Below are 56,731 nucleotides of genomic sequence, written 5' to 3'. Positions count from 1 at the left end.
GGAGTTGGCCTAGCTGCCTGCAATCGGTCGGCGTCACGCCCTGGGCCCGATCCAACACGGCACGCAATGCCTGTGCGTGCTCGCCGAAGCGGCGGTCCTCGCCAATCGCGGGGAAGGCCGGCTCGACTTCGTCGGCCAGCAGGCGCAGCGATTGCAGCCGCCGCTGTTGCTGCGCCGGCATGCAGGCGGCGCCTGCGTCCGGCCGCAGCGTGCGTAGCTGGTAGGCCATGATCTGCATCAGGCTGTCGGGCACCGGGTCGCGCCGCGCTCGTAGTGCGTTGGCCACCATGACCGTGGCGACCAGGCCGATCAGCAGGCCCAACACCAGCGTGAAGGCGTAGCGGGCCGCGCGGGACTGGGTGGGAGGCGGGGCGTGCATGAGGTGGCTCCTGGGACGCAACGTTCGTTGCGGCAGCGTGGGCGCGCCCTGAGCGGGGCGCGTAAAATAGGCCGATGAAAGCACAATGGCGTGAACGCTTTGCCGGTATCGACCGGCTGTACGGGGTCGGCACGGTCGAGCGCTTGTCGGCGTGCCGCGTGGCGGTGGTCGGCATGGGTGGGGTGGGCTCGTGGGTGGTCGAGGCATTGGCACGCACCGGGGTGGGGCACATCCGCCTGATCGATGCCGATGACGTGTGCGTGTCCAACACCAACCGGCAGCTGCCGGCGCTGGCCGGGCAGTACGGTCGCAATAAGGCGCGGGCGATGGCCGAGCGCTGCGTGGCGATCAACCCGGACATCGAAGCCGACGCGGTCGAGGCTTTCCTGACCTCGGGCAATATCGAAACCTTGCTGGGTCAAGGCTTGGACCTGGTGATCGATGCCTGCGACAGCTTTCGGGTCAAGGTGGAAACCATCGCCTGGTGCCGTCGGCGCAGGTTGCCGCTGCTGACCGTGGGTGCGGCCGGCGGGCGCACCGACCCCACGCTGGTGCGCGTGCGCGATGTCTCGCGCACCGAGCACGATGCGATGCTGGCGCTCATCCGCAAGAAGCTGCGCAGCGAATTCAATTTCCCCAAGAACCCGCAGCGCTACTTCGGCGTGCCCGCGGTGTATTCGCTGGAAAACGTGAAATACCCGCAGGCCGATGGCAGCGTCTGCGGCATCCGCCCACAGCTCGATGCCGATGCCACGCTCAAGCTCGATTGCGGGGCAGGGCTCGGTGCGGCCACGCATATCACCGGCACCTTTGCATTCGTGGCGGTGGGCAAGGCGCTGGACATGTTGCTCAAGCCCAAGGCTGCGGTGGCGATGCCGGCAGCCGAGGCGGTTGCGGCGTCGTGATGCGGCCTGCGCGCTGTCGTGCTGACCGCGCGCTAATGCGCACGCTGCGCTCAGTGCGGTAGGCCGAACAGGTTGCGTGCGTTGGCCGACGTCTGCGCAGCAATGTGCGCAGGATCTTGCCCGCGCAGCTGGGCGATGCAGTCCAATACCGTGCGCAGATACGCCGGCTCGTTGCGTTGGCCGCGGATGCCGGCGTCGGGCTGATCCGGCGCGTCGGTTTCCAGCAACAGGTGCTGCAGCGGCATGCGGGCCACCAGCCCGCGCAAGCGATTGGCGCGCGGGTAGGTCACCGGGCCGCCGAGGCCGATCATGAAATCCAGTTTCCACAACTGCTGCGCCTGCTCGGGGCTGCCGGCAAAGCTGTGCACCACGCCGCGCAGGCCACCTACCGCCTTGATGCGCGCGATGACCTCTTCGGTGGCGCGGCGGGCATGCACGATCAGCGGCAGGTCGAAGCGCTTGGCCAACTGCAGCTGAGCATCGAAATAGTCGCGCTGCGCGTGTGCATCCAGTCCGTCGACGAAAAAGTCCAGGCCGCATTCGCCGATCGCGCAGGGCCGCTCGCGTTCGATCCACTCGGCCAGCTCCTGCAGGTGCGCAGGGCGGTGCTGCTCCAGAAACAGCGGATGCAGGCCGTAAGCGGGGTGGAGGCCAGGCGCCTGATCGCAGACCGCACGCAGGCCCGGCCAACTGGCAGCGGTGATCGCCGGCACCACTTGCTGCATGACGCCGGCGGCCTGCGCGCGCGCGATCACCGCCGCGCGGTCGTGGTCGAACTCGCCTGCATCCAGATGGCAATGGCTGTCGATCAACCGCATCAGTCGCGGCGCACCGGTGCCGGCACCGGCGCCTTGCGGGTTTTCCAGTTGGCCAGCAGCAGCGTGGCCAGGCCGAACAGCAATTCGTCCAGGAACGGGATCGGATCCGGCATCACCATGTCGATCAGAAACAGCGCGGCGGCCAGCTTGAACAAGGTGGGATATCGCAGCGTGCTGGCCCAGTCCAGCGCGCGTGCGGTCAGGGGATTTCGCATGCGAATGCTCCGGCTGTTAGAGATGCATGAAGTAACCGCTAGCTGAACTTAACCGTCGTGTTCATGAGCGAGCGCCTTTTCGTTCAGGGTTCCCATGCTGGAATCACGGCCGTCAACAACGCGGTGCGTCCGCAGGGAGCTGGTTATGAAGAGCAATACGACAACTATACTGGTCGCTGCTGGTGCCTTGCTGGTCGGAGGCGTCGCCACTGCCGCTTTTATGAACAACCGCCCATCGTCCAGCGATTTTGTCGCCAACGGCCAGCCAGCGCCGCGCGGCCTGGAATATGCCGATGTGGTCAAGGTTGCCCCCATCACCCAGCGCGAGCCGCAGTACGCGCAGGTGATCAACAGCAACGCCGTCCGCGAGACCACCACCAGCACCTCGCCGCGTGAAGTGTGCCGCGATGTCGTGGTGCAGGAGCGTCTGCCCGAGCGCGACGGTAACGTGGGCGGCACCGTGGCCGGTGCGGTCATCGGCGGCCTGATCGGCAACCAGGTGGGCGGCGGCAACGGTCGCAAGCTGGCGACCGCCGCAGGCGCGGTGGGTGGCGGCTTTATCGGTAACCGCATCGACCGCAACCACGTTGGCGGCCGGGTGGTTGATCGCACAGAGCGCCAATGCCATACCGAAAATGCCAACTCGCAGTCCTCGCGCGTGGTGGGCTACGACGTGACCTATCGCAATGCCGATGGCACCACCGGCACCATGCGCATGGACAGCAAGCCGGGCGAACGCATCTCGCTGGGCGACGCCGACAACGTGGTGGCCTATGACGTCACCTACCGCTACGACGGCTTCGAAAAGACCGTGCGCATGAACGACAAGCCCACCAGCGACCGTCTGCCGGTGGTCGATGGCCAGCTGGTGACCCAGATGGCATCGACGGCGGGCGATTCCAACGTGCGCCAGGACGGTTTGAGCACCCGGCAGTAACGGGTAGGCCGAAGCGACGCGCAGTCAGCGCAGTGGTAAGAAAAGAGCCGGCATTGCCGGCTCTTTTCGTCTGCGCCATCCCCTGGAGCGGTGCACTGCCATGTTGGCCCGGTAACTGGCAGATAATCGCGCTTTCAGCTTGCGATGGAAGCCAACATGCCGGTGCACCCCGATGACCTGTTCGACGTACGCGCGCTGCTCACCGACGAAGAGCGGGCGGTGCACGACGCGGTCGCGCGCTTTACCGATACGCGGGTTGTACCGGCCATCGGCGACGCCTTCGATGCCGGGCGCTTTCCGCGCGAGTGGATTCCGGAGCTGGCGGAACTGGGGCTGCTGGGTGCCAGCCTGCCGGTACGCGACGGCGGTGCGGGCCTTGGCGCGGTGTCCTACGGATTGATCTGCCAGGAACTGGAGCGCGGCGACAGTGGCCTGCGCAGCTTCGTCAGCGTGCAATCGTCGTTGTGCATGTATCCCATCCACGCCTACGGAAGCGACGAACAGCGGCAGCGCTGGCTGCCGGAGATGGCGGCAGGCCGGGTCATCGGCTGTTTCGGCCTGAGCGAGGCGCAGGGCGGATCCGACCCGGCCGCGATGACCACCCGCGCGGTGCGCGAGGGCGAGGGCTGGCGTTTGAACGGCGCCAAGATGTGGATCACCAACGGCAGCATCGCCGGGCTGGCGATCATCTGGGCGCAGACCGACGACGGCGTGCGCGGCTTTCTGGTCGAGACCGACAGCGCCGGTTTCAGCGCGCACGACATTAGCCACAAGATGAGCCTGCGTGCGTCGGTCACCTCGGGCCTGTTCCTGGACAACGTGTTCGTGCCCGAGCAGATGCGGTTGCCGCAGGCGGCCGGTTTGAAGGCGCCGCTGAGTTGCCTCAACCAGGCACGCTACGGCATCGCCTGGGGCGCCATTGGCGCGGCAGTGGCCTGCCTGCGCGAGGCGCTGGCCTATGCCGGCGAGCGCATCCTGTTCGGCCGCCCGTTGGCGGCCACGCAAAGCGCGCAGATCAAACTGGCCGACATGGCGCGGCGGATTTCCACCGCCCAGCTGCTGGCATTGCAGCTTGGGCGCTTGAAGGAAGCCGGGACGCTGCAGCCGGAGCAGGTCTCGCTGGCAAAATGGAATAATTGCCGCATGGCGCTGGATGTGGCGCGTGAATGCCGCGACCTGCTGGGCGCGGCCGGCATCACCACCGAGCATGTGGCGATCCGGCATGCGCTGAACCTGGAATCGGTGATCACCTACGAAGGCACCGAAACCGTGCACCAGCTGGTGGTGGGCCGTGCGCTGACAGGACTCAATGCGTTTTAACGAGGAGTGGGGGTTTGATCAGCAAGGATGTGATGCGACGCCTGTTCGGCGTCTTCTGGACCATGTGTCTGCTGGTCGGCGCGAGCCTCGTGCCAGCACGGGCCAACGAGGCGCCACGCATGGCACCGACGCCGGGCTGGGTGGTGGCAGATGCCGTTTCCGAGAACGTGCCCGGCGCTGCGGGGCTGCGCTACGAGCTGGTGTCAGACCAGGTCGATCTGACCGGCCGCGTGCCGCAGGCTTACCGCCGGCTCAGCTACACCGTGCAGCGCGCCAAGAGCCTGGAGGAAGCCGGGCAGATTTCCATCGACTATCAGCCGCAGTACCAGCAGCTGGAGCTCAACAGCCTGGATGTCTGGCGTGCCGGCAAGCGCATCGATATGCGCACGCAGGCGCATTACGCCAAATTGCGGCGCGAGAGCGGGCTGGAAAATGGGTTGATCGATGGCGCGCTGACGCTGTCGATCACCTTGCCGGACCTGCGCGTGGGCGACCGCGTCGACTATGGCGTGACCATCAGCGGCAGCAATCCGGTGTTCGGCAAAGGCTATTACGACGTGTTCGAAGCGCGCTACGGCGTGCCGCTGGGCGAGCGCCGGGTACGTGTGCGCTATCGGGCCGACATGCCGCTGCAGTGGCGCATCAGCGCCCCGGGGTTCGGCCGGAACGTGCGTACGCTCGATGGGGTGACGCAGTTGGACATCGGCGCCCGCAACATCGCGGCGGTGCAGGAAGAAAAAGACGCGCCGGACGATGTGGACCCGTATGGCGCGATCGAAGTGTCCACCGCCGGCAGTTGGGGCGCGGTGGCGGCCTGGGCGTCGCAGCTGTATCCGCGTGCATTCAACCAGACGCAGGTGGCCGCCAGGATGGCGCAGAGCCTGACGTTGCGTCGCGACGACCCGCAAGGGGCGTTGCTGCGCGCCGTGGCGTTCGTGCAGGGCGAGATCCGTTACGTCGGGCTGGACATGGGAGAAAACTCGCACGCCCCGCACGCGCCCGAAGTGACGCTGCGCAACCGCTATGGCGACTGCAAGGACAAGGCGACGCTGCTGATCGCACTGCTGCAACTGGCCGGCATCCGCGCCGAGCCGGTGCTGGTCAACAGCGACAAAGGGCATGGGCTGGAAAAGCGGCTGCCCAGTCCGTACGCCTTCGATCATGTGGTGGTGCGTGCGCATCTGCCGCAGGGGGAGGTGTGGGTGGATGCCACGCGCGATCGCGAAGAGGGCCCGTTGGCACAGCGGCGACCACTGCCGTTCGTGCGCGGATTGCCCGTGATTGCAGGGCAGGACACGTTGGTTGAAGTGCCTGCGCCGATGCCCGCGTTGCCACAGATCGAAGTGAACGAAGAAATCTCCATTTCGATGCGCACGCCGCAGCGCTGGGCAAGCTTCACGGTGGACACCATCTATCGCCAGGGCCGCGGCGAGCGTGTCGCCAGCAGCTTCGACGACGATGGTGCGCAGACGGTGGGCGAGCACTATCTGGAATTCATGCAGCAGTACTACACCGCACTGACCCAGGTGAGCGTGCCAAGCATCGACGCTGCCGACCCGCTGAATGTGCGCACGCACGAGGCCTACCGGCTGGAGTGGCCAGCGAAGGAGGGCGATGAGCTGGGTTTCCCGTTGTTCCAGCTTGGCGAGTGGATGGATGCGTTACCGAAAGAGGCGCGCAAGAGCCCGCTGGCGCTGGGCGGGCCGCGGCTGGCGCGGCAGACCGTAAGCGTGCAAAGCGACCCGGCGACCCAGGTGGCAGCAGACACCCAAGTGGTCGCCAATCCGTGGTTCCGCTTCTCGCGCAGCATCGCGATGCGCGACGGAAAGCTGGTCATCGTGGGCGAGTGGCAGCGCTTCACCGACCGTATTCCGGCCAGCGGCGTGGCGCGTGCGGCTGCCGACATGGAACGCGCGCGCGACCTGCTGTATTTCAATCACGATCTCGCGCCGCGGCGGCGCACGCAGCCTCCGGACTGGCGTGCGCTCGGCTACCCGGTGGCCGGCTTGGCGGCCTTGGTGTTGTTGCTGGTGGCATGCTTTTTCTGGTGGCGCGGCGGTGGCCTGGGCGGAATCATGTTCGATCCACATGCCACGGTGACGCGGATGCCGCAGCATGCTCGGATGCGCCGGAGCGCCTGGGTTGTGTTTGCGGCCACCACGCTGCTGTCGGCGTGGGTGTGGCTGCATGCGCTGCCGCTCTGGGCCAAGGCCGGTGGCGTCAGTGTTGTGGTTGCAATCGCCTTGCTGGGATGCGTGTTGCTGAAGCAGATCCTGCGTTGGATGGGCAGCAGCGCCCGGCTTGGGACGGTGTTGCCGGCAATGGCCGGCTGTGCGTTGCCGTGGCTGGTGTGCCTGCTGGCGGCCGTGGTCGCGCTCAAGGGCCAGGTCGCATTGCTGCGCACCGGCGCGACCGATCCGGCCGGCATGGCGCAACTGGCGACATGCATCCTGCTGCTGATGCTGGGGGCGCTGTGGTGGTCGGTCTGTTCGGTACAGGCCGCCGCCGCCGCCGCCGGCTGTGCGCGCACGCGTGCGTTCGGCGCCTGGGCGCTGACGGTGGCGGCACTGGGCATCCTGATCGCGGTATTGAGTGTGCCGGTGGCGGTAGTGGTCCTGGCCTGACGCAGGTCGGCGCGGCAGTGCACGCAAAGCTGGCATCGGTGCGCCGCTGCTGCGTGGAGGGCTTTGCAAAGGCACGCGGGGCTGTGACACTGCCAGCCCCTTGTTGCTGCCGCGGAGCCAGCCAGATGTCGACCGTGCGTCCCCCGTTGACCGTGCATGGCATGTCCGGTTCCGGCAATTGCTACAAGGTGCGCCTGCTGCTGGAACAACTGGGCAGCCGCTATCACTGGGTCGAGGTGGACAGCGTGGCCGGGCAGACCCGCACGCCCGACTATCTGGCCAAGAACCCTAACGGCAAGGTGCCGATGGTCGAGCGCGACGATGGCCGCGTATTGACCGAATCCAACGCGATCCTGTTCTGGCTGGCCGAAGGCACGCCGTATCTGCCCACCGATGCGTGGCAGCGTGCGCAGGCATTGAGCTGGATGTTCTTCGAGCAATACAGCCATGAACCTTATGTGGCAGTGGCGCGGTTCATCAGCCTGTGGACGCCGCGCGATGCCGCACGCCGCGCCGAGTTGCCGCAGCTGCGCGCACGCGGCGAGCAGGCGCTGGCGGTGATGGAGCAGCACCTGCAGCAGCACACCTGGTTCACCGGTAGCGACTACGGCATCGCCGATATCGCACTGTTCGCTTACACCCATTGCGCCGAAGACGGCGGTTTCGATCTGGAGCGCTGGCCGGCGATCACCGCCTGGTTACAACGCGTGCAGGCGCTGCCGCGTTATGTGCCGATGCCGGCAGCTGCATCGGTGGCGGCATGAGCCGTCTGCGCGATCTGCACGTGGCGCGCTGCGTCAGCGCTGCGTGCTCGGCGGACGGCTGTCTTTACTCTCCGGCATCGGCATCGGCATCGGCATTCGCCGTGCGCCTGTTCGGGCGCGTACGACGCGTCGTGCGTGCCGGCCCAGCCCGGTTAGTCGCGGCCGGCCGGCAGGAGCGCTGACGATGTGCGGATTGGCAGGAATGTTGCTGGCCTCGCCGCGCCTGCATGGCGAACAGCTCGATGCGCTGGTGCGGCCGATGGGGGCCGCCTTGCGCCACCGCGGCCCCGACGATGCCGGCACCTGGTGCGATGCGCAGGCCGGCGTAGCGCTGGCGCATCAGCGCTTGAGCATTTTGGATCTGTCGCCGCTCGGCCATCAGCCGATGCGCTCGGCTGATGGCCGCTACGTGCTGGCCTACAACGGCGAGGTCTATAACTTCGCGCAATTGCGCGCAGCGCTTTCCGCGCTTGGGCATCGCTTCCGCGGCCACTCCGATACTGAAGTGCTGCTGGCGGCCGTGGTGGAGTGGGGGCTGGACGAGACGTTGACCCGCTGCAACGGCATGTTCGCCATTGCGTTGTGGGACGAGCGCGACAACTGCCTGTTCCTGGCCCGCGACCGCGTCGGCAAGAAGCCGCTGTACTACGGGTGGGCCGGCGACACCTTGGTGTTCGGTTCCGAACTCAAGGCCTTGTGGCAGCACCCGGATTTCGACAACGGCGTGGATCGCGATGCGCTCACCCTGCTGCTGCGGCTTGGCTATATCCCGGCGCCGGCCTGCATCCACGAGCACACCTTCAAGCTGATGCCGGGCCGCGTGCTGCGCATCGATGCACAAGCCGTCGCAGCCGGCGCGGCCGCGCATCGTCCCGATCAGGCGCAGCAACCGTTCTGGAACGCGCGCGAAGCGATGCAACGCGCGCTGGCGACGCCGTTCACCGGTACCGACGCGCAGGCCGAAGAGCAATTGGATCGCGTGCTGCGCGATGCGGTGGCCTTGCGCATGGTGGCCGATGTGCCGGTGGGCGTGTTTCTCTCCGGCGGCACCGACTCGTCCATCGTCACTGCGATGATGCAGGCGCAGAGCGCGCAGCCGGTGCACACCTTCAGCATCGGCTTCGAAGGTTCGCATCACGACGAAGCGCCGCTGGCGCGCGAAGTGGCCACGCATCTGTGCACCGACCACACCGAACTGTATGTCAGCGGCGCCGATGCGCTGGCGGTGGTGCCGAACCTGCCGGACATGTTCGACGAACCCTTCGCCGATGCGTCGCAAGTGCCGACGGCGTTGGTCGCACGGCTGGCGCGCGGCGGAGTCACGGTGGCGCTGTCCGGCGATGGTGGCGACGAATTGTTCTTCGGCTATGGTCGGTATCAGCGCGCACTGCGCAATTGGCGCATGCACGGCCTGGTGCCGGGCCCGCTGCGGCGGTTGATGGCGGTGGCGGCGCGCCGCAACGGCGAGTCCTCGCGCACCGGCGGCCTGGCCGCGCTGGTGGCCGAGGCCGGCGCACGCGGCATCGGCGATATCTACCGCAACCGCATTTCGCGCTGGCGCGATCCGGCCGCGGTGGTGCTGGGCGCCACCGAGCCCGACAGTTTCTACAGCCTGGCCGACCCGCTGCATGGGTCCGGTACGCCGGCCGACGCGATGATGCTGGCCGATTTTGCCGCCTACTTGCCGGACGATCTGCTGTGCAAGGTGGACCGCACCACCATGGCGGTGGGGCTGGAAGCGCGTGCGCCGCTGCTGGATTGGCGCGTGGCCGAATTCGCCTGGTCGCTGCCGCTGTCGCTGAAGTATCGCGATGGAGTGAGCAAGTATCTGCTCAAGCGCGTGCTGTGCCGCTACCTGCCGGACGCGATGGTCTACCGCGGCAAGCGCGGCTTCGGCGCACCGGTCAGCGCATGGCTGCGCGGCGATCTGCACGGCTGGGCAGACGATCTGCTGGCGCACGGCGCCCTGCAGCGCGAGGGCGTATTCGCCGCAGACAGCGTGGCCCGCCTGTGGCGCGACTTCAACGGTGGCGAGCGCAAATGGCATACGCATCTATGGACGGTGCTGATGTTCCAGGCCTGGCAGGCACACTGGCGCGAACAGCGGGCGGCTGTGGTGCGCTGACGCCTGGCGCTGCGGTGTGGACGCTGGTCGGCAGTGGGCAAAGCCTCCTGCGAACGTTGCCGCGCTCGCGTGTACGCACCGCCGCTTGCGCCACAGATGCCGGCGGCGTTTCACCAGCCCTGAGCATCCGGCTGGGTAGGGTGGGGCTCTGTTTTCCACGGAGCATTCCCATGAGCAAGCTCACCATTGCCGTACTGGTCGGCAGCCTGCGCGCCGAGTCGTATAACCGCCAGCTGGCGCGCGCGCTGGAGCATCTGGCCGGCGACAGGGCCGTGTTCGAGTACCTGGAGATCGGCGATATCCCGTTGTACAACCAGGACCGCGATGGCGATTATCCCGCCGAAGGCACGCGCCTGAAGCAGCAGATCCGCGCTGCCGATGCGGTGCTGTTCGTCACTCCCGAATACAACCGCTCCATTCCCGGCGTGCTCAAGAACGCCATCGACACCGGCTCGCGCCCCTATGGCGATAGCGCGTTTGCCGGCAAGCCGGCGGCGGTGGTGGGCGTCTCGGTCGGCGCGATCGGCACTGCCACCGCGCAGCAGCACCTGCGTAACGTGTTGGCGTATCTGGACATGCATGTGCTCGGTCAGCCGGAAGTGTTCCTGCAATACAAGGACGGCCTGTTCGGGCCCGACGAGCAGGTCGCCAACGCCGACAGCCGCAAGTTCCTGCAGGGCTTCATCGACCAGTTCCTGGGCCTGATCGGGCACCTCAAGCGCTGAGTTGACCACAGCGGCGCCGTGCGCACGTGCGGCGCCACGTTGGGACCTGAGTGAGGGCGGAAACCCAAACGGCGCAAGGGTCTCGGTACTTGCGACGGCCGGCGCGTAGAACGCTGGTGCACTGGCTATACACCAGTTATCCACAGAGTTGTGCATGGTCGCCGGCTGCGCCGATGACTATGCTTCCTGCCCTCGTCTCCTCGCGTCAGGTTTGTTTGTCCATGTCCGCTCGTCCTGGTTTCCGTTCCAAGCGCAGTCGTGATCGCGACGACGACGATTACGATCGTCCCGAGCCGCGTCTGGACCAGCTGCGGGTACCGCCGCATTCGGTCGAGGCCGAGCAGGCGGTGCTGGGTGGCTTGATGCTGGCGCCGGACGCGTTCGACCGGGTCAACGACCAGCTCACCGAAAACGACTTTTACCGGCGCGACCATCGGCTGATCTACCGCGCGATTCGCGAACTCAACGAGAAAGACCGCCCGTTCGATGCAGTGACCCTGGGCGAATGGTTCGAGTCGCAGGGCAAGCTGGAGCAGGTGGGCGATGGCGCGTACCTGATCGAGCTGGCCAGCACCACGCCGTCGGCGGCCAACATCGCCGCGTATGCGGAAATCGTGCGCGACAAGGCGGTGCTGCGGCAGTTGATCGAAGTGGGCACCACCATCGTCAACGACGGCTTTCAGCCGGAAGGGCGCGACAGCGTCGAGTTGCTGTCCTCGGCCGAAAAGGCCGTGTTCAAGATCGCCGAAGCCGGCGCGCGTGGGCGCACCGATTTCGTGGCCATGCCCGGGGCATTGAAGGATGCCTTCGAAGAGCTGCGCAACCGCTTCGAAAACGGCGGCAACATCACGGGTCTGCCGACCGGCTACACCGATTTCGATGCGATGACCGCCGGCCTGCAGCCGACCGACCTGATCATCCTGGCGGCGCGTCCGGCGATGGGCAAAACCACCTTTGCGCTGAACATCGCCGAATATGCGGCGATCAAGTCCAAGAAGGGCGTGGCGGTGTTTTCGATGGAAATGTCGGCCTCGCAGTTGGCCATGCGCCTGATCTCCTCCAATGGCCGCATCAATGCGCAGCGCCTGCGTACCGGTGCGCTGGAAGACGAGGATTGGGCGCGCGTGACCGGCGCGATCAAGATGCTCAAGGAAACCAAGATCTTCATCGACGACACACCTGGCGTGTCGCCGGAAGTACTGCGTTCCAAGTGCCGCCGGCTCAAGCGCGAGCACGACCTGGGCCTGATCGTCATCGACTACCTGCAGCTGATGTCGGTGCCGGGCAACAGCGAAAACCGCGCGACCGAAATTTCGGAAATCTCGCGCTCGCTGAAAGGCTTGGCCAAGGAGCTCAACGTGCCGGTGATTGCGTTGTCCCAGCTCAACCGCTCGCTGGAAACGCGCACCGACAAGCGCCCGGTGATGGCGGACTTGCGCGAGTCGGGCGCGATCGAGCAGGACGCGGACATGATCGTCTTCATCTACCGCGACGACTACTACAACAAGGAAAATTCGCCGGACAAGGGCCTGGCCGAAATCATCATCGGCAAGCACCGCGGTGGACCGACCGGCTCGTGCAAGCTGAAGTTCTTCGGCGAATACACCCGCTTCGACAACCTGGCGCACGACTCGGTGGGCAGTTTCGAGTAAGCGCTGCCGTGGAACGGCCGGGTGGTCATCCGCCGCCCGGCGGCATCGCGCCATCGTGGCGTCCGCTGGCTTATGCTGCGCAGCCTCATTGTTTGCTGCCGAGTTCGTATGTCATACGCCATCGTCTGGTTCCGTCGCGATCTGCGTCTGGAAGACAACCCGGCCTTGCGCGCCGCACTCGATGCGGGGCATCACCCGATTCCGTTGTACATCGACGCGCCGCACGAAGAGGGCGAATGGACGCCTGGCGCCGCATCGCGCACCTGGCGGCATCGCTCGCTTGCAGCGCTGGACGGCGCCTTGCGCGCGCTCGGCAGCGGGCTGGTCATTCGCGTCGGCAACAGCGCGCAGGTGCTGGATGAGGTGATCGCGCAGACCGGTGCGGTGGCGGTGTACTGGAACCGCAAGTACGAGCCGGCCACCCAGCCGCGCGATGCGCAGATCAAGCGCGATTTGCGCGAGCGCGGCATCGAGGTGCAGAGCTGCAATTGCGCATTGCTGTTCGAACCGTGGCAGTTGTCCACGCAGCAGGGCGGCCCCTACAAGGTGTTTACCCCGTTCTGGCGCAACGCGCTGACGCAGCTGCAATTGCCCGCCGCGATAGGTGCGCCGCGCAGTCTGCCGCCATTGCCTGCAAGCTTGAAGACCGATGCGCTCGACACGCTGCAGTTGGTGCCGGGCCTGCAGTGGGACCAGGGTTTCTGGGAGCACTGGCAGCCCGGCGAAGCCGGCGCGCACGAAATGCTGGAGATCTTTATCGACGGCGCGTTGTCTGGATATCGCGAAAACCGCGATCGCCCCGATCGCGTCGGGACCTCGCAACTGTCGCCGCATCTGCACTTCGGCGAAATTGCGCCGTGGCGGATCGCCAGCACCCTGGAGACGCATCGCACTGCGCGCAATGGCGCAGAAATCGATGGCTATATCCGGCAGCTTGGCTGGCGCGACTTTGCCTATCACTTGCTGCATCACTTCCCGGACACCACCAACCAGAATCTCAATCCACGCTTTGCAGGATTCGATTGGGCAACGGTCGATCCGGTTGCATTGCAGGCCTGGCAACGCGGTCGCACCGGCATTCCGATCGTCGATGCCGGCATGCGCCAGCTCTGGCATACCGGCTGGATGCACAATCGCGTGCGCATGATCGTCGCCAGTTTTTTGTGCAAGCATCTGCGCATCCACTGGATCGAAGGCGCGCGCTGGTTCTGGGACACGCTGGTGGATGCGGACCTGGCCAACAACACCCTGGGCTGGCAGTGGGTGGCCGGCACCGGCGCCGATGCGGCGCCGTATTTCCGTGTGTTCAATCCGGTCACGCAGGCGGAGAAGTTCGATCCGCAGGCCGCCTACATCACGCGCTGGGTACCTGAGCTCGGCAAGCTTGCGGTGAAGGAACGCTTCGCGCCGTGGCTGCATCCGTTGTCGCTGGCGCGGCTGGCACCGGAGTATCCGCGCACGCCGATCATCGGCCTGGCCGAAGGGCGCGATGCGGCGCTGGCGGCGTATGCGAAAACGCGCGGCTAGGCGCGCGGCAGGGCGAGCGAGCTCCTGATTGCGTGGTCAGCGGATGCTCGCTTCTGCGCGTTTTCTTCTGCAAGGCTGAGGCGTTGCACGCGTGTGCTGCTACGCTTGTTTCATGCATCAGTCAGTGCATTAGGCGCGGGCATGCCGCTGTCCAAGCAGAAAACGTTTTCCTGAATGCAGCACTAGCTGGGCGCGATTGGAGGCTGGTTTCATCATGCGCCAGTCGCGTGGGCCTGTTTATCCTCGCGCACACGATTGAGCGCCGGATGGTCCGGCCATAGGAGAACACCATGTCCCCAGCAGCCACCAAGAGTCTTGCCGTTGCATTGGCCAGCGCCATTGCGCTGTCCGCTTGCGCCACCGGCGGCTCGTATGTGCAGCGCGACCAATACGGCGAGCAGACGCAACAGCAGAATCGGACCGGCCGCAACGCCCTGATCGGTACCGCCATTGGTGTGGCTGCAGGCCTGCTCACCGGCGACAGCGCTACCGAGCGTCGTCAGCACGCAATGGTCGGCGCCGGCATCGGTGCACTGAGCGGCGCGGCAATCGGCCAGTACCAGGATCGCCAGGAGCGCGCACTGCGTGAGCGCACCGCCAACACCGGGATCGAAGTGCAGCGCCAGGGCGACAACATCACCCTGAACCTGCCCGACGGCATCACCTTCGACTTCGGCAAGTCGGCATTGAAGCCGCAGTTCTACAGCGCGCTCAATGGCGTGGCGTCTACCCTGCGCGAGTACAACCAGACCATGGTGGAAGTGGTCGGTCATACCGACAGCGTCGGCAGCGACGCGATCAACCAGCGTCTGTCCGAAGAACGCGCCGGCGCGGTCGCACAATATCTGACCGCACAAGGCGTGCAGCGTGAGCGCATGGAAACCATGGGCGCGGGCAAGCGTTACCCGATCGCCGATAACAGCACCGATGCCGGCCGCGCACAGAACCGCCGCGTCGAAATCCGCCTGATCCCGCTGCGTGCGGAAGGCGCGGCCAGCAACACCGGCATGCGTTGAGGGGATGCAGTGAATCGTGGCGGGTCGGATGACTCACCCGCGATGTACTGATGTACGCAAAACAGGCCGCGAAAGCGGCCTGTTTTTTGCTGCATGGTGTGATCAAGAGCAGCTAACCAATCGCTTGGGCTTAGAACGGTTGGTCTGCACGCTTTGAGGTCTCGATCTTTCTCACGTCATCGGGGCTAATGTGTCGGCGTAACTGTGGAACTTCAAAGCGCGGATCTGAGTGTTGCTGCAGGGCCCTTGCCCGCCCACCATCGCGGGACACGCTGCAAGTACGTCCATGTAAGCTCCGTGGCGGCATCCATGCCGCCACGGGTCCCGCGACGGTGAGCGGGCAAGGGCCAGTCGAGTTGGTCGCTGTATTTGTGCAAGCGATAGATGCGTTCGCTAGCGATTTAAGGAGGCGCGGCTAGCTCGCAGTGCTCAGGCGAGAAGGTATCTCCACCACCTTTCCTACGATGGGCCGCTTTCCGAGCGACCGACCAACGTTCTGGCGCGGTGTCCTCGCCGCTTGCGGGACCGTTGGCGGCATGGATGCCGCCATCGAGCCCCCATGGATGGGTTGACGGCGTGTCCCGCGAGCGGCGAGGGCACCGCGCGCGCGACCGAGTCGGCTTTGCGCTCATCGGGTGATCGCATCCGACGACGCCACGACTGACGTCTCGATCTTTCCCAACTCACCGCTTACGGCAGTGAGATCATTTGCAAAGCGAACGAGCTATCGTCGGCTGTAAGCGTGCGGTGACAGAAATGCATTCACTGCGTTGCAACGATGAACTTATGGCCTGCGCCAGACGGCAACCACCGCCGGCGCAGTCGATCCGGCACTACGCCGTGACGTTCTCCAGGATGCGCTTGCCTTCTGCACGCAATTCCGCCTCTGCGCCGACCTCGATCTTTGCATCGTTGTCGGCCTTTTGTGCGGCCAGACGGGCAGGGCACTGCGCCATCATGTAATCCGCATCGAAGTTCATGCGCGTCACCAAAAAGTCCACGAACGCACGCACTTTCGGCGACACCAATCGACCGCCGGCAAATACTGCATTGAAGTCCACCTCAGGCCCCGTCCACCCGGCCAGCACGCGACGCACCAGACCCGATTGCACGAACGGCTTGGCCATCACGTCGCCGGTGAGCAACAGGCCTTCACCGCACAATACCGCACCGTTGAGCGCAGCCGGATCGTTGGCCACCATCAGCGGATTGACCGGGAAATCGCGTACATCGCTGCCGTCGCTGAGCGACCAGAAAAAGCGGTTGTTGTGCACGTTGCGGTTCTTGCGCAAGGCCAGCGTGCGATGGAATTGCAGTTCGTCCGGATGCAGCGGCTCGCCATAGCGCTCGATGTAGGACGGGCTGGCGAACACCTGGGTGCGCAAGCTACCGAGCTTGCGCGCCACCAGATTGGAATCGGGCAGCGCGCCGACGCGCAATGCCAGATCCGCTTCGCCACCGATCAGGTCCAGCTTCTCGTTGCCCAGATGCATGTCCAGCTGGATTTCCGGATATTGCGCATGGAATTCGCCCAGCAACGGCGCGATCCAGGTAATGCCCAGCGAATACGGCACGGTAAAACGCAACCAGCCACGCGGGCCGGATTGCAGTTGTCCTACCGCGCTTTCGGCTTCTTCCAATTCGCGCGCGATGCGCTGGCAATGTTCGTGGTACACCGAGCCGGCTTCGGTCAGGCCGATGCGGCGCGTGGTTCGATGCAACAGGCGCGCACCCAACCGGGTTTCCAGTTCCTGCACCTTGCGGCTGACGGTGGTCTTGGGCAGGCCAAGCGCGTTGGCGGCCGCGATGAAGCTGCCTTGTTCGACCACCTTGACGAAGATCAGGGTGTCGTTGAGATCGTGAGTCATGGGATGCCTTCCGGGGGGTCAGGAGGGATTAGACCGCTTGCGGGACGATTATTCCCCTAAATCCGGACTAATCAAGTGCTGCTTTGAAGCCTAACGTATGCGGCATCCCCTCCATGCAGGAGCACGGCCATGTGGTTGTGCAACGTTTTCGGCGTGTCCTCCAGTCACCGCAGTGCGATCGAAAGCGCCTTCGATCCAGTCGTTTCCGCGGAAAATCGGCCCCGCAACAGTGCCTTGCGCGGATTCTCCAGCTCGCCACGGCGGCAGGCTGGTGGCGCGCCTGCGCAGCGAACTGGACTGCAGGCGCGTTGGGTACGGCATGGAATTATCCCGATCTCGGGAGCAAAAATCCCATGAGTGGGATGGTTCAATCCGAGACGGCCGTCATTGGCGGCGCGGGCAACGTCGGCATGGGCATCGTCGCCGCGTTGCTCGACGCCGGCATGCCAACCGTGGTGATTGGACGCGATGCTGCCAAGCTGGACGCACTGCGCGCGCAGCATGGGCACTCGCCGCTGCTGGACATCGTCCAGGGGTCGGTGGCCGACGATGCGTCTGCGCGCCGCCTGGCCACTGAGCTGGCCCAGCGGCACCGACCGCTGGGCGCGGTAATCGCCAGCCTGGGCAGCCCGCCCAAGGCAGGGCGGCTGTTGGATCGGCCAGTGGCTGCCCTGCGTCGCCGCCTGGAGCGCGACGTGCTGCCGCATCTGGCTGCCGCCCGCCATCTGCTGCCGCTGCTGGCCGAGGCCGACGGCGGCGGTCGCTATCTGCTGCTCGGCAGCCCGTGCGCGCTGCGTGCCTGGTCGGCGCATGGCGATCGTTCGGTTGCGGCCTCCGCCACGCGCATGCTCGCGCAGGTGTTGCACGAGGAAGCCAAGCCGTTGGGCGTCCGCGTGCAGCTGCTCTCGGTCGAGCAGCCGGTCTGCACGCCCGGCCGCGCCAAGGACGCCTGTCCAGAATGGATCCGCGCCGTGGACGTCGGCCGCGCCGCTGTTTCCCTGATTGCCGGGCCTGGCCAGCCCGGACAAGCCATCGTGACCGTGAGTCGTCGCCCACATGCCGCACCGTCGGCGAGCCGGCTGGCCGGTCTGCACGTTTCCATCCCCACCCGAGAGATTTCCCCATGACCACGAACGCCACCCCGTTCCGTTTTCCCTTGCGTACCGTGTTGGCGGGCGCCGTGCTGGCGGTCGTGCTTGCCGGCTGCGGCAGCAAGGCCGCCGAGACCGGCGCACCCCCGCCGCCCAGCGTCAGCGTCGCGCCGGTGTTGATGAAGCAGATCAGCCAGTGGGACGAATTCAGCGGCCGCATCGAGCCGGTGGAAAGCGTCGAACTGCGTCCGCGCGTGTCCGGCTATATCGACAAGGTCAACTACACCGAAGGTGCAGAAGTGAAGAAGGGCGATGTGCTCTTCACCATCGACGAGCGTAGCTACCGCGCCGAGTTTGCGCGTGCCAACGCTTCGCTGGTGCGTGCCCGCACCCAGGCCACATTGGCGCGTAGCGAAGCGGCGCGTGCACGCAAACTGTCCGAGCAGCAGGCCATCTCCACCGAAACCTGGGAGCAACGCCGCGCCGCCGCCGACCAGGCCGACGCCGACCTGCAGGCCGCCCAGGCCGCGGTGGACACCGCCAAGCTCAACCTGGATTGGACGCGCGTACGCGCTCCCATCGATGGCCGCGCCGGGCGTGCGATGGTCACCGCCGGCAACCTGGTCACGGCCGGCGACAGCGCCAGCGTGCTGACCACCCTGGTATCGCTGGACAAGGTGTTCGTCTATTTCGACGCCGACGAAGGCACCTTCCTGCGTTATTCGCAGATGGCCCGCAACGGCGAGCGCCCGGACGAACGTGGCGGCGAGTTGCCGGTGCGGATCGGGCTGGTCGGCGAGCAGGGCTTCCCGCACACCGGACGCGTGGATTTCCTGGACAACCAGGTGACCCGCAGCACCGGCACCATCCGGGTCCGCGCGGTGCTGGACAACGCGCAGCGACAGTTCACGCCAGGCCTGTATGCGCATGTGCAATTGCTGGGCAGCGGCCAGTTCAAGGCGATGCTGGTCGACGAAAAGGCCGTGCTCACCGACCAGGACCGCAAGTACGTGTACGTGGTGGACAAGGACGGCAAGGCGCAACGCCGCGACGTGGAGCTCGGCCGCAATGCCGACGGCCTGCGCATCGTGCGTAGCGGCCTGGCCGCCGGCGACCGCGTGGTGGTCGATGGTGTGCAGAAGATCTTCATGCCCGGCATGCCGGTGGACGCCAAGACCGTGGCCATGGCGCCGGCGACGGACAAGCGCACCGCTTCCAACTAGCGATCGCCACGCGTGTTGCGCGCCGTCGCGCCTGGCTGGCGACGGCGTAACACCTGCAATGGCTGTACTGCTGTATCGCTGCATCGCAGCCCAAGACTGCCGGCCTCGTCACCAGGTCGGCCCGGGCCCGCCGTGCCGCGCCGCCACCCGGCGGCAACCTCTTTCAGGACCATCCCAATGGACTTTTCCCGTTTTTTCATCGACCGGCCGATCTTTGCCGCGGTGCTGTCGATCATCATCTTCGCGGCCGGCCTGATCGCCATGCCGCTTCTGCCGATCAGCGAATACCCCGAAGTGGTGCCGCCGAGCGTGCAGGTGCGCGCGGTGTATCCGGGCGCCAACCCCAAGGTCATTGCCGAAACCGTCGCCACGCCGCTTGAGGAAGCCATCAACGGCGTGGAAAACATGATGTACATGAAGTCGGTGGCCGGCTCGGACGGCGTGCTGGTGGTCACGGTGACCTTCAAGCCCGGCACCGACCCGGACCAGGCGCAGGTGCAGGTGCAGAACCGCGTCAGCCAGGCGCAGGCGCGTCTGCCCGAAGACGTGCGCCGCCAGGGCGTGACCACGCAGAAGCAATCGCCGACGCTGACCATGGTCGTGCATCTGACCTCGCCCAAGGGCAAGTACAACTCGCTGTACCTGAGCAACTACGCCACCTTGAAGGTCAAGGATGAGCTGTCGCGCCTGCCGGGCGTGGGCCAGATCCAGATCTTCGGTGCCGGCGACTACGCCATGCGCATCTGGTTGAACCCGGACAAGGTGGCCGCACGCGGGCTTACCGCCAGCGATGTGGTCGCCGCCATCCGCGAGCAGAACGTGCAGGTCTCCGCCGGCCAGCTCGGCGCAGAACCCATGCCCAACAAGAGCGATTTCCTGCTCTCGATCAATGCGCAAGGCCGCCTCACCACCGAAGAAGAGTTCGGCAACATCGTCATCCGCAGCGGCAACAGCGGCGAGATCGTGCGGCTGAGCGATGTGGCGCGCCTGGAGCTGGGCGCCGGCAACTACACCCTGCGCTCGCAGCTGGATAACCAGAACGCGGTGGGCATGGGCGTGTTCCAGTCGCCCGGTGCCAACGCGATCGAATTGTCCGATGCGGTGCGCGCCAAGATGGCCGAGCTGGAAAAGCAGTTCCCGCAGGATATGGCCTGGTCCGCTGCGTACGACCCGACCGTGTTCGTGCGCGATTCGATCAGCGCGGTGGTGCACACATTGCTGGAAGCGGTGCTGCTGGTGGTGCTGGTGGTGATCCTGTTCCTGCAGACCTGGCGCGCCTCGATCATTCCGTTGCTGGCGGTGCCGGTGTCGGTGGTCGGTACGTTCGCTGCGTTGTACCTGCTGGGCTTTTCGATCAATACGCTGAGCCTGTTCGGTTTGGTGCTGGCGATCGGCATCGTGGTCGACGACGCGATCGTGGTGGTGGAAAACGTCGAGCGCAACATCGAAGAAGGGCTGAGCCCGCTGGCGGCGGCGCATCAGGCCATGCGCGAAGTGTCCGGGCCGATCATCGCCATCGCGTTGGTGCTGTGCGCGGTGTTCGTGCCGATGGCGTTCCTGTCGGGTGTGACCGGCCAGTTCTACAAGCAGTTCGCGGTGACCATCGCCATTTCCACGGTGATTTCGGCGATCAACTCGCTGACCCTGTCGCCGGCGTTGGCGGCGATGTTGCTCAAGTCGCACGACGCGCCCAAGGATGGCCCGTCGCGGTTGATCGACCGTCTGTTCGGCTGGTTGTTCCGCCCGTTCAACCGTTTCTTCAACACCAGCTCGCACAAGTACCAAGGTGCGGTGTCGCGTGCGCTGGGCAAGCGGGGTGCGGTGTTCGTGGTCTACCTGCTGCTGCTGGTCGGTACCGGTTTCATGTTCAAGCTGGTGCCGGGTGGCTTCATTCCGACCCAGGACAAGCTCTATCTGATTGCGGGCACCAAGCTGCCGGAAGGCTCGTCGCTGGAGCGCACCAATGAGGTGATCCGCCAGATCACCCAGATCGCGCTGCAGACTGACGGTGTGGATCATGCAATCGCGTTCCCCGGCCTGAATCCGCTGCAGTTCACCAATACGCCCAATACCGGCACGGTGTTCCTGACGCTCAAGCCGTTCAGTCAGCGCAGCCGCACCGCCGCGCAGATCAATGCGGAAATCAACGCACGCATCAGCCAGATCCAGCAGGGCTTCGCGTTCGCCTTCATGCCGCCACCGATTCTTGGCTTGGGCCAGGGCTCGGGCTACTCGCTGTACATCCAGGACCGTGCCGGCCTGGGCTATGGCCAGTTGCAGAGTGCGGTGAATGCGATGTCCGGTGCGATCTCGCAAACGCCGGGCATGCAGTTCCCGATCGGTACTTATCAGGCCAACGTGCCGCAGCTCGACGCCAAGGTCGACCGCGACAAGGCCAAGGCGCAGGGCGTGCCGCTGACCAATCTGTTCGACACGCTGCAGACCTATCTGGGTTCGTCCTACATCAACGACTTCAATCGCTTCGGTCGCACCTATCAGGTGATCGCCCAGGCCGATGGACAGTTCCGCGATAGCGTGGAAGACATCGCCAACCTGCGCACGCGCAACGCCAACGGCGACATGGTGCCGATCGGCAGTATGGTCACGCTGGGCCAGACCTACGGCCCGGACCCGGTGATCCGTTACAACGGCTACCCGGCGGCCGACCTCATCGGCGAAGCGGACCCGCGCGTGCTGTCGTCCACCGAGGCCATGCAGAAGCTGTCCAGCATGGCGCCGCAGGTGCTGCCCAACGGCATGAACATCGAGTGGACCGACCTGAGCTATCAGCAGTCCACGCAAGGCAACTCGGCATTGATCGTGTTCCCGATGGCAGTGTTGCTGGCGTTCCTGGTGCTGGCTGCGCTGTACGAAAGCTGGACCCTACCGCTGGCGGTGATCCTGATCGTGCCGATGACCTTGCTGTCTGCGTTGTTCGGTGTGTGGCTCACCGGCGGCGACAACAATGTGTTCGTGCAGGTGGGTCTGGTGGTGTTGATGGGCCTGGCGTGCAAGAACGCGATCCTGATCGTGGAGTTCGCCCGCGAACTGGAAATGCACGGCAAGGGCATCGTCGAAGCCGCACTGGAAGCCTGCCGCCTGCGCCTGCGTCCGATCGTGATGACCTCCATCGCCTTCATCGCCGGCACCGTGCCGTTGTTGTTCGGCCATGGTGCTGGCGCCGAAGTGCGCTCGGTCACCGGTATCACGGTGTTCGCCGGCATGCTCGGTGTGACCTTGTTCGGCCTGTTCCTGACTCCGGTGTTCTACGTGGCGCTGCGCAAGTGGGTGACCCGTCGCGGGCCCGCGACACCGCCCGCAGTTGCGCACGATCACGCGCACGTCAACGCCTAAGCGCGTTGTTTCCCCCTGCATACATTCGAAGGATTTACACATGAGCAACACCAAGATCGCATTGGTCACCGGCGCAACCCGCGGCATCGGCCTGGAGACCGTTCGGCAATTGGCCACCGCCGGCGTGCACACGCTGCTGGCCGGCCGCAAGCGCGACGACGCCGTGGCCGCCGCACTGAAATTGCAGGCCGAAGGCCTGCCGGTGGAGGCCATCCAGCTCGACGTCAACGACGACATCAGCATCGCCGCCGCGGTGGGCACGGTGGAGCAGCGCCATGGCCATCTGGACATCCTGATCAACAACGCCGGCATCATGATCGAGGACATGCAGCGCGCCCCGTCGCAGCAGAGCCTGGAGGTGTGGAAGCGTACCTTCGACACCAACTTGTTCGCAGTCGTCGAGGTGACCAAGGCCTTCCTGCCGCTGCTGCGTCGCTCGCTGGCCGGGCGCATCGTCAACGTGTCGAGCATCCTCGGGTCGCTGACCTTGCACAGCCAGCCCGGCTCGCCGATCTACGACTTCAAGATTCCTGCCTACGACGCTTCCAAGAGCGCGTTGAACAGCTGGACGGTGCATCTGGCCTATGAGTTGCGCGACACCGCCATCAAGGTCAATACGGTGCATCCGGGTTACGTCAAGACCGACATGAACGGTGGCGGCGGCGAAATCGAAGTGGAGCAGGGTGCGCATAGCAGCGTGCAGATGGCGTTGTTGGATGCACACGGCGCCACCGGCAGCTTTACCCATCTGGGAGAGGTGTTGCCATGGTAAGAAACGTCCTGAGTGTGGCCCTGGCCGCGCTTGTGCTCAGCGGTTGCGCGGTCGGGCCGGATTACCGTCCCGATCCGCCGGCGGCGGTGACGCTGCAGGGCGCGCAAGACCCGGCATACAGCGCACAGTCGCCGGTGGGCAACTGGTGGTCGCAGTTCGACGACCCGGTGCTGGAGCAGTTGGTGCGCGACGCCTTGTTCGCCAACCACGACCTGCGCATCGCCGTGGCGCGCGTCAAGCAGGCGCGCGCGGTGTTCGTCGAGCGTCGTCTGGATCAGGCGCCGCATATCACTGCGCAGGGCAGCTTCGATCGCCGCGAACAGCAGCAGGTGATCGCCGGCAATCAGCGCTTTCTGACCGAGCAGACCACGCTCGGTCTGGATGCGGCCTGGGAGCTGGACCTGTTCGGCCGTCAGCGGCGTGCATCGGAGGCCGCGCGTGCCGACCTGGATGCCGAGCAGGCCAACCTACAGGACGTGCAGGTCACCGTTGCTGCCGAAGTGGCGCGCAACTATTTCGAACTGCGCGGTACCCAGAAGCGGCTGGATGTCTCCAAGCGCACGCTCACCAACCTGCGCGACACCCAGAAGCTGACGCAGACGCGTTGGGATCTGGGGGCCGGCAGCGAGCTGGATGTGCAGAGCAGCCTGGCGCGGTTGAAGGCGATCGAAGCGGATATTCCGCTGCTGGAAACCGCCGAGGCGCAATATCGCCATCGTCTGGCTGTGTTGCTGGGTCAGCAACCCGATGCCTTGGATGCCACCTTGGCCGCGCGCGAGATGCCGGCGTTCGCGCGCCCGCTGCCGCTGGGCGATACCGCCGGCTTGCTGCGTCAGCGTCCGGATGTGCGCGGCGCCGAGCGCCGGCTGGCGGCAGCCACCGCGCAAGTGGGCGTGGCCACTGCCGACCTGTTTCCGCGCATCAGCGTGAGCGGGTTCGTCGGCTTCCTGACCGGCGACGCGGCCAGGTTGACCGAAGGCAACGCCAAGGCCTGGTCGGTCACCCCGTCGATCAGCTGGGCCGCCTTCGATTTCGGCACCGTGCGTGCGCGCTTGCGTGCCAGCAAGGCGCAGGCCGAAGGCGCGTTGGCGCAGTATCAGCAAACCGTACTGATGGCGCTGGAAGACACCGAAAACGCGTTGATCGGCTATGGCCGCCAGCAGGCGCGTCTGGCCATCGTGGTGGAGCAGGCCAATGCCGCGCGGCGTGCCGAGCAGCTGGCGCAGATCCGCTACCGCGAGGGCTCGGAAGACTTCCTCACCCTGCTGGATGCGCAGCGCACCCAACTGGCTGCCGACGATGCGTTGGCGCAGGCCGAAGCGGCAGTGAATGTCGGCGTGGTCGGCGTGTACAAGGCGCTCGGTGGTTGGAAGCAGGACCAAGCACCCGCTGCACCGGTGGCCGTGGTCAATCGTTGAGCGATGCGTGCGGGGCGGCCAGTGGGTCGTCCCGCAGTTCTGGCTGCAGCGTCAGAGCTAAGCGGGGCGGTCGAACGTGTGCGGCTGATGGCTGGCGATGCTGGCCATGCATCCGACGCCATCAGTGCGCGCACCTCGGCTGACAGGCGCGCTACCGGCGCTTTCGTCAACCCCATCGCATTCGCGACCAATGCGTAACCCATCCGCCAGGTGCGTGTGCCTACGCAGACCCGGACGCTTACATGCCGCCAGGCGCTTATTCGGCAACCCGCACGCTGTCGCGTCCGCCGTTCTTGGCCAGATACAGCGCCGCATCGGCACGCGAAAACCAGTCCTGCCAATGCGTTTCGCCATCGTGGCGCGCCGCGCCCAACGAGACGGTGATGCGCCCGCCGGGTCCGCGCAAGCCGTTGCGTATTACCTTGCGCAAGCGTTCGGTGGCCGCTTCCAGTTCGGCCAGCGAACCGGCACGCAGCAGCACCACGAATTCTTCGCCGCCAAAACGGAAGACCTGGTGCGGTTCGCGTACTTCGAAGCGCAGGATGGTAGCCAGATCCGAGAGCGCCGCATCGCCGGCGGCATGCCCGTACAGATCGTTGACCTCCTTGAAGTGATCCAGATCCAGGATGATCAGGCTGTTGAGCCGGTCGTGCGGTTGGCGTTGATCGATCTGGTGGGTCAGCGCACGTTCCAGCATGCGACGGTTGGGCAAGCCGGTCAGCGCATCCAGCGAGGCCAGTTCTTCCAGGTGCACGCGGTCGTCCTGCATCCGCAGCGAAAACGCGTAGCCCACCGCCAGCGTCACCAGCGTCACCACGATCGTCGACACGCCCTGGCCAGGGCTGGTAATCAAGCCTGGCAAGAACAACAAGGCGGCCAGCAGCGGCAAGCTCAACAACACCGCGCGTCGCGGCCCGCACAGGAAATAATTGGTGGCCAGCACCGGGAACAGCCAGGGCAGGGCGCCGTCGCCACCGGTCCAGCACGCCACCAGGCACCCGCCGACGTTGATCGACGCCAGCCACACGCCGCCGGCGCCGGTGTCTTCGGCACTGCGCATCTGCCAGCCGCGCCATACCGCGAGCACGCCCAGCGCGGCGGTGACCAGGCACGCAACTACCTGACCGGTCATGGCCAGATACACCGCATAGAGGCAAAGCAACAGCGCGGTGATTGGCCCGAGCATCTTGACGATGCCGAGTCGAAAATCCCGCCGCAGGTGGAGGATCACAGGGAAGGTTCGATAGGAGTCGGCATCATTATCGGCGGAGTGCGGTCAAAGTTGAGCGTGCCTTCATCGCCGCAACGGGTAGGAAAGTGAAGCGTTGCAGCGCAAGGCTTCGCACATCCTTGACGGCGCTGCCGCAAACGTATCGTTTTGGTTGTCGGAGTCTGCCATGCCCACCCGCGAAGAACTGGCCACGCGCCTGGACGCCTTGCAGGAAGAGTTGCCCAAGTTGTCGGCAGATGAAGATGCGGATTTCGACTACCTGGATTTTCAGGCGCGTGCCGAAGCGATCCTGAGTAGCGCCGCGCAGGACGATGCCGTCTATGTGCGCACGCGTATCGACGGCATGCTGGCCGGTGCGGGCCTGATCCCCACCGACGACGCGGGCCACGCCTGCGGCTGAGGCCTCGTCTTGGCATGAGCGCATCTGCTTGAGCGTTTGTCGCTGCAATGCGCGCGCCGGCGAATGATCCGAGCATCTTCGTTAGGCGCTCGCACCCGGGTTAGCCAAGCGCGCGCGATGCGGATCTGAGCGTCGACTGCGCGACACAGGCCTCTGCGACAGACCGCAGCAGCACGCCCGGCTGCTTGCGTTCAGGCCACGGATGCAAGCCCATCCGCGCTCACGACCTGATTGCGGCCACCCTGTTTGGCGCGATACAGCGCCGCGTCCGCCCGTTGCAGCAACGAGGCCACGGTGCTGGCGTGAGCGGGAAAGCTGGCCGCGCCGAACGAGGCGGTGACCTTCGGCAGACAGACGCCATCGCCCATGACCTGCAGGGCCTCGATGCCGGCGCGCAATTTCTCCGCCATCATGCACGCGGTTGGCAGATCGACTTCGGGCAGGATGATCGTCAATTCTTCGCCGCCGTACCGGCAGCAGATGTCTTCGCCACGCGTCTGCGCCAGCAACAATTCGCCAATGGCCGCCAGCACGCGGTCGCCGCCGCTGTGCCCGTGCAGGTCGTTGAACCGCTTGAAGTGATCCACATCCAGCATCAGCACCGACAAGGGCAGCTCGCGGCGCGTGCAGCGCGCCAATTCGTGACTGAGGGTTTCTTCCAGATAGCGGCGGTTGTACAGGCCTGTCAGCGGGTCGCGGATCGATTGCTGGCGCAGCGTTTCGCGCAGGCGCAGGTTGTGCAGCGCCAAGGAGAGTTGTTCCGCTGCCGCCTCGGCCACGGTCAACGAGGCAAGATCGTCAGGGTCTTCGCTACGCAATGCCAGCATTCCCAACTGCGTGCCCTGCGCCGATAGCGGAATACAGGCCGTGGCCGCATGCGCCGGAAGGTTGACGCCGGCATGCTGGCACAGCATGCCCTGGCCGGCGTCCATCACCACATGGGTGCGGTCGCGGCGCAGCGCCCAGCAGTTATCCGGCGCGATGCTGGCACTGGCGTCGTCTGCCATCTCGCCCCAGGCGACCACCTGTTCGGCGCGATCGCGCGAGGCGCGTAGCAAGTAGACCGCGCCGGCAGCACCGGGAATCAGCGGTGCAATCGTGCGTGCAGTGATTTCCAGCGCTTCTTCGGCATCGCGGCAGTTCTGCAGCAACCCGGAGTAGCGTGCCAGCGCCTCCAGGCCAGCGGAGGTGCGTTCGAGTGCGGAAAACGACTCGATCAGGCGCTCGCTGGTCCGGCTGGCGTCGTCTTCGGCACGCGTACGCCGTTCCAGCTCGCGCGACAACAAGCGGTAGGCCAGCAGCATCACCAGCAAGCCACTGGCAATGCCGATCACGGTCACCCACAGCACCCACTGTGCGCTGCGGGTGGTGGCTGCGTTGCGCCGGATCAGTTGCTGCCGCTCCAGCTCCGTCATGGTCTGCACCTGGCGGCGCAGCGATGAAGAGGTCTGGAACACCCCGCGCGCGATGGCAGCACGCGCGCCATCCAGGCCTTGCTTGCGATAGCTATGCAATAACTCGTCGATCTGCACCAGGCGCGCGTCCACCAAACGGCTCAGCACGACCACATTGCGCCGCTGCGTCGGGTTGTCCTGCACCAGGGCGTCCAGCCGCACGATGCGCTCGGGCAGGCGGCCGATCGCATCGGCATACACGCCCAGAAAGGCCTCGTTGTCGGTCAAGACATAACCGCGCGCCGACGATTCCGCCGACAGCATGCCCGCCTGGATCTCGTCGATGCTGGCAATCACTTCCTGCGTGTGCGTCACCCAGCCGGCGTCCGACAGCGAACGCTGCGTCGTGAGATACCCGCCCACGCCGATCAGGACAAAGATCAGCCCGCCCACCAGCAAGGCCCCGGCAGCGCGACGTTTGGTTCTTTTGGTCAACACCGCGTTTCCCCGGCACGATTGTCTGGTCGAGGCCGATGCAAGCCGCGTGCCTACGCTCCACTTCGCTTGCCGAGTCAGCTGGCAGACGGCACATCGCCCCCGGCCGTAGCGTCGTGGCGGTATGCTGGCAAGCAGTCACCGAAAAGGGCGCCCGTTGGTCATTTTTCTAGGCAATTACCAGCTCACCTGTCATGCCGCCAAAGGCGATACCCCCGCCCATGGCTGGGTGGCCGGCTGGGATATCGCGCAGATCGGCATCGGCCGCGGCGCGAACTTGGCAGGCGCTGCGCTGTCGTCGACCTTTCCCGACCATCGTAGCGCCATGGCAGCCGCCCGCATTGCCGGCATGGTCACGCTGGAAGCCATGCACGCCAAGGCGCAAGAGCAGCGCGAGTACGCCTGAGCGACAGGGTCTGACGGCTGGCACGCGATTTGCTCTGGTCTGACCAGGGCGCCGTGGAGCGTTTCTGGAGCAAGTGCAATGGAAGAGCCCAATAAAAGCGCACTGGCGTTGCTGCAACACGAAGCCAGCGCGTTGTTGGCCTTGTTCGATCAACTCCGCGGCGACGCCGCCCCGCGGTGTGCAACTGCCGACGACTTGGCAGGCGCCCTGGTTCGTCGCGATGAGCACGAACATGCCGCGCGCGTCACTAACTGACGCAGTGCGTGCAGTCTGCATCGGTCCTTCGCAATCTCCAAAGCCTGGACCTCTGCATCGGGGAATCCCGGCCTTGGCCGTTTTGGTCATGAGTCCTTCCCCAAGTTCCATGGCAATGTCCATAAAGAGAACGCGCTCGCCTGGGGATCCGACGGTCAGCTGATCCATGGGTGTGTCATAGATCGTGGGGTACTCCATGGAGCCAAGCACGGCGCAGTGGGGGTTTCGCCAATGCGAGACTCTGAGCAGGTAGCTCTCTTCCACCGAGCGGCTGATCGTCTCCCCTAGGGTCGCTCGTCATCCGCCCAAACGGGCCGACTCCCTCGTGTAGAGGCCCCGGCGACGCAGCAAACAGCGCAGAGTGTCCGGGATCATGGAGGTCAAGCGCGCATTGCGCAGTGCACGCGCACAAGCGGCATGGCCGAAGAATAATTCGTCGCCTCCATCGCCTGTCAGCATGTGACTGACGTGACGGCGAGCGGAGCCTGCTGCAAGCAGCGTCGCAATCTGGGACGAGTCAGCAAAAGGTTCGCAAAACGCCTCCGATATCTCCGGCAGAATGGCCATGGCCTGCTCATCGCTGATGCGTTGTTGGAATGCCGCGTACCGAGATGGCTCGCGACCTTCTGCGCCCAATGCATTTCGTCGTGATCGGCATCCTCAAATCCGATGGTCACGGTATCGACAGGCGTTGAGCGTTGCGACTGCAGGAGGGACGTGATGAGGCTGGAATCGGTTCCTCCCGACAGGAATGAACCAGTCTTGCGATCGCCGACGCGGTCAACCGCCATCGAGAGCGCATCCTGCAGGCGGCTGATCGTACGCTCTTCGGCGACATGCTCTCTTGCTTGGATCAAGTTGCTGACATTGCTTTTTGCATGCCAGTGGCGCGATCCCACGTTAGGGTCGTGATGAGGCGCACCGCGTTCCACATCCAGCGTGCTGAAAACTTGAATGGTTCCTGCCGGTAGTTTGAAGATGCCTCGATGGATGCTGTAGGGCGATGGAATGTAGCCGTATCGCAGCAGAGTGTCAGCGCATTCCGATCTAGCGAGTTGCTAAAGCCGTGACACGAAGCGATTGCTTTGAGTTTAGAAGCAAACACAAAACCCTGATGTGTCCAGCCATAGTACAGGCTGCATTGACCGATGCGGTCGCGCACTAGCGACAGCGTGTGTGATCGACGATCAAGGATGGCCAGGCAGAAGCTGCCATCGATGAGCTCTAGGGTTCGCCGGAGCCCAAGCGACTGAATGCGTTGCGCGATCCTTGCGGCAGAGGTGTCGCTCTCACAAGCCTCTGGAGTCCTGTAAAGCGGCGCGAGGCCATTGGCGCGTCCAGCGAAGGCAACAAGATAACGACCATCGGCAGAAAAGCCCATGCGAGACCCCGGAGTGCCAGAGCTCCCGCGTGCGGCAAGTACCAGGGATGCGTCAACAACGGTTGCCACACACGCTTTATCTCCCCGGTGCTTCATCACAGCAACCATCGCACTCCCAAGTCGTCTTCGCTTGCCGCTGTCTTTGTGAGAATTTGGTTCCAATCACAATCCACAGATGTCCGACATCTGACCCGTCCGCCCTTGACCATAGAGAGGTGCACTGGGCCGGGCAACGCGACTTGCTGGCGACGTCGTTCCCGATCCGGTGCGGCGCGCATGGTGGGCTGGCCGTATCTGAATTCCGCCTGGAAATCGATCAAGGAACGGTTGAGAGGGCTCTGTTTTTTTGAGCGCTTTGCATCAATGTCGCTCCGGTGCGCTGCGTCATGTCGAGCGCGTGGATGGCCGCGTGCAACCAGGCGCAGGGATGACTCGAACAGGTGGCAGATGGCGCTGGCCCTATCGATCTTTCGACCGCCACGCCGCCGGCAGCCAATATCTGCCCCTATGCGGAGATCGTGGCGGACAAGGCGCGCAGGCATCGGCTGATCGAAGTCGATACCGGGATATCGGCCCGCTTGCCGGCGCTGGCGGAGTCCGAACGCAGCGTTGGCGCGGCCTATCGCAACGTGGGTGAGGGCATTGTGGGGGTGTCGACGTTGGCCATCCACTGCATGCCCCCAAAAGTACCCCAGCGTCGCATGGCCTGCTACGTTCACGTACGCACTGCGTCGCACATGAAAAAGGCCGAGAACCCTTGTTTTACGGGGGTTCCCGGCCTTCTCAGGACCTTGTGGGTCCGCTCATTGGTGGAGGTGGGCGGAATCGAACCGCCGTCCGGAAGCACTCCATCCCCAGCACTACATGCTTAGCCCTCCGTTAGATCTCGTTCCCAGGCAGCACGGTTGGCAAAGCGCACCTGGAAACCAGCCTGCTTTATCTGACCGGTAGCTGACAGGCAGCCACTACCGATGGTTCCGTGATAATGACCCTACACCTACGAGCACGGGCACAAGTAGGTTCGGGGGTTCGCCTTAGGCGGCTGTAGAACTACAACTAAAGCCAGTTAAGCGGCGATAGCGAAGTCCGAACCGTAGTTGTCATCGTTGGCAACTAAAAGTTTGCTGCTGGATTAACGAGGAAAGCTGCCCCCTCGGCATGCGCCAAGCGACTTCGCGACCCCCGTCGAAACCAGTGCACCCCCGGGGAAAGCAATAAAACGCCGACCGGGCCAGTGTAGGGATCGGCGCGCCCTGTCACAAGTGGTGAGATGCGCAACGCTTACAGTGGCTTCAGTCCCGTACCGAACGGAACAGTCTGCAAACGAAGGAGCGAAGCGATGGCGACAAGCAAGCCCCCACGTTCGAAACCTGCACGCGCGCTACCGCGCAAGGCCGCTGCAAGCACGCAACAACCGGCGCGGCCGCGCACTGCGCGTGCGCAGCAGGCCGGGGCCCAGGAGTCCGCGGCGACCCGCGTGCAGGGCAAGGCGCGCACGGTGATCTACATCCATGGCATCGGCAACAAGCCGCCGGCTGATGTGCTGCGTTGTCAGTGGGACAAGGCCTTGTTCGGGCGGCCCATGGGCGAGCGTACGCGGCTGGCGTACTGGGTCAATCGCGAGCGCTATCCAGTGGCCGAGCCGGGCAATTGCGATGCGCGCGATGTGGGTCCGGCGCTCAATCAAAGCGTGCAGCGCGCCTTGAGCACGCTTGGCCTGGTGCCGGGCGAACAGGACCTGCACCTGTTGGCAGACGCGCTGGCGCAGAGCGAGCAGGAACGTGCCGATCTGCATCGGCTGCTGGACGAGCTTCAGGGCGCGTCCGTGCCCGGCAGCGTGCGGGCCAAGGGGGCCATCGATGCGATCAACCGGGTGTTGCTGCGGCTGATTTCCGCTGCATTGTTGCAGGACGTGCATGACCTGTTCTTCGTGCCGGAACGTGCGGCGCTGATGCGCGAAAGTCTGGCGCAGCGGCTGCGTGCAGGCGGCGGGCCATTCGTGGTGGTGGCGCACAGCCAGGGTTCGATGATCGCCTTCGATGTGCTGCGCCAGCTGAAGGCGGCCGACTGCGAGGTCAGTTTGTTCCTCACCTTGGGCTCGCCACTGGGGTTGCCGCAGGTGCGGAGCATGTTCAAGCGCTGGACCGGCACGCGCAAACTGCCGTTCCCCGGGTGCGTACAGCGCTGGATCAATGTGACCGAAACGCGCGACCCGATCGCGCTGGACCCGGACCTCACCGACGACATCGCCAATGCGAAAGGACGTTTCGAAAACCTGGCCGCTGCGCGCTTGAACCCGGACTGGCAGCACAACCCGCATTCGGCTTCGGGCTATCTGTCGATTCCGCAGGTGCGCGCCGCGGTGCGCCAAGCCGTGGGTGTGGGCTTCGATCAACCGGTGTCCAATGCAGTGCTGATCAAGGACCTCAGCGAGCAGCTCGAAGCGCATGGCCCGGAGCACCGACACGATGTGCTGATCGAGCTGGATCGGCGCGTGTTGGGTAACGACCCTGCCGGTGCGCGCGCATTGCTGTTGCAGCATGTGCGCCAAGCCGCTGCGCGCACCACCGGCTTGAGTGGCGATGCGCTGGATGAGGCGATCGAGCTGGAAGACAGCCTGCAGCGTTTCGTGTCTGCGCGGCTCACCCGATTCGAGATCGAATCGCTGCAGGATCGCTATCGCACATTGGGCTTTCGGCGGGTGTGGCGCAATGCCGGAAAACGCGCGTTGATCCATGTGTCGGGCAATGTCCTGCATGCCGATGCGGCACGAACGGCGTATCGCGCGCGCGGGCAGCAGATCGGTTGGGCGGTGATGGATACCGGCATCGCGGCCGGTCACCCGCATTTTTTCCTCAAGGGTGAGCGCGACAACGTGGTGGCACAGTGGGATTGCACGCGGCGCGGTGCGCCCAAACGGCTGACCCGCGCCGACGGCACTGCGTTTACCCGGCTCGATCGGCATGGGCACGGCACGCATATCGCCGGCATCATCGCCGGGCAGTGTCGCGCTTCGATCCCGGATGCGAGCGGCACGCCCGGCCGTACGCTTGAATTTTCCGGCATGGCGCCGGATACGCAGCTGTATGGCTTCAAGGTACTCGACGATGCCGGAAACGGCCGCGACTCGTGGACGATCAAGGCGGTGCAGCAGGTGGCCGACATCAACGAGCGCGCCGGCGAGCTGGTCATCCATGGCGTCAATCTGAGCCTGGGCGGCTGCTTCGACCCGGAGAGCTACGGCTGCGGGTTTACGCCGTTGTGCAATGAATTACGCCGGCTGTGGCGGCAAGGCGTGCTGGTGGTGATCGCTGCCGGCAACGAGGGCCTGGCCTGGTTGATGCGCAACGATGGCGATGCGTATGCGGCCAACATGGATCTGTCGATCAGCGACCCGGGCAACCTGGAAGACGCCATCGTGGTCGGCTCGGTGCACAAGAGCAGCCCACACAACTATGGCGTGTCGTATTTTTCCTCGCGCGGGCCGACTGCCGACGGCCGCAGCAAGCCGGATGTGGTCGCGCCAGGGGAGAAGATCCTGTCGGCCTACTACGACTTCGACCCGGACGACCCGGCCAGCCTGATGGTGGAGATGAGCGGCACCAGCATGGCCGCACCGCATGTCTCCGGCGTGCTGGCGGGTTTCCTATCGGCGCGCCGCGAGTTCATCGGCTTCCCCGATCGGGTTAAGCAACTGCTGCTGGATACCTGTACCGACCTGCAGCGCGACCGCTATGTGCAGGGCAGGGGAGTGCCGAATGTGATGCGGATGCTTGGAGCGACGTGATTCGGGAAGCGGCAGTGGGGAGTCGGGAATCGTAAAAGCGACCAGCATCCACGACCTCAGTTCGTGCTCAGCCGGCTATATCGCTGCCGCTGCGGGAAAGGATCTTGCCGTTGCGATTCCCGATTCCCGATTCACGCATCGCGATTATGCCGCCGCATCACGCGCTGCTTGTCGCGCTGCCAATCGCGGTCCTTGGCGGCGTCGCGCTTGTCGTGATTCTGTTTGCCCTTGGCCAGGGCGATTTCCAACTTGACCTTGTTGCTGCTCCAGTACAGCGCGGTAGGCACCAGGGTGTAGCCTTCGCGCTCCACGCGGGTGAGCACCTTGTCGATCTCGGCCCGGTGCAGCAGCAGTTTGCGGTCGCGCCGTTCCACTGGCACCGTGTGGGTGGAGGCCTGGATCAGCGGCGTGATCTGCGCGCCGATCAGGTAGATCTCGCCGGAGCGCACATAGGCATAGCCGTCGACGATGTTGGCGCGGCCGGCGCGGATCGCCTTGACCTCCCAGCCCTGCAGTGCCAGGCCGGCTTCGTAGCGTTCTTCCAGGTGGTATTCGTGGCGCGCACGCTTGTTCAACGCGATGGTTTTCGTGGCCTTCGCGCCGTTTGCTTTATCCTTGGTCTGTTTCTTGCTCATCCGCCCATTGTCGCCGATTCGGTGTCGTCAAACGATCTTCCGTCTTTCACAAGTTAGCGAATGCCTACCATCCGTCGCAGCGCCCTAGTCGAACACAGCGCCACCCGCATGTTCGATCTGGTCAATGATGTCGCCGCCTACCCGCGCCGTTTCGGCTGGTGCGACGCTGCCAATGTGCTTGAGCAGGACCAGGCGCACATCGTGGCGCGCCTGGATTTGGGGCTGGGGTCGTTCCGCACCTGGTTCACCACCGAGAACATCCTCGAGCGCCCGGAGCGCATCGTCATGCACCTGCGCGACGGCCCGTTCAAGCGCCTGGAAGGCTTGTGGGAGTTCCAGGCGCTGGGCGAGGACGCCTGCAAGGTGAGTCTGACCCTGGAGGTGGAGACCAGTTCGCGGCTGCTTGGCCCGGCGCTGGCGCTGGGCTTTCAGGGCTTGGCCGACCGCATGGTCAACGATTTCGTGCGCGTCGCCGATCGCGGCGACGTCTAGGTTGCGCGGCGGCATGCGTATCGAAGTGGTGCTGGCCTGGCCGGATCGCTACAGCTCGGTACAGCTGGAATTGCCTGAAGGCGCAACGGTGGCCGAAGCCGTCGCCACGTCCGGTTTGGCGTTGCAGCAAGCCCCTGCCGCGCATGCGGTGCACGGACTGGTCGCGCGGCCGGAGCAGGTGTTGCGCGACGGCGACCGGGTCGAGTTGCTCAGGCCGCTGTTGCTGGATCCGAAGGAGGCGCGGCGCAGGCGTGCCGGACCAAGCAAGAAAGCCGGCCCCAACAGCTAGCGACTTCCAACGCTGCGACGACGTACTCGGTCTCGCCGCAAACCAGGCGCTTTTGGCCGTTGTCTTGAAGACTTCATGATGTGTTCGATGAGGTCGAACGAGCGCGCCTCGACCTAAGGCTGCAACAACAACAAGCGCGACGGACCGGTCCTGGGCCCGGCGCTGCGGGATCACTGAAGCGCTCTTTGGCATCCGGCAAAACGAAAAACGCATCCGTTTAAGGGGATGCGTTTTGGTCCGGTCAGGCGATCACGACACCGCAGAGCCACCGCATCAACGGCCGCGTTGCTTCTTCTTGTCGCGTGCCAGGTTGCGGCCGAATTGCTTGGGCGCGGCTTTGGCCAGCTGCTCGTCCTGCGACGGGAAATAGTCGCCTTCCCAGCGCACGACCTGTTCGTTCTCGAAGAACACAGTGAAATTCTTGATCTCGGTACGCGCCAGACGGTCCACGCGCTGCGTGGAGGTATAGTCCCAGCGCTGGGCATGGAACGGGTCGGGGATCGAGGGTGTGCCCAGCAACGCGCTGACCTGCTGCTTGCTCTGGCCTACCTGCAGTTGCTCCACGGCGTTCTGTTTGATCAGATTGCCCTGGTAGATCGGCTGCTTGTAGATGATGCCGCAGCCAGCGGTGGAAAGAGCAACGGCGGCGACCAGCAGGAGATTACGCATCGGGGATTAAGTGCTGAGGAAATCACGCCGATGATACACTTCCGCCGGTCGCCGCGACCCGTTTGATGGCAGCTGGCGCTAAATCGCCAATGAACGGAGAACGTATGGAAACCCACGACCTGCGCAAAGTCGGGCTCAAGGTGACCCATCCGCGCATGCGGATCCTGGAACTGCTCGAACAGAAGAGCAATCAGCATCACCTCAGCGCAGAAGACATCTATCGCCAACTGCTCGACCACGGCGACGAGATCGGCTTGGCCACGGTCTACCGCGTGCTGACCCAGTTCGAGGCGGCCGGCTTGGTGCTGAAGCACAATTTCGAAGGCGGGCAGGCCGTCTACGAGCTGGATCGCGGCGGTCACCACGACCATATGGTGGACGTGGATACCGGTCACGTGATCGAGTTCGAGAGCGAGGAAATCGAGGCGCTGCAGCGCCAGATCGCCGCCAAGCATGGCTATGAACTGGAAGAGCACTCGCTGGTGCTGTACGTGCGCAAGAAGCGTGTGCGCTGAGGTGGGGCGTAGCTAGCGCTAGTGCGAATGACAAGGCGGCTTCGGCCGCCTTGTCCGTTGTGGGGCGGTTGGTGGATTCGATGCACGGCTTCCCCCATCCGCCCTTCGGCACCTTCCCCCGCGGGCGGGGGGAGGGAGCCGGCGGGCGACCGTTCGCAGTGCAGCCGACAGATCGCGCTCAGCCAGACCGCGCTTCTCCCGCTGGCGGGAGAAGGTGGCGCGCAGCGCCGGATGAGGGGCAATCGCATGCGCCTGTCGTGGTCGCGTCGCAGCGATGTCGCCCCCATCCGCCCTTCGGGCACCTTCCCCCGCAGGCGGGGGAAGGGAGCCTTGTCAGACGGCGGAGGAACGGGGGAGTCTGAATTCGCGGCCGACTCGCCCGCTCAGGCGCTCTGCAGCAGCTTGCGGGCGGCCGCGCGCGCTTCCTTGCTCACTTCCACACCACCCAGCATGCGTGCCAATTCTTCCTGGCGGGCCTGCGGGCCGAGCAGTTCGACCGCGCTCTGGGTCATGCCGTCCACCGGCGCCTTGCTGACCCGGTAATGCGCATGGCCCTTGGCGGCGACCTGCGGCAGGTGGGTGACGCACAGCACCTGGCGCTCTTCGCCCAACGCGCGCAGCTTCTGCCCGACGATGTCGGCCACCGCGCCGCCGATGCCCGAATCCACTTCGTCGAACACCATGGTGGGCACGCTGTCCAGGCCCAGCGCCGCCACTTCGATGGCCAGCGAAATGCGCGACAGCTCGCCACCGGAGGCAACCTTGCGCAAGGCGCGCGGGGGCTGCCCGGCGTTGGCGGCGACCAGGAATTCCACCCGTTCGGCGCCATTGGGGTCCGGCCGGGCGCTCTCGTGTGGCTGCAGCTGGATCAGGAACTGCCCGCCACCCATGCCCAACTCGCCGATCAGCGCCGTGGTCGCGGCCGACAACGCCTCGGCGGCGGCGGTGCGGCTGTCGCTGAGCGCACCGGCCGCGCTGCGCCAGGCGCCGGTGGCGGTTTCGATGTGCTTGTCGAGCTGCTGCAGGCGCTCGTCGGCGCCGCGCAGGCTCTCGACTTCGGCGCTCAGATGGTCGCGATGCGCGGCCAGCTCGTCCGGTGTGACGCGGTGTTTGCGCGCCAGATCGTGCAGACGGCCGAGGCGGCGCTCCATGGCCTCGAACTGGGTCGGGTCGGCCTCCAGGTCGTCGCGCACGCGGTCGAGCAGGGCCAGCGCTTCCTCGATCTGGATGACGGCGCTGTCCAGCAGCGCGTCCACCTCGCCCAGCCGCGGTTCGTGCTCGGCCACGCGCGATAAATCGTGGCGGCTGTCCTGCAACAGGCCCAGGGCGCTGGCGCCGTCGTCGCCGTTGAGCTGCTGGGCGACGCTGTCGCAGGCGCCGATCAACGCGGTGGCATGGGCCTGGCGGCGGTGATTGACGTCCAGTGCGGCAATCGCGGCCGGGTCCAGGTCCTCGCGTTCCAGTTCGGCCAGTTGGTGTTCCAGAAAGCCGATCCGGTCGGAGACATCGCCCTGCGCGGAGAGGGCGTCGCGCTCGTCCAGTAGCGCCTGCCAGCGTTGGCTGGCCTGGCGCACCTGCTCGCGCTGTGCGCTGTTGCGGGCGTAGGCATCGAGCAGGGCGAGCTGGCTGTGCCGGGCCATCAGCGCCTGGTGCTCGTGCTGGCCGTGGATTTCGACCAGCTTCGAGGCCAGTTCCGCCAGTTGCGAGGAGGTGACCGGACGGCCGTTGATCCACGCGCGCGAGCCGCCGTCGGCGCGGATGATCCGGCGCAGCTGGCATTGCGCCTCGTCGTCGAGTTCGTTGTCGGCCAGCCAGCGCAGCCCGGGATGCTCGGCTGGCAGCTGGAATTCGGCCGACAGTTCGGCGCGCTCGGCGCCATGACGGACCACGCCGCTGTCGGCGCGCAGGCCGGACAGAAAGCCCAGCGCGTCCACCATCAGCGACTTGCCGGCGCCGGTTTCGCCCGAGACCACGGTCATTCCCGGCCCGAATTCCAGTTCGGTGGCACGGACAACGGCGAAATCCTTGATCGAGAGGTGTCTGAGCATGAGGTCGAGTGTGAACGCTTTGGGGAAGCTTAGGGTGGCAGGGGCAAACGGGGAATCGGATGCTTGCCATCCCCGGGGCCAGACATTATCTATGCGCTGTCTCACCGGATGATCCCATGCGCGCGTCCCAGTCCCCAATGCTCGACCCCCGCGCCCGTCAGTTGCTGCGCACACTGATTGCGCGCTACATCCGCGACGGCGAGCCGGTGGGCTCCAAGACGCTGGCCCAGCATGCGGGCCTGGACGTCAGTCCGGCCACCATCCGCAATATCCTGGCCGACCTGGAAGACGTGGGCCTGCTCAGCTCCCCGCATACCTCGGCCGGACGCGTGCCGACCGCGCATGGCTACCGGGTGTTCGTCGACAGCCTGGTGCAGATGCAGCCGCCCGGCGAAGAGGAAGTACGTCGCCTGCGCGCGGAGCTGGCCAGCGGCAACGGCACGCAATCGTTGCTGGGCAGCGCCTCGCAGATGCTGTCGGCGATGAGCCACTTCGTCGGCGTGGTCAGCGCGCCGCGCCGCGAGCAGTTCGCGTTTCGGCATATCGATTTCGTGGCGCTGGATGCGCGCCGCGTGCTGGCGATCCTGGTGTTTGCCGACAACGAGGTGCAGAACCGGGTGATCGAGCCGCGGCGCGCCTACGAGCCGGCCGAGCTGGAACGGGTGGCCAACTACCTCAATGCGCAGTTCGCCGGGCGCGCGCTGGCCGACATCCGCGCCTGCCTGCTGCGCGAGCTGCGCATGGCCAAGAGCGAGATGGAACAACTGCTGGCGCACAGCGTGGAGCTGGCCAGCGAGGCGCTGGTGCCGGCCGATGCCGACGACATGGTGATGGCCGGGCAGACCCGGCTGATGGGCGTGCAGGACCTGTCGGACCTGGATCGCCTGCGCGAACTGTTCGAGGCCTTCGCCAGCAAGCGCGAGATTCTGCAGCTGCTCGAACGCACCATCCAGGCCCCGGGCGTGCGCATCTTCATCGGCGAGGAAACCGGCATGGTGTCGCTGGAAGACGTCTCGCTGGTCACTGCACCTTACGCCGCCAATGGCCAGGTGCTGGGCGTGCTGGGGGTGATCGGGCCCAAACGCATGGCCTACGACCGGCTGATTCCGCTGGTGCAGACCGCCGCCGACGTGCTGGGCGCGGCCATGCAGTCGCCCGGCACGCGATAACCGGCATCGATCGGCGCGATCGTGTTTGCTTGAAACGCGCGCAGGCGCCCATATACGGGGTGACGTTGGGGCGGGCGTTCCGCTTGCCCGGGAACTGCACATGAACCAAGACCACCCCGAATTCGACTCCGAAGACCTGTCCCAGAATCCACCCGAGACCGATCCGCTCAAGGCCGAGATCGAATCGCTGCGCAGCGAGATCGCCCTGGTCAAGGCCGACGCCCTGCGCGAGCGCGCCGACCTGGAAAACCAGCGCAAGCGCATCGCCCGCGACGTGGAAAACGCGCGCAAGTTCGCCAACGAGAAGCTGCTCGGCGAGCTGCTGCCGGTGTTCGATAGCCTGGACGCGGGACTCACCGCCGCCGGTACCGAGCCCAGCCCGCTGCGCGATGGCCTGGACATGACCTACAAGCAATTGCTCAAGGTGGCCGCGGACAACGGCCTGACCCTGCTCGATCCGGTCGGCCAGCCGTTCAACCCGGACCAGCACCAGGCGATCAGCCAGGGCGAGGCCGAGGGCGTCGCGCCGGGCCATGTGGTGCAGGTGTTCCAGAAGGGCTACCTGCTCAACGACCGCCTGCTGCGCCCGGCCCTGGTGGTCGTGGCCAAGCACGACTGAACCGCAGCGCCGGCTGAACTGCCAGGCGCAGGCATGAAACACAGATGTGCGCCGGTGGCTTGAACACCTGCGCACCACCCCCACATCTCAGCCAGACCCGGCGTCGCCGGACACAGCTACAGAATCATCAGGAGCGTATCCATGGGCAAGATCATTGGTATTGACCTCGGCACCACGAACTCGTGCGTGTCGATCATGGACGGCGGCAAGGCCCGCGTCATCGAAAACTCCGAGGGCGATCGCACCACGCCTTCGATCGTCGCCTACACCAAGGACGGCGAAGTGCTGGTCGGCGCTTCGGCCAAGCGCCAGGCCGTGACCAACCCGAAGAACACCTTCTACGCGGTGAAGCGCCTGATCGGCCGCAAGTTCACCGACGGCGAAGTGCAGAAGGACATCTCGCACGTGCCGTACGGCATCCTGGCGCACGACAATGGCGACGCCTGGGTGCAGACCAGCGACGGCAAGCGCATGGCGCCGCAGGAAATCTCCGCGCGCGTGCTGGAAAAGATGAAGAAGACCGCCGAAGACTTCCTCGGCGAGAAGGTCACCGAGGCGGTGATCACGGTGCCGGCGTACTTCAACGACAGCCAGCGTCAGGCCACCAAGGATGCCGGCCGCATCGCCGGTCTGGACGTCAAGCGCATCATCAACGAGCCGACCGCCGCAGCGCTGGCCTATGGCCTGGACAAGAACGGCGGCGACCGCAAGATTGCCGTGTACGACCTGGGCGGCGGCACCTTCGACGTCTCGATCATCGAAATCGCTGAAGTCGATGGCGAGAAGCAGTTCGAAGTGCTGGCCACCAATGGCGACACCTTCCTGGGCGGCGAAGATTTCGACAACCGCGTCATCGAGTACCTGGTCGATGAATTCAACAAGGATCAGGGTATCGATCTGCGCAAGGATCCGTTGGCGCTGCAGCGCCTGAAGGACGCCGCAGAGCGCGCCAAGATCGAGCTGTCGTCCAGCCAGCAGACCGAAGTGAACCTGCCGTACGTCACCGCCGATGCCTCGGGCCCGAAGCACCTCAACATCAAGTTGACCCGTGCCAAGCTCGAAGCGCTGGTGGAAGACCTGGTCAAGAAGTCGATCGAGCCGTGCCGCACCGCGTTGAACGACGCCGGCCTGCGCGCCAGCGACATCAACGAAGTGATCCTGGTCGGCGGCCAGACCCGCATGCCGAAGGTGCAGCAGGCGGTTGCCGATTTCTTCGGCAAGGAACCGCGCAAGGACGTCAACCCGGACGAAGCCGTGGCCGTGGGTGCGGCGATCCAGGGCGGCGTGCTGGCCGGCGACGTCAAGGACGTGCTGCTGCTGGACGTGACCCCGCTGTCGCTGGGCATCGAGACCATGGGCGGCGTGTTCACCAAGATCATCGAAAAGAACACCACGATCCCGACCAAGGCCTCGCAGACCTTCTCCACCGCCGAAGACAACCAGTCGGCCGTGACCGTGCACGTGTTGCAGGGTGAGCGCGAGCAGGCCCGCTTCAACAAGTCGCTGGCCAAGTTCGACCTGTCCGGCATCGAGCCGGCGCCGCGCGGCATGCCGCAGGTGGAAGTGTCCTTCGACATCGACGCCAACGGCATCCTGCACGTGTCGGCCAAGGACAAGAAGACCAACAAGGAACAGAAGGTCGAGATCAAGGCCGGTTCGGGTCTGTCGGATGAAGAGATCCAGCGCATGGTCGCCGACGCGGAAGCCAACCGCGAAGAAGACAAGAAGTTCCAGGAGCTGGTGCAGGCGCGCAACCAGGCCGATGGCCTGATCCACGCTACCCGTACCGCAATCACCGAGCATGGCAGCAAGGTCGGTGGCGATGTGATCGGCAAGGTGGAAGCGGCGCTGTCGGATCTGGAAACCGCCATGAAGAGCGACGACAAGGCGCAGATCGAAGCGCGCACCAAGACGCTGGAAGAAGCCGGCCAGTCGTTGTACGCAGCAGCTGCGGCAGCAGAGCAGGGCGGCAACGCCGATGCGGCCAGCGGCAACGCACAGGCCTCCAAGGCTGCCGACGACGTGGTGGACGCCGAGTTCACCGAGGTCAAGGACGACAAGAAGTAAGCCGTGATTTGGGAGTCGGGCGTGGGGATCGGCAAGCGCTAAAGCTAGCTGTTCCCCATCCCGATATCCTTTACGCGTCGCGTCGCCAGGGCGGAACAGCACACGCTGTCCGCTTTTGCGTTTCAACGAATCTCAAATCACGAATCCCGAATCCCGGCTTATGAGCAAACGCGATTACTACGAAGTGCTGGGCGTTGCCCGTGGCGCCAGCGACGAGGAGCTGAAGAAGGCGTACCGGCGTTGTGCGATGAAGCACCACCCGGACCGCAATCCTGGCGATGCGGCTGCCGAAGCGGCGTTCAAGGAATGCAAGGAAGCCTACGAAGTGCTGTCCGATGGCAATAAGCGGCGCGCCTACGACGCGCACGGCCATGCGGCGTTCGAGCACGGCATGGGCGGTGGTGGCGGGCCGGGTGGCCCGGACATGGGGGATATCTTTGGCGATATCTTCGGCAATATTTTCGGCGGTGGCGCCGCCGGTCCGCGCGCTGCGCGACGTGGCGCCGACGTCGGTTACGTGTTGGAACTGGATCTGGAAGAAGCCGTCGCCGGTATCGAGCGCCGCATCGAGATTCCCACGCTGATCGAATGCGCGCCCTGCCATGGCAGCGGTTCGGAAGACGGCAAGGTCGAGACCTGCGGCACCTGCCATGGGCGCGGCCAGGTCCGCATCCAGCGCGGCATCTTCGCCATGCAGCAGAGCTGCCCGCATTGCGACGGGCGCGGCACGCTGATCCAGAACCCCTGCAAGACCTGCCACGGTGCCGGACGGGTGGAAGAAGACAAGGTGCTGTCGATCAAGGTGCCCGCCGGCGTGGATACCGGCGACCGGATTCGTCTGGCAGGCGAAGGCGAGGCCGGCCCGGCCGGCACGCCACCGGGCGATCTGTATGTGGAAGTGCGCGTGCGCGAACATGCGATCTTCCAGCGCGACGGCGACGATCTGCATTGCGAGGTGCCGATCCGCATTTCGCAGGCGGCGCTCGGCGATACCGTGCGGGTGGCAACCCTGGGCGGCGAAGCGGAAATCCGCATCCCGGCCGAAACGCAGACCGGCAAGTTGTTCCGTCTGCGCGGCAAGGGCGTACGTTCGGTGCGCAGCCGCAGCGAGGGCGACCTGTATTGCCGCGTGGTGGTGGAAACGCCGGTCAATCTCACCGCCGATCAGCGCGAACTGCTGCAGCAGTTCGAAGCGACGTTCACCGGTGAGGATGCACGCAAGCATTCGCCCAAGTCGGCCACCTTTATCGATGGCGTCAAGGGGTTTTGGGATCGGATGACGTCCTGACCCAGGCGGCGTGATGTCACGATGGCCCGGCATGCGGCATGCGGCATGCGGCATGCGGCATGCGGCGCGTTGGGCTATTTTTGGGGCTGCTCCGACGGCCGCCCGTGATGCGGCCAATGTGTTGAGTTGCGGATGGAACGCGATGTCAGCGCGAGAATTGCCGGGCCAGCCGCGCGTGCGTTTCATTAGCGCCGCCGCGTGAGATTGCCAGCGACATCTCCGCACATCGCACGTGCGTCTTTGAAGCGTCGCCATTGCCTTCAGGCGCAGCGCGTTGTTGCCCGCAACGCGAGCAAAGCCAAGCCCTGATCGTGCGGTCGGGCCATTGGCCTGCAGCATCGGCCAAGCGCCTTTTAGCCTCTGACCTTGCTCAACGACGGGATTGCCAAAACTGCCGGTGACGTCGTTCATCCACGACATCCTTGCAAGGTTACGCGGATAATCGGTGCCCTCTTTTCCAGCACGGCCGCCCGCATGAGCGATGCAACCGACAGCCACCTCGTCCATGGTCGCCGCCAGCGTCCGGATGGCCCTTCGCCGATCGACGTGATCTCGGTGCAATCGCAATTGGTCTATGGCCATGCCGGCAACAGCGCTGCGGTGCCGCCGCTGCGCGCGCTGGGACTGCGTGTGGCCGAAGTGCCCACCACCCTGCTGAGCAACGCGCCGTTCTACGCCACCCTGCGCGGGCGCATCCTGCCGGCCGACTGGCTGGCGGATTTGCTGCTGGGCGCCACCGAACGTGGCCTGCCGCAGCGTGCGCGTGTGCTGGTGTCCGGCTATTTCGGCAGCCTGGCCAACGGCGAAGCCTTCGCCGACTGGCTGGCGCAGACCTTGCCGCAGGCCCCGCAGCTGCGCTACTGCCTGGACCCGGTGATTGGCGACACGCACACCGGCCCGTATGTGGAACCCGGGCTGGAGCGCGTGTTCGCCGAGCGTTTGCTGCCGCACGCCTGGCTGGTGACGCCCAACGCATTCGAGTTGGGGCGGTTGACCGGCTTGCCGAGCCTGCAGCAGGACGATGCCATCGTCGCGGCGCGCGCATTGCTGGCACGTGGGCCGCAGTGGGTGCTTGCGCACAGCGTGGCCGGTGCCGCGGGTGAGCTGGTGACGTTGGCGGTCAGCGACACGGCGGTGTATCGCTGGGCCAGCCCGCACCTGCCGGTGGATGTTGCCGGTACCGGCGATGTGCTGATGGCGCTGCTGATCGGCCTGCTGTTGCGCGACGTGCCATTCGAGCAGGCGGTGGGCCGCGCACTCAGCGGAGTGCATAGCGCGCTGGAAGCGACCCTGGCTGCGGGGTTCGAGGAGTTCGACGTGCTGGCAGCGGCGCCGGCCGCACTTGCCGCAACGCCACGATTTGCCGTCGAGCGCTTGGCATGATCGCACAGCCGGTGGTCGGCATCGTCGGCATCGCCGGTGCGTACGGGCGCTGGCTGGCACAGTTCCTGCGCACGCGCATGCAGCTGGAAGTGATCGGGTCCGATCCGGCCGACAGCGACAGCATGGATGAGGCCACGCTGGCGCAGCGTGCCGACGTGCTGATGTTCGCCGCGCCGATTCGCCACACTGCCGCATTGATCGAGCGGTATGTGGAACTCACCGGCGCACGCGCTGCAGCGCAGCTGTGGCTGGATGTCACCTCGATCAAACAGGCACCGGTCGCTGCAATGCTGACCTCGCAGGCGGACGTGGTTGGCCTGCATCCGATGACCGCACCGCCAAAATCGCCGACCTTGAAAGGGCGCGTGATGGTGGTCTGCCAAGCGCGGCTGCGACACTGGTCGGCATGGGTGCAGAGCTTGTGCAGCGCGCTGCAGGCCGAATGCGTGTACGCAACGCCAGAGCACCACGACCGCGTGATGGCGCTGGTGCAGGCGATGGTGCACGCCACTCACCTGGCGCAGGCCGGCACCTTGCGCGACTACGCACCGCTGCTGGGCGAGCTGCGCGCGCTGATGCCGTACCGCTCGGCATCGTTCGAACTGGATACCGCAGTGATCGCGCGTATTCTTTCGCTCAATCCCTCGATCTACGAAGACATCCAGTTCGGTAACCCGTATGTGGGCGAGATGCTCGACCGGTTGCTGCTGCAGTTGCAGCAGCTGCGTGCCCTGGTCGGGCAGGGCGACGATGCCGCGCGTGCGCAGTTCCGCACCCAATTCCTGCACGACAACGCGCAAGCCCTGCAGCACGACGCGCTTGCGGCAGGCAATTACACCTACGAGCGCGTGGGCTATCTGCTGGCCGATCTCACCGAACCGCTGACTTTGAGCGTGTATCTGCCCGAAGACCAGCCCGGCTCGCTGCGTGCCTTGTTGCATGTGTTCGAGCGGCATGGGGTGAACCTGTCGTCGATCCACTCATCGCGCACGCCGGTTGGCGAGCTGCATTTCCGTATCGGCTTCGAGGTGGCAAGCGATCGTGCGGCATTGGCGCAAGCAGCGAGCGAGATCGATCGCAGTGGGATCGGTCGGGTGCTGGAGCGTTCCGGTGACTAGTGGCGCAACGCAGCCCGTTCCCATCGCCATCGTTTCATCCACACAGGGTGTGGATGAAACTTGAACAAGCATGTGGATAACTGCGCGCAGCCCTTGCAGCGCAAGGGGTGTGCGGTGGCTGGTCAAAAATTGACCAGTGCCGTTTGAGGTGGCGAGCTGGACGACGTCGTCGTTTTTGGCAGTCGCGTCCCTGAATCGGCATCTTCTCCTCGTACACCCCGCGCCGCCCAACGCTGCAAGATGACGACGCGCGAGGTCTTGGGGCCGTTCCTAGAGCGCGGACAGGCGCAGCTCACCGCCGTCGGTAACGAAGCGCTGCCCCTGACGTTGCAGATGTCGGCCATCGGGAAGCTCGTAACGCGGCGCCGACTGTGGGGTTGCGCGGGGTTGTTGCTCGTCGCGAAATTCGATGATGACGTAAGGCTCGCCATCTGCGCCGATTGCGGGAAATTGCCGGAAAGACATACGCACCTCCGAAAGTTCCTAAGGTTGCAGTGCGGATCGCGATGGATCCGCACGCCCGGCGCGCGGGCCGGTACGGCGAGCATGCGCACGCAGGTGTTATCCAAACGTCGTTATGCGGTAAGGGATGCAGACCTGTTGGTTGAGCTCGTCAGACGAGGCGACGACGTGATTGTTCACGTCGATAAGCTGCTGTGCAAGCGTGCGCAGAGGCGGCTGCCTAGCAGCGAGGGAGCAGACAGCTGCAGCCTGGGGTTCGACAAGGCTTCAAGCGCGCTGAAGCGTCGCTGGACACGACAGCCAGCCACCTGCGTGGCGGTTGAGTGCGTCCGCTGCGGAGGCTTTGCTTCAACCCACAGGATGCCAAGCAGCGGCATCGCGAGGTCGCTCGCACAACCGCGCAATTGCCCGGCATCAGCGCGTCCGCCCGACGCGCAGCCGCCCCATCAACGACTCAGCTGCAAGGCATCCCGGTCGGCGGTGGCCGCCGCCAGTTCGGCACGCGCGGAGGCGATGCGTGCCTGCGCATCGATCAGGCGTACGCGCGCGTCGTTGGCGGTTTCCTCGCGCTGATTGACCAGGAAAAAGTCACCCGAGCCCAGCTCGAAGCGCCGCCGCTCGGCGGCCGCCAGGCGGTCTGCCAGGCCGCGTTCCTCATCGGCGATCTTGGCCAGCCGTTCGGCGCCATTGAGCGAAATGACGATCGATTCGACCTCGATCGAAATCTGGTCGCGCAGAAAACGGCTGCGCTGATCCAACGCTTCGATCTCGGCGCGCGCTTCGGCCACGCGGCCCCGGGCGGCGCGGTTTTCCAGCGGCACGCTGAAACGAAAGCCGATGATGGCGTCGGTCAGCGACCGGTTCGGGCCGCCGACGCCGGGCGGGCCCAGATCCTTGCTGACTTCCACGCTGACATCCAGGCGCGGTTTGAGATCGTTCTGCGCCAGCATCAGCCGCGCGGTGGCCTGGTCGATGCGGGTCAGCACGGCGCGGTAGTCCGGGCGCTCCACCGGCGCGGTGATCTTGCTGGCGCCGGCCAGTCCTTCCAGCGCCGAGGTGTCGGCCGGCAGGCGTTCGGCGGAAACGACCAGCGGCATGCCGGCGTCGTCGCGCAAATACAGCGACAAGGCGTTGGCCGCGTTGGCGAAGTCTTGTTCCGAGCGGACCACCAAGGCGCGACGGCGCACCAGGTTCTGGTCGTTTTCGGTCAGCAAGATGGTGGGGCGCGCACCGAGCGTGACCTGGCGCGAAATCGCATTGCGGCGTTGCTCGGCCAGTTGCAGCAGCTCGTTGTAGGCGCGCAACTTCAGCCCGGCGGCGACCCAGTTCTGGTAGGCATCCACTGCGCGCCGCTGCACGCCGATGGCCACCATTTCCGCCTCGTACTTGGCCACATCGATGTCGGTGCTGGCGATGCTGCGCTTGGTGCGGCGTTCGTCGATCACGCGGTCGCGCAGCAGCGCGTACAGCGCGCCGACTTTCACTTCGCCGCCGCGATCGGTATAGGACTTGTCTTCGTAGATCGGGAAGGAGCCGCGCGAGGAGCGGTAGCCACCGTAGTAATAGCCGCCGTTCTCTTCGAAAGGCCGCTTGACCCCGGTTTCGATCGTACTGCCGTCGTAATAGCCGGCCTCGCGCGAGCGGCCTTCGATGTCGAACACCGTGTCGAAGGCGCCATCGGCCGAGAGGCCCTTGCCTTCGGCCTGGCGCACCTTGGCCAGCGCTTCGACGATCTGCGGTGCCGAGCGTGCCGACGACTGCAGCACCTCATCCAGCGTCAGCGCAGCGGCCTGGGCGAATGCCGCACCGGGGCAGAGTGCGATCAACAGGACGACAAGACGGCCGATCATTTCTTGCCCGTCGCTTCGTCTTCGGACTTGGGTGCGGCCGGCTTGGGCTTGCCGTCTTCCTGCGTGGCCGCAGCCGGGCGCCGGCCGAATTCCAGCGGGAAGTTGTTGAGCTGGCGCCACAGCTCGTAGCCGACCTTGACCGTTTCGCCCTGCACCCAGCCGCGCACCTTGCCGCCCTGGCGGGCGAATTCCTGCGCCGGCCACGCCGGCTTGCCCGGCATCGGCTCCACCAGAATGCGGAACAGCCCATCGGGCGCGGCGTTGGGGTCGATGGCGCGCACCCGGCCGTCGAACATGCCGTGCGCCACCGACGGCCAACCGCTGAATTGAATCGCCGGCCAGCCTTCGAATTCCAGCCGCACCGGACGGCCGGGACGGATCAGCGGCACGTCGCGGCCGTCGATGTACAGCTCGACCGCGCGTTCCACCCGTTCCGGCGCGATCACCGCCAGCACGGTGCCCGGCGAAACCATGGCGCTGCCGCTGGCGGCATTGAGCTGCTGCACGCGGCCGTCGCGCGGGGCGCGCACCAGCTGTGCAGACTGGCGATTCAACTGGATGTCGATGCGGGTCAGCTTGGCGCGCGATTCGGCCAGCTTGGCGTCGGCTTCGGCTACTTTGATCTGGGTCAGCTCGTAGTCGCGGCGGCCGGCCAGGCCTTCGGCCAGCAATTGCCTGCTGCGCGCCACATCGATGCTGGCCACCGCGCGCGATTGCTGGATGGCGGCGATTTCCGCCTGCGCCTGCGCGCGCTCGCTGGCCAGGCGGGTGAGCAGGTCCGGGTCCAGATCGCCGACACGCGCGATCGGGTCGCCCTTGGCAACATGCTGGCCGTCATGCACGTACCAGCGCTCGACGCGGCCCGGCACGAAGGCGGTGACCGGTTGTTGCCGGTCGCTGGGATCCAGCGACACGACCTGGCCTTTGCCGCTGGCGGTCTGCACCCACGGCGCCAGTGCCAGGATCGCCGCAGCGATGCCGATGCCGATCAACAGCATCCAGGCGACCGCCTTGGCGATGCTGGGCGGTCGCATTGCCGCCAGGGTCGGGAAATGCGCCATGCGATCAGGGGCGTGCGGCATGCGGCACCTCCTGCGTGGATGCGATCAACTCGGCGCGTGTGGCGTAGCGTTGCTGGCGCTGCGGCTCCAGCCGGAACCAGCCATCCAGGGTGATGTCCTCCGGCCGCCCGGTGCACAGCAGCACGGTGGTTCCTGCATCCTTCAAGCGTCGCAGAACCTGGGTCAGGCGCTCGGCCGGGATCAGGTCGTACAGCTGCGACAGCATCAGCACGCGCGGGCGCACCAACAGTGCATTGGCCAGCTTCAGCGCCATGACCTCGCCGATCCACAACGGGAACCCGGACGCGGCAAGCCGGGTGTCCAGGCCTTGCGGCAACGCGGCGATGCGCGCGCGCAAGCCCACCGCGTCGATGGCTTGCAGCATCGCTTCGGACGTCACATCGGCCGAGGCCATCGCCAGGTATTCGCGAATGGTGACCTCCACGATGGTCGGGCGGTCGAGCACGGTGACTTCCGAACGCAGCAGGTACATATCGAAGGTGGCCATGTCCGCGCCGCCCACCATCACCAGCCCGCGGTCGGGAACCACGTGGCGCTTGAGCACCATGGCCAGCAGGCGCTCGGCGCCGCCATCGGCCAGCGTGACCAACTGCTCGCCGGCTTCCAGCGCGAAATCGAAACGCGCGCCCTCGATCACCACGCCATCCAGGCGTACCCCGCTGTTGCGCGGCGCCTCGCCGGCGGCAAGCACCGGGCGCTCCTGGGGGATGGCGTACAGCAGCGACAACTCCTCCGCACTGGCCACCAGGTCGTAGAACATGTCCAGGTAGCTGCCCAACTGTGCGATGCCGTAGAACACCGCGCTCAGGATCAGCTCGGCTGCCACCAGCTGGCCGATCGACAGCTCGCCGCGCAGGATCAGGCTGCCGCCCAGTGCCAGCAGCGCCGCGCTGGCGACCGCATAGGTGAGCAGGAACGCCAGCGTCTGGGTGAAGGTGTAGCGGAAATGGCGCCGATGCCGGTCGACATAGTCGGCGGTCACCTTTTCCGAGCGATCCATCGCAAAGTTGAGATGGCGGCTGGATTTATAGAACCCGTTGGAGCCGCCGACGCTTTCCAGCCAATGCGCGGCATTGTGCTTGGCCTGGCTCAGTTCGACCGCCGAGCGGATCGAGCCGCGCGACCAGATCATCCAGATCGAGAAGATGGTCAGCAGCAGCAGCGCGTTGAAGCCGAGGAAAAACGGGTGATAGAAGCTGGTGACGATCAAGCCGACCGCCGACTGCAGCACGATGGTGAATGCACCGACCGCCAGGCTGGGCACGGCCTTTTGCACCACCACCAGATCGAAGTAGCGGTTGAAGACATCGCCGCGGTTCTGGTCGGCGAAGAACGGGTTCTGTGCATGTACCGCGCGCACGGTGATCTCCGCCACCACGCGTGCGAACAGGCGACGTTCGAACAGCGCCATCACCCACACCCGCATCGCGCTGAGTGCCGCCACCAGCAACAGCAGGCCCAGCAGCAGGCCGGACAACGTCCACAGCGGCGTGGGCAGCGCGGTGTTGGCAACGCTGTTGATCAGCAACTGCACCGAGATCGGCGTGGCCAGCGAGAGCAGGCTGATCGCAACGCCGTACACCAGGGTCAGGCGCACATACGGCATGTCCGGTCCGACAATTTCCGTCAGCCAGCTCGCCGCTTCCCGCCATCCAATCCGCTTGGCCGCCATTCGATATCCGTTGATGAGTTCAGTGAAGCATTGACGAGTTGCCGGCCCGCAAACAAGGCCATGGCGCTTATTCGGCACATAGGATTTTCCTATGCAGCCACCGCGCGCAGCAGATTGGCGATCAAACCGAAGGCCGGTGCGCGACCGGCACCCTGGCGCCAGAGCAGACCGATCTCCCTATAGTAGCGCCCGCCTTTGACCGGCCGAACCACCACGTCGTCGCCTTCGCGGATTTCCTGGCGCACGTACAGGTCCGGGAGCAAGGCAAGACCCATGCCCATGCCGGCCATCTGGCGGATCGCGTCCAGGCTGGTGCCTTCGTAATCGCGCAAGACATTGGCGCCCACATCCATGGCGATCGCGGCAACCTGTTCTGCCAATCGGTATTCCGGCATCAAGGTCAGCAAGTTGGCGCCGCGCAGGTCGGCCGGGGTGATGCAGGCCTTGGTGCGCAGCGGATGATCGGCAGCCATGGTCACATGCAGCAGTTCGCGAAACAGCCGCTCGCTGTGCAGGCCGCGGCCGGCCACCGGCAGTTGCGCGAGGACAAGATCGTGCGTGCCGTTGCTCAGGTCGGCGGCGAGTGCGGTTGGCAGGCCTTCGCGCACATGCACGCGCAGGGCCGGATGCTCGCGATGCAAACGTGCCACCAGGCTGGGCATCAGATAGGCGCCGAGCGTGGGCGAGACGCCGAGGCGGATGGTGCCGATCAAGGTATCGGCGGCGGTGGCGCGGACCTCTTCCAGATCGTTGACATCGAGCAGGATGCTGCGTGCGCGGTCGAGCAGATCGCGCCCCAGCGGGGTCAGGATCGCCTGCGTGCCGCGCTCGAACAGCGGCGCGCCGATGATCGCTTCCAATGCGCGGATCTGCTGCGACAACGATGGCTGCGAGACGCCCATCTGCTCGGCGGCGCGGGTAAAGCTGCCGGTATCTGCCAGCGCGACGAAATAGCTCAGCTGGCGAAGGGTGGTTCTGGGGCGCGGCATGGGGTCACATCGGATTGCGTGGGAGCGCACGGCCGGCGTGGCCGGTGAGACCAGACAGGCGAAGTGGGGCTAGCGAGTGCAGCGGCAACTCGTCCGGCGAGGATGGACGAGCCGCGGTAACCGCAGTGTACGAGCGGTGCATGCCGATTCCGAGCACTGGCGCGCCCGCATCGCGGTGAGCGCAGTCGTTTCGCTAGGTGCGTCAGGTGCCATCGCTGGAACCACGGCGCCTGGCGGGGCTCATTGGTCGATGAACTGCAGCCGCGCCAGCTCCGCATACAGACCGCCTTCGGCGATCAACTGCGCATGCGTACCCTGCGCGACGATGCGGCCGGCATCCATCACCACGATGCGGTCGGCTTTGAGTACGGTGGCCAGGCGATGCGCGATCACCAACGTGGTGCGGCCTTCCATCAGCCGCTCCAGCGCCTGCTGCACGGCGCGCTCGCTGTGCGCATCGAGCGCGCTGGTGGCTTCGTCCAGCAGCAGGATCGGGGCATCCTTGAGCAGCGCACGCGCAATCGCCACGCGTTGCTGCTGGCCGCCGGACAGGCGCGTGCCGCGCTCGCCCAGTTCGCTGGCGTAGCCCTGGGGCAGGGCGCGGATGAAGACATCGGCTTCGGCCGCCGCCGCCGCCGCTTCCACCTCGGCATCGCTGGCGTGCAGGCGCCCGTAGCGGATGTTGTCGGCGGCGCTGGCGGCAAACAACGTGGGTTGCTGCGGTACCAAAGCGATGTGCTCGCGCAGCAGGACCGGGTCGGCGTCGCGCAGGTCGATGTCGTCGATGCGCACCTTGCCGCTGACCGGGTCGTGGAAACGCAGCAGCATCGACAGCACCGTGCTCTTGCCCGCTCCGGACGGGCCCACCAGCGCCACGGTTTCGCCGGGGCTGACATGCAGGTCGAACCCGTCCAGCGCCGGCGCGTCCGGGCGTTGCGGGTAATGGAAGACCACCTGGTCGAAATGGATCGCGCCGCGCAGCGGCTGCGGCAAGGCCTGCGGCGTGGCCGGCGCCACGATCAGCGGTTGTTCGTCGAGCAATTCACTCACCCGGCCCATGCCGCCGGCGGCACGCTGCAACTCGTTCCAGACCTCGGCCAGTGCACCGACCGAACCGCCGCCGATCAGCGCGTACAGCACGAATTGGCCCAGCGTGCCGGGCGTCATGCGGCCAGAAATCACATCGTGCGCGCCCAGCCACAACACCGCGACGATCGCACCGAAGATCAGCATGATCGCCACTGCGGTCACGGTGGCCTGGGTGCGGATGCGCACCTTTGCGGTGTCGATGGCGGTCAGCAGTGCCGTACTGAAACGTTGGCTTTCGTAACGCTCGCGCGCATGCGCCTGCACGGTGCGCACGGCGCCCAGGGTTTCGGCCGCCAGCGTATTGGCGTCGGCCACGCGGTCCTGGCTTGCGCGCGAAATCTTCTGCAGGCGGCGTGCGCCCAGCACGATCGGCAGTACCGCCAGCGGGATGCCGATCAAGGTGAAGCCGGCCAGACGCGGGCTGGTGACGAACAACATCACCACGCTGCCAATGACCGTTGCCACGCTCCGCAAGGCCACCGACATGGTGCTGCCGATCAGCCCACGCAGCAATTCGCTGTCGGCCGACAGGCGTGACACCAGTTCGCCGCTGCGGCTGCGGTCATGAAATCCGGCGTCCAGGCCGATCAGGTGTGCGTACAGCCGGCCACGCAGGTCGGCGACCACTTTTTCGCCCAGCAGTGCGACGAAATAGAAGCGGGCAGCGGTCGCCACCGCCAGCACCACCGAGACTACGAACAACAGCGCGAACGCCTGATTGATCTGCGCATCGCCGGAGAAGCCTTGATCGATCATGCGCTTGACCGCTGCCGGCAGGCTCAGTGTGGCGGCAGCGGAAATCGTCAGCGCGACCATCCAGGCAACGAACAGGCCGCGCTGGCGTTGGATGAAGGGCCACAAGGTGCGCAGGCTGCCCAGCTTCCGCAACGGGCTGGGACGTGCAGCGGCTGGCTGGGTCATGCGGCTTCCGGGGTTGAGAGGTGGACACGATTGCGAGTGGCGTCGCACAGGCGGGTTTTCAAGCCGGCGAGCTGATCGGCAGGCAGTTGCACACGCAACGCTGCACCTTCGGCGTCGAAGCGTTCGTCCAGTTTGTCGGCATGGAAGGCCGCCAGTGCGGCGTGCACCAGGCCCAGATCGTCGAACCGGCACTGCACCTGCACCCGCGACAACGCGATCAATGGCTGTCGCGTTGCCAGCCGAAGGCACTCGGCCGCGGTACCGCCGTAGGCACGCACCAGCCCGCCGGCCCCGAGCTTGATGCCGCCATACCAGCGCGTGACCACGACCACCACCCGATCGAAGCCCTGGCCGTCGATGGCGGCCAGTATCGGCCGGCCGGCGGTGCCGCTTGGCTCGCCGTCGTCGCTGGAGCGGTAGTCCTGCCCGAACCGGTAGGCCCAGCAGTTGTGGGTGGCATCCGGCACTGCCACGCGCTGCACGGTCTCCAGCGCATGCGCGGGAGTCTCCAGTGCGGCAGCGCGGGCCAGAAAGCGACTGTGCTTGATGTCCAGGCTGTGGTGCGCGTCAGCGGCGAGGGTATCGAGCATCGCCGCCATTCTATGCGAGGCGGTGTCGCGGGTTGCTGCGGCCATCGTGACTGCCGTTGCAAGCTGGCAGATCGAGGCGATGTTGTGCGACCGCGCTGCGCGCGGTCTGAACCTCGCCGTGGAGTGCGTCGCTGGCCGCCATCGCGCTGGTCGATGCCGTGGTGATGCGCGCAGTGCCCCGCCGCGCGGATGCATGCAGTGCCGCAGCGTCGAAGAGACGGGGCGGCTAACGCTTACACCAGGGTGGAGCGACGCTTCTCGTCGATCCACTTCGACGCCTGCGCCGGAGTGTAGTGCTGCATCCATTCGAGCATCTGCTCGATATCGGCGCCGTACCACAGGTCGGCGCGCTGGTCTGGATGCAGGAAGCGCTCTTCGACCATGCGGTCGATCATGCCAATCAGCGGTGCGTAGAAACCTTCGATGTCCAGAAAGGCGCACGGCTTGTTGCCGATGCCGAGCTGGCGCCAGGTCAGCATCTCGAAGATCTCTTCCATGGTACCGAAGCCGCCGGGCAGGGCCACGAACGCATCGGACAGCTCGAACATGCGCATCTTGCGCTCATGCATGGAGCCGACGATTTCCAGCGTGGTCAACCCGCGGTGCGCCACTTCCCAATCGGCTAGTTGCTGCGGGATCACCCCGGTCACTTCACCGCCGGCCGCCAGCACTGCATTGGCCACGGTGCCCATCAAGCCAACGTTGCCGCCGCCGTACACCAGGCGCAGGCCCTGCTTGGCGATGCGATCGCCCAACGCAATCGCGCGCTCGACATAGGCGGGTTTGTTGCCGGCATTGGAGCCGCAGTAGACGCAGATGCTTTTCATGGGAACCGGAATCGGGAGTGGGGAATCGGGAATGGGTCAACGCAACTGCAGAAGCCGGAACGCATGACGCCGGACCTGGGTCCGGCGTCAGCATGAAGAGTGAAGTGATGGGAGCGCTTCTACGATTCCCGATTCCCCACTCCCGATTCCCGACTTAATTGGCCTTATGAATCGCGCGCTTGCTCACCGCCATCGCGGCATCGTGGATCGCTTCGGACAGCGTCGGGTGCGCGTGGCAGATGCGGGCCAGGTCGTCGGCCGAGCCGTTGAACTCCATGGTCAGCACGCCTTCGTGCACCAGCTCGGAAACGCCCACGCCCACCAGGTGCATACCCAGCACGCGGTCGGTTTCGGCATCGGCGATCACTTTGACGAAGCCGGCCGGCTCGCCCATGGCAACGGCACGGCCGATTGCCGCGAACGGGAAGCTGCCGGCCTTGTAGGCGACACCTTCGGCCTTCAACTGCTGCTCGGTCTTGCCGACCCAGGCGATTTCCGGCTCGGTGTAGATGACCCACGGAATGGTGTCGAAATTGACGTGACCCGGCAGGCCGGCGATCAATTCGGCCACCGCGATGCCTTCCTCGAAGCCCTTGTGCGCCAGCATCGGGCCGCGCACGCAGTCGCCGATCGCCCACACGCCATCCACGCCGGTGTGGCAATGCCCGTCGACCTCGATCTGGCCGCGGTCGGTGACCTTGACGCCCGTGCCTTCTGCCAGCAGGTTCTTGGTGGCGGCCTTGCGGCCCACGGCCACCAGCAGCTTGTCCACGGTCAGGGTCTGCTCGCCGGTCGCGTCGGTGTAGCTGAGCACCACCTGCTTGGCGTCGCCGCTGCCGGTGATCTCGGTCTTGCCGACCTTGGCGCCCAGCTTG

At 65.5% G+C, this 56,731-nt stretch carries 50 protein-coding genes and 1 other RNA gene (2 of these 51 cut by a window edge); 29 read left to right on the top strand and 22 right to left on the bottom strand.

What is annotated here, in order from left to right; all coding sequences use genetic code 11:
• Window positions 1-379, bottom strand: the 5' portion of a protein-coding gene (locus tag EO156_RS19300) for a hypothetical protein (RefSeq protein ID WP_016849524.1). 50 nt of this gene lie to the left of the window's left edge; only the first 379 of its 429 coding nucleotides appear in the window; its start codon is at window positions 377-379; its stop codon lies beyond the left edge, outside the window.
• A 74-nt stretch (window positions 380-453) separates the two neighbouring features.
• On the opposite strand from EO156_RS19300, the gene EO156_RS19295 reads away from it, so the two are divergent.
• Window positions 454-1,284 carry a tRNA threonylcarbamoyladenosine dehydratase gene (locus EO156_RS19295; RefSeq protein ID WP_016849525.1) on the top strand — a complete coding sequence of 277 codons (831 nt, stop codon included), beginning with the start codon at window positions 454-456 and terminating at the stop codon, window positions 1,282-1,284.
• Window positions 1,285-1,334: 50 nt separating this feature from the next.
• Here EO156_RS19295 and EO156_RS19290 read toward each other — a convergent pair whose 3' ends face one another.
• Both EO156_RS19290 and EO156_RS19285 read right to left on the bottom strand, forming a co-directional pair.
• Window positions 1,335-2,102, bottom strand: coding sequence for a TatD family hydrolase (locus EO156_RS19290; protein WP_016849526.1), 768 nt, complete (start codon window positions 2,100-2,102; stop codon window positions 1,335-1,337).
• Complete coding sequence (locus tag EO156_RS19285; protein WP_011050935.1) at window positions 2,102-2,317, bottom strand: DUF6116 family protein; 216 nt, start codon at window positions 2,315-2,317, stop codon at window positions 2,102-2,104. Before EO156_RS19285 ends, EO156_RS19290 begins: the two co-directional genes overlap by 1 nt.
• A 145-nt stretch (window positions 2,318-2,462) precedes the next feature.
• Between EO156_RS19285 and EO156_RS19280 the strand changes: the two genes are divergently transcribed.
• The 9 genes from EO156_RS19280 to EO156_RS19230 all read left to right on the top strand — a co-directional run bounded on the left by EO156_RS19280 (window position 2,463) and on the right by EO156_RS19230 (window position 15,007).
• Complete coding sequence (locus EO156_RS19280) at window positions 2,463-3,254, top strand: glycine zipper 2TM domain-containing protein (RefSeq protein WP_016849527.1); 792 nt, start codon at window positions 2,463-2,465, stop codon at window positions 3,252-3,254.
• Between the two features lie 144 nt (window positions 3,255-3,398).
• A complete protein-coding gene (locus tag EO156_RS19275; RefSeq protein ID WP_016849528.1) occupies window positions 3,399-4,574 on the top strand; it encodes an acyl-CoA dehydrogenase family protein in 1,176 nt (391 codons plus the stop codon).
• 62 nt (window positions 4,575-4,636) lie between these two features.
• Entirely contained in the window at window positions 4,637-7,198 is a 2,562-nt protein-coding gene (locus EO156_RS19270; RefSeq protein ID WP_029828482.1) for a DUF3857 domain-containing protein, read from the top strand.
• Between the two features lie 125 nt (window positions 7,199-7,323).
• Window positions 7,324-7,962 carry a glutathione S-transferase family protein gene (locus EO156_RS19265; RefSeq protein WP_005925696.1) on the top strand — a complete coding sequence of 213 codons (639 nt, stop codon included), beginning with the start codon at window positions 7,324-7,326 and terminating at the stop codon, window positions 7,960-7,962.
• A gap of 184 nt (window positions 7,963-8,146) precedes the next feature.
• Window positions 8,147-10,087, top strand: coding sequence for an asparagine synthase (glutamine-hydrolyzing) (gene asnB, locus EO156_RS19255; RefSeq protein WP_011050940.1), 1,941 nt, complete (start codon window positions 8,147-8,149; stop codon window positions 10,085-10,087).
• Window positions 10,088-10,257: 170 nt separating this feature from the next.
• Window positions 10,258-10,812: an NADPH-dependent FMN reductase gene (locus EO156_RS19250; protein ID WP_016850352.1), complete on the top strand. Its 555-nt coding sequence runs from the start codon at window positions 10,258-10,260 to the stop codon at window positions 10,810-10,812.
• Window positions 10,813-11,033: 221 nt separating this feature from the next.
• The gene (locus EO156_RS19245; protein ID WP_003483586.1) at window positions 11,034-12,464 is read left to right on the top strand and encodes a replicative DNA helicase; all 1,431 of its coding nucleotides are present in this window, start codon (window positions 11,034-11,036) and stop codon (window positions 12,462-12,464) included.
• 108 nt (window positions 12,465-12,572) lie between these two features.
• Window positions 12,573-13,991, top strand: a complete 1,419-nt coding sequence (locus EO156_RS19240; protein WP_016850353.1) for a deoxyribodipyrimidine photo-lyase — start codon at window positions 12,573-12,575, stop codon at window positions 13,989-13,991.
• Window positions 13,992-14,281: 290 nt separating this feature from the next.
• Entirely contained in the window at window positions 14,282-15,007 is a 726-nt protein-coding gene (locus EO156_RS19230) for an OmpA family protein (RefSeq protein ID WP_016850354.1), read from the top strand.
• A gap of 833 nt (window positions 15,008-15,840) precedes the next feature.
• Here the strand turns inward: EO156_RS19230 and EO156_RS19220 are convergent.
• Complete coding sequence (locus EO156_RS19220; protein ID WP_016850355.1) at window positions 15,841-16,875, bottom strand: LysR family transcriptional regulator; 1,035 nt, start codon at window positions 16,873-16,875, stop codon at window positions 15,841-15,843.
• Between the two features lie 129 nt (window positions 16,876-17,004).
• On the opposite strand from EO156_RS19220, the gene EO156_RS19215 reads away from it, so the two are divergent.
• From EO156_RS19215 to EO156_RS19190, 6 genes are all read left to right on the top strand, one after another.
• Window positions 17,005-17,232 (top strand): hypothetical protein, encoded by a 228-nt coding sequence (locus tag EO156_RS19215; RefSeq protein ID WP_026007066.1) that lies wholly within the window; start codon window positions 17,005-17,007, stop codon window positions 17,230-17,232.
• On the top strand, window positions 17,229-18,002 hold the full coding sequence (locus EO156_RS19210; protein WP_029828492.1) for an SDR family NAD(P)-dependent oxidoreductase: 774 nt from the start codon (window positions 17,229-17,231) through the stop codon (window positions 18,000-18,002). The genes EO156_RS19215 and EO156_RS19210 overlap by 4 nt, the downstream gene beginning before the upstream one ends.
• On the top strand, window positions 17,999-19,189 hold the full coding sequence (locus tag EO156_RS19205; protein ID WP_003483596.1) for an efflux RND transporter periplasmic adaptor subunit: 1,191 nt from the start codon (window positions 17,999-18,001) through the stop codon (window positions 19,187-19,189). Before EO156_RS19210 ends, EO156_RS19205 begins: the two co-directional genes overlap by 4 nt.
• A gap of 177 nt (window positions 19,190-19,366) precedes the next feature.
• Window positions 19,367-22,543 (top strand): efflux RND transporter permease subunit, encoded by a 3,177-nt coding sequence (locus EO156_RS19200; protein WP_016850398.1) that lies wholly within the window; start codon window positions 19,367-19,369, stop codon window positions 22,541-22,543.
• Between the two features lie 40 nt (window positions 22,544-22,583).
• The gene (locus EO156_RS19195) at window positions 22,584-23,315 is read left to right on the top strand and encodes an SDR family oxidoreductase (protein WP_003483598.1); all 732 of its coding nucleotides are present in this window, start codon (window positions 22,584-22,586) and stop codon (window positions 23,313-23,315) included.
• Window positions 23,309-24,733, top strand: coding sequence for an efflux transporter outer membrane subunit (locus EO156_RS19190; RefSeq protein ID WP_029828494.1), 1,425 nt, complete (start codon window positions 23,309-23,311; stop codon window positions 24,731-24,733). The genes EO156_RS19195 and EO156_RS19190 overlap by 7 nt, the downstream gene beginning before the upstream one ends.
• 256 nt (window positions 24,734-24,989) lie before the next feature.
• On the opposite strand, the gene EO156_RS19185 is transcribed toward EO156_RS19190, so the two are convergent.
• Window positions 24,990-25,964 carry a GGDEF domain-containing protein gene (locus tag EO156_RS19185; protein WP_005919921.1) on the bottom strand — a complete coding sequence of 325 codons (975 nt, stop codon included), beginning with the start codon at window positions 25,962-25,964 and terminating at the stop codon, window positions 24,990-24,992.
• Window positions 25,965-26,058: 94 nt separating this feature from the next.
• On the opposite strand from EO156_RS19185, the gene EO156_RS19180 reads away from it, so the two are divergent.
• Window positions 26,059-26,364: a hypothetical protein gene (locus tag EO156_RS19180; protein ID WP_005925673.1), complete on the top strand. Its 306-nt coding sequence runs from the start codon at window positions 26,059-26,061 to the stop codon at window positions 26,362-26,364.
• A gap of 191 nt (window positions 26,365-26,555) precedes the next feature.
• Here EO156_RS19180 and EO156_RS19175 read toward each other — a convergent pair whose 3' ends face one another.
• Window positions 26,556-28,211 carry a diguanylate cyclase gene (locus EO156_RS19175; protein ID WP_033482736.1) on the bottom strand — a complete coding sequence of 552 codons (1,656 nt, stop codon included), beginning with the start codon at window positions 28,209-28,211 and terminating at the stop codon, window positions 26,556-26,558.
• 199 nt (window positions 28,212-28,410) lie between these two features.
• Between EO156_RS19175 and EO156_RS24465 the strand changes: the two genes are divergently transcribed.
• Together EO156_RS24465 and EO156_RS24460 are read left to right on the top strand one after the other, a co-directional pair.
• Window positions 28,411-28,659 (top strand): hypothetical protein, encoded by a 249-nt coding sequence (locus tag EO156_RS24465; protein ID WP_003483612.1) that lies wholly within the window; start codon window positions 28,411-28,413, stop codon window positions 28,657-28,659.
• A 78-nt stretch (window positions 28,660-28,737) separates the two neighbouring features.
• Complete coding sequence (locus EO156_RS24460) at window positions 28,738-28,914, top strand: hypothetical protein (RefSeq protein ID WP_003483614.1); 177 nt, start codon at window positions 28,738-28,740, stop codon at window positions 28,912-28,914.
• Between the two features lie 297 nt (window positions 28,915-29,211).
• Here the strand turns inward: EO156_RS24460 and EO156_RS24575 are convergent, their stop codons facing one another.
• The 4 genes from EO156_RS24575 to ssrA all read right to left on the bottom strand — a co-directional run bounded on the left by EO156_RS24575 (window position 29,212) and on the right by ssrA (window position 31,499).
• The gene (locus EO156_RS24575; RefSeq protein WP_250645243.1) at window positions 29,212-29,481 is read right to left on the bottom strand and encodes an asparagine synthase-related protein; all 270 of its coding nucleotides are present in this window, start codon (window positions 29,479-29,481) and stop codon (window positions 29,212-29,214) included.
• Window positions 29,367-29,705 (bottom strand): asparagine synthase-related protein, encoded by a 339-nt coding sequence (locus tag EO156_RS24455; RefSeq protein WP_250645244.1) that lies wholly within the window; start codon window positions 29,703-29,705, stop codon window positions 29,367-29,369. Before EO156_RS24455 ends, EO156_RS24575 begins: the two co-directional genes overlap by 115 nt.
• A gap of 62 nt (window positions 29,706-29,767) precedes the next feature.
• A complete protein-coding gene (locus EO156_RS19160) occupies window positions 29,768-30,295 on the bottom strand; it encodes a hypothetical protein (RefSeq protein ID WP_157382210.1) in 528 nt (175 codons plus the stop codon).
• A gap of 807 nt (window positions 30,296-31,102) precedes the next feature.
• Window positions 31,103-31,499, bottom strand: a transfer-messenger RNA (tmRNA) gene (ssrA, locus tag EO156_RS19150).
• Window positions 31,500-31,634: 135 nt separating this feature from the next.
• Here ssrA and EO156_RS19145 point away from each other — a divergent pair.
• On the top strand, window positions 31,635-34,082 hold the full coding sequence (locus tag EO156_RS19145; RefSeq protein WP_016850940.1) for a S8 family peptidase: 2,448 nt from the start codon (window positions 31,635-31,637) through the stop codon (window positions 34,080-34,082).
• Between the two features lie 131 nt (window positions 34,083-34,213).
• Here the strand turns inward: EO156_RS19145 and smpB are convergent, their stop codons facing one another.
• Window positions 34,214-34,717 (bottom strand): SsrA-binding protein SmpB, encoded by a 504-nt coding sequence (gene smpB / locus EO156_RS19140; RefSeq protein ID WP_005913721.1) that lies wholly within the window; start codon window positions 34,715-34,717, stop codon window positions 34,214-34,216.
• A gap of 60 nt (window positions 34,718-34,777) precedes the next feature.
• On the opposite strand from smpB, the gene EO156_RS19135 reads away from it, so the two are divergent.
• Window positions 34,778-35,209, top strand: coding sequence for a type II toxin-antitoxin system RatA family toxin (locus EO156_RS19135; RefSeq protein ID WP_016850939.1), 432 nt, complete (start codon window positions 34,778-34,780; stop codon window positions 35,207-35,209).
• A 1-nt stretch (window position 35,210) separates the two neighbouring features.
• Window positions 35,211-35,498, top strand: coding sequence for an RnfH family protein (locus EO156_RS19130; RefSeq protein WP_016850938.1), 288 nt, complete (start codon window positions 35,211-35,213; stop codon window positions 35,496-35,498).
• A 273-nt stretch (window positions 35,499-35,771) separates the two neighbouring features.
• On the opposite strand, the gene bamE is transcribed toward EO156_RS19130, so the two are convergent.
• A complete protein-coding gene (gene bamE / locus EO156_RS19125; RefSeq protein WP_003483624.1) occupies window positions 35,772-36,167 on the bottom strand; it encodes an outer membrane protein assembly factor BamE in 396 nt (131 codons plus the stop codon).
• A gap of 104 nt (window positions 36,168-36,271) precedes the next feature.
• Between bamE and fur the strand changes: the two genes are divergently transcribed.
• Complete coding sequence (gene fur / locus EO156_RS19120; RefSeq protein WP_016850937.1) at window positions 36,272-36,682, top strand: ferric iron uptake transcriptional regulator; 411 nt, start codon at window positions 36,272-36,274, stop codon at window positions 36,680-36,682.
• A gap of 383 nt (window positions 36,683-37,065) precedes the next feature.
• Here the strand turns inward: fur and recN are convergent, their stop codons facing one another.
• Complete coding sequence (gene recN, locus EO156_RS19115; RefSeq protein WP_029828636.1) at window positions 37,066-38,730, bottom strand: DNA repair protein RecN; 1,665 nt, start codon at window positions 38,728-38,730, stop codon at window positions 37,066-37,068.
• Window positions 38,731-38,867: 137 nt separating this feature from the next.
• Here recN and hrcA point away from each other — a divergent pair, with 137 nt between their 5' ends.
• From hrcA to EO156_RS19080, 6 genes are all read left to right on the top strand, one after another.
• Window positions 38,868-39,899, top strand: a complete 1,032-nt coding sequence (hrcA, locus tag EO156_RS19110) for a heat-inducible transcriptional repressor HrcA (RefSeq protein ID WP_003483631.1) — start codon at window positions 38,868-38,870, stop codon at window positions 39,897-39,899.
• A 100-nt stretch (window positions 39,900-39,999) separates the two neighbouring features.
• Entirely contained in the window at window positions 40,000-40,518 is a 519-nt protein-coding gene (gene grpE, locus EO156_RS19105; protein ID WP_003483633.1) for a nucleotide exchange factor GrpE, read from the top strand.
• Between the two features lie 141 nt (window positions 40,519-40,659).
• Entirely contained in the window at window positions 40,660-42,585 is a 1,926-nt protein-coding gene (dnaK, locus tag EO156_RS19100; protein WP_016849798.1) for a molecular chaperone DnaK, read from the top strand.
• Between the two features lie 160 nt (window positions 42,586-42,745).
• Window positions 42,746-43,873 carry a molecular chaperone DnaJ gene (dnaJ, locus tag EO156_RS19095; RefSeq protein ID WP_003483637.1) on the top strand — a complete coding sequence of 376 codons (1,128 nt, stop codon included), beginning with the start codon at window positions 42,746-42,748 and terminating at the stop codon, window positions 43,871-43,873.
• 474 nt (window positions 43,874-44,347) lie between these two features.
• A complete protein-coding gene (gene pdxY / locus EO156_RS19085) occupies window positions 44,348-45,256 on the top strand; it encodes a pyridoxal kinase (RefSeq protein WP_016849799.1) in 909 nt (302 codons plus the stop codon).
• Complete coding sequence (locus EO156_RS19080; RefSeq protein ID WP_003483643.1) at window positions 45,253-46,374, top strand: prephenate dehydrogenase; 1,122 nt, start codon at window positions 45,253-45,255, stop codon at window positions 46,372-46,374. Before pdxY ends, EO156_RS19080 begins: the two co-directional genes overlap by 4 nt.
• Before the next feature lie 270 nt (window positions 46,375-46,644).
• On the opposite strand, the gene EO156_RS19075 is transcribed toward EO156_RS19080, so the two are convergent.
• The 9 genes from EO156_RS19075 to lpdA form a co-directional block, all read right to left on the bottom strand.
• Entirely contained in the window at window positions 46,645-46,839 is a 195-nt protein-coding gene (locus EO156_RS19075; protein WP_003483645.1) for a hypothetical protein, read from the bottom strand.
• Window positions 46,840-47,282: 443 nt separating this feature from the next.
• Window positions 47,283-48,686, bottom strand: a complete 1,404-nt coding sequence (locus tag EO156_RS19070; protein WP_016849800.1) for a TolC family protein — start codon at window positions 48,684-48,686, stop codon at window positions 47,283-47,285.
• A complete protein-coding gene (locus EO156_RS19065; RefSeq protein ID WP_029828638.1) occupies window positions 48,683-49,768 on the bottom strand; it encodes an HlyD family efflux transporter periplasmic adaptor subunit in 1,086 nt (361 codons plus the stop codon). The genes EO156_RS19070 and EO156_RS19065 overlap by 4 nt, the downstream gene beginning before the upstream one ends.
• On the bottom strand, window positions 49,752-51,440 hold the full coding sequence (locus EO156_RS19060) for an ABC transporter ATP-binding protein (protein ID WP_016849802.1): 1,689 nt from the start codon (window positions 51,438-51,440) through the stop codon (window positions 49,752-49,754). The genes EO156_RS19065 and EO156_RS19060 overlap by 17 nt, the downstream gene beginning before the upstream one ends.
• 89 nt (window positions 51,441-51,529) lie before the next feature.
• Window positions 51,530-52,429, bottom strand: coding sequence for a hydrogen peroxide-inducible genes activator (locus tag EO156_RS19055; RefSeq protein ID WP_016849803.1), 900 nt, complete (start codon window positions 52,427-52,429; stop codon window positions 51,530-51,532).
• A 240-nt stretch (window positions 52,430-52,669) separates the two neighbouring features.
• A complete protein-coding gene (locus tag EO156_RS19050; protein ID WP_016849804.1) occupies window positions 52,670-54,439 on the bottom strand; it encodes an ABC transporter transmembrane domain-containing protein in 1,770 nt (589 codons plus the stop codon).
• A complete protein-coding gene (locus EO156_RS19045; protein ID WP_029828640.1) occupies window positions 54,436-55,038 on the bottom strand; it encodes a YigZ family protein in 603 nt (200 codons plus the stop codon). The genes EO156_RS19050 and EO156_RS19045 overlap by 4 nt, the downstream gene beginning before the upstream one ends.
• A 224-nt stretch (window positions 55,039-55,262) precedes the next feature.
• On the bottom strand, window positions 55,263-55,856 hold the full coding sequence (locus EO156_RS19040; protein ID WP_003483660.1) for a TIGR00730 family Rossman fold protein: 594 nt from the start codon (window positions 55,854-55,856) through the stop codon (window positions 55,263-55,265).
• A 154-nt stretch (window positions 55,857-56,010) separates the two neighbouring features.
• Window positions 56,011-56,731, bottom strand: the 3' portion of a protein-coding gene (gene lpdA / locus EO156_RS19035) for a dihydrolipoyl dehydrogenase (RefSeq protein ID WP_005913750.1). It continues 716 nt past the right edge of the window; only the last 721 of its 1,437 coding nucleotides appear in the window; its start codon lies off the right edge, out of view — the gene reads right to left on this strand; it ends in the stop codon at window positions 56,011-56,013.

Origin of the sequence: Xanthomonas sp. DAR33341 (genome assembly GCF_003992815.1) — a bacterium.
GTDB lineage: Bacteria > Pseudomonadota > Gammaproteobacteria > Xanthomonadales > Xanthomonadaceae > Xanthomonas > Xanthomonas cissicola.
This window is presented reverse-complemented; position numbering and strand designations above follow the sequence as displayed.

Coding starts and splice junctions, on each gene's coding strand:
- EO156_RS19200 (WP_016850398.1), top strand. CDS start 19,367: ATGGACTTTTCCCGTTTTTTCATCGACCGGCCGATCTTTGCCGCGGTG.
- EO156_RS19275 (WP_016849528.1), top strand. CDS start 3,399: ATGGAAGCCAACATGCCGGTGCACCCCGATGACCTGTTCGACGTACGC.
- recN (WP_029828636.1), bottom strand. CDS start 38,730: ATGCTCAGACACCTCTCGATCAAGGATTTCGCCGTTGTCCGTGCCACC.
- EO156_RS19290 (WP_016849526.1), bottom strand. CDS start 2,102: ATGCGGTTGATCGACAGCCATTGCCATCTGGATGCAGGCGAGTTCGAC.
- smpB (WP_005913721.1), bottom strand. CDS start 34,717: ATGAGCAAGAAACAGACCAAGGATAAAGCAAACGGCGCGAAGGCCACG.
- EO156_RS19245 (WP_003483586.1), top strand. CDS start 11,034: ATGTCCGCTCGTCCTGGTTTCCGTTCCAAGCGCAGTCGTGATCGCGAC.
- EO156_RS19280 (WP_016849527.1), top strand. CDS start 2,463: ATGAAGAGCAATACGACAACTATACTGGTCGCTGCTGGTGCCTTGCTG.
- EO156_RS19295 (WP_016849525.1), top strand. CDS start 454: ATGAAAGCACAATGGCGTGAACGCTTTGCCGGTATCGACCGGCTGTAC.
- EO156_RS19135 (WP_016850939.1), top strand. CDS start 34,778: ATGCCTACCATCCGTCGCAGCGCCCTAGTCGAACACAGCGCCACCCGC.
- EO156_RS19230 (WP_016850354.1), top strand. CDS start 14,282: ATGTCCCCAGCAGCCACCAAGAGTCTTGCCGTTGCATTGGCCAGCGCC.
- fur (WP_016850937.1), top strand. CDS start 36,272: ATGGAAACCCACGACCTGCGCAAAGTCGGGCTCAAGGTGACCCATCCG.
- EO156_RS19060 (WP_016849802.1), bottom strand. CDS start 51,440: ATGGCGGCCAAGCGGATTGGATGGCGGGAAGCGGCGAGCTGGCTGACG.
- EO156_RS19220 (WP_016850355.1), bottom strand. CDS start 16,875: ATGACTCACGATCTCAACGACACCCTGATCTTCGTCAAGGTGGTCGAA.
- EO156_RS19145 (WP_016850940.1), top strand. CDS start 31,635: ATGGCGACAAGCAAGCCCCCACGTTCGAAACCTGCACGCGCGCTACCG.
- EO156_RS19070 (WP_016849800.1), bottom strand. CDS start 48,686: ATGATCGGCCGTCTTGTCGTCCTGTTGATCGCACTCTGCCCCGGTGCG.
- EO156_RS19080 (WP_003483643.1), top strand. CDS start 45,253: ATGATCGCACAGCCGGTGGTCGGCATCGTCGGCATCGCCGGTGCGTAC.
- dnaK (WP_016849798.1), top strand. CDS start 40,660: ATGGGCAAGATCATTGGTATTGACCTCGGCACCACGAACTCGTGCGTG.
- asnB (WP_011050940.1), top strand. CDS start 8,147: ATGTGCGGATTGGCAGGAATGTTGCTGGCCTCGCCGCGCCTGCATGGC.
- EO156_RS19160 (WP_157382210.1), bottom strand. CDS start 30,295: ATGGGCTTTTCTGCCGATGGTCGTTATCTTGTTGCCTTCGCTGGACGC.
- grpE (WP_003483633.1), top strand. CDS start 40,000: ATGAACCAAGACCACCCCGAATTCGACTCCGAAGACCTGTCCCAGAAT.
- EO156_RS19075 (WP_003483645.1), bottom strand. CDS start 46,839: ATGTCTTTCCGGCAATTTCCCGCAATCGGCGCAGATGGCGAGCCTTAC.
- EO156_RS19215 (WP_026007066.1), top strand. CDS start 17,005: ATGTGGTTGTGCAACGTTTTCGGCGTGTCCTCCAGTCACCGCAGTGCG.
- EO156_RS24455 (WP_250645244.1), bottom strand. CDS start 29,705: ATGGCGGTTGACCGCGTCGGCGATCGCAAGACTGGTTCATTCCTGTCG.
- EO156_RS19285 (WP_011050935.1), bottom strand. CDS start 2,317: ATGCGAAATCCCCTGACCGCACGCGCGCTGGACTGGGCCAGCACGCTG.
- hrcA (WP_003483631.1), top strand. CDS start 38,868: ATGCTCGACCCCCGCGCCCGTCAGTTGCTGCGCACACTGATTGCGCGC.
- EO156_RS19195 (WP_003483598.1), top strand. CDS start 22,584: ATGAGCAACACCAAGATCGCATTGGTCACCGGCGCAACCCGCGGCATC.
- EO156_RS19270 (WP_029828482.1), top strand. CDS start 4,637: ATGTGTCTGCTGGTCGGCGCGAGCCTCGTGCCAGCACGGGCCAACGAG.
- EO156_RS19065 (WP_029828638.1), bottom strand. CDS start 49,768: ATGCCGCACGCCCCTGATCGCATGGCGCATTTCCCGACCCTGGCGGCA.
- EO156_RS19045 (WP_029828640.1), bottom strand. CDS start 55,038: ATGGCGGCGATGCTCGATACCCTCGCCGCTGACGCGCACCACAGCCTG.
- pdxY (WP_016849799.1), top strand. CDS start 44,348: ATGAGCGATGCAACCGACAGCCACCTCGTCCATGGTCGCCGCCAGCGT.
- EO156_RS19205 (WP_003483596.1), top strand. CDS start 17,999: ATGACCACGAACGCCACCCCGTTCCGTTTTCCCTTGCGTACCGTGTTG.
- EO156_RS19265 (WP_005925696.1), top strand. CDS start 7,324: ATGTCGACCGTGCGTCCCCCGTTGACCGTGCATGGCATGTCCGGTTCC.
- EO156_RS19190 (WP_029828494.1), top strand. CDS start 23,309: ATGGTAAGAAACGTCCTGAGTGTGGCCCTGGCCGCGCTTGTGCTCAGC.
- EO156_RS19040 (WP_003483660.1), bottom strand. CDS start 55,856: ATGAAAAGCATCTGCGTCTACTGCGGCTCCAATGCCGGCAACAAACCC.
- dnaJ (WP_003483637.1), top strand. CDS start 42,746: ATGAGCAAACGCGATTACTACGAAGTGCTGGGCGTTGCCCGTGGCGCC.
- EO156_RS24460 (WP_003483614.1), top strand. CDS start 28,738: ATGGAAGAGCCCAATAAAAGCGCACTGGCGTTGCTGCAACACGAAGCC.
- EO156_RS24575 (WP_250645243.1), bottom strand. CDS start 29,481: ATGGCCATTCTGCCGGAGATATCGGAGGCGTTTTGCGAACCTTTTGCT.
- EO156_RS19210 (WP_029828492.1), top strand. CDS start 17,229: ATGAGTGGGATGGTTCAATCCGAGACGGCCGTCATTGGCGGCGCGGGC.
- EO156_RS19240 (WP_016850353.1), top strand. CDS start 12,573: ATGTCATACGCCATCGTCTGGTTCCGTCGCGATCTGCGTCTGGAAGAC.
- EO156_RS19250 (WP_016850352.1), top strand. CDS start 10,258: ATGAGCAAGCTCACCATTGCCGTACTGGTCGGCAGCCTGCGCGCCGAG.
- bamE (WP_003483624.1), bottom strand. CDS start 36,167: ATGCGTAATCTCCTGCTGGTCGCCGCCGTTGCTCTTTCCACCGCTGGC.
- EO156_RS19055 (WP_016849803.1), bottom strand. CDS start 52,429: ATGCCGCGCCCCAGAACCACCCTTCGCCAGCTGAGCTATTTCGTCGCG.
- EO156_RS19050 (WP_016849804.1), bottom strand. CDS start 54,439: ATGACCCAGCCAGCCGCTGCACGTCCCAGCCCGTTGCGGAAGCTGGGC.